Origin of the sequence: Cyanobium sp. ATX-6F1 (assembly GCF_047395825.1) — a bacterium.
Lineage (GTDB): Bacteria > Cyanobacteriota > Cyanobacteriia > PCC-6307 > Cyanobiaceae > ATX-6F1.
This window is the reverse complement of sequence record NZ_JBCEBF010000001.1, coordinates 716,465-772,055: the sequence shown is the minus strand read 5'-3', so window position 1 is coordinate 772,055 and position 55,591 is coordinate 716,465. Positions and strand designations below refer to the sequence as shown.

The 55,591-nt window shown below is 64.9% G+C and carries 53 protein-coding genes, 1 tRNA gene and 16 pseudogenes (2 of these 70 cut by a window edge); 44 read left to right on the top strand and 26 right to left on the bottom strand.

Going from position 1 to position 55,591, the window contains the following annotated elements; translation table 11 throughout:
• From AAF143_RS04805 to AAF143_RS04725, 17 genes and pseudogenes are all read left to right on the top strand, one after another.
• Window positions 1-64, top strand: the end of a protein-coding gene (locus AAF143_RS04805; RefSeq protein ID WP_255008473.1) for a hypothetical protein. The gene continues 1,238 nt to the left of window position 1, outside the view; 64 of the gene's 1,302 nt are visible here — the last part of the coding sequence; its start codon lies off the left edge, out of view; it ends in the stop codon at window positions 62-64.
• The gene (locus AAF143_RS04800; RefSeq protein ID WP_414026892.1) at window positions 61-744 is read left to right on the top strand and encodes a glycosyltransferase family 2 protein; all 684 of its coding nucleotides are present in this window, start codon (window positions 61-63) and stop codon (window positions 742-744) included. Before AAF143_RS04805 ends, AAF143_RS04800 begins: the two co-directional genes overlap by 4 nt.
• A 534-nt stretch (window positions 745-1,278) precedes the next feature.
• Complete coding sequence (locus AAF143_RS04795; protein WP_409995634.1) at window positions 1,279-1,902, top strand: transposase; 624 nt, start codon at window positions 1,279-1,281, stop codon at window positions 1,900-1,902.
• Entirely contained in the window at window positions 1,793-2,827 is a 1,035-nt protein-coding gene (locus tag AAF143_RS04790; protein WP_409995639.1) for a transposase, read from the top strand. Before AAF143_RS04795 ends, AAF143_RS04790 begins: the two co-directional genes overlap by 110 nt.
• A gap of 791 nt (window positions 2,828-3,618) precedes the next feature.
• Window positions 3,619-4,350, top strand: a complete 732-nt coding sequence (locus AAF143_RS04785; RefSeq protein ID WP_255008468.1) for a glycosyltransferase — start codon at window positions 3,619-3,621, stop codon at window positions 4,348-4,350.
• Window positions 4,351-4,361: 11 nt separating this feature from the next.
• Entirely contained in the window at window positions 4,362-5,513 is a 1,152-nt protein-coding gene (locus tag AAF143_RS04780) for an O-antigen polymerase (RefSeq protein ID WP_255008465.1), read from the top strand.
• Window positions 5,514-5,517: 4 nt separating this feature from the next.
• Window positions 5,518-6,345 (top strand): glycosyltransferase family 2 protein, encoded by an 828-nt coding sequence (locus AAF143_RS04775; protein WP_255008464.1) that lies wholly within the window; start codon window positions 5,518-5,520, stop codon window positions 6,343-6,345.
• A gap of 129 nt (window positions 6,346-6,474) precedes the next feature.
• Window positions 6,475-7,617: an NAD-dependent epimerase/dehydratase family protein gene (locus tag AAF143_RS04770; RefSeq protein WP_255008462.1), complete on the top strand. Its 1,143-nt coding sequence runs from the start codon at window positions 6,475-6,477 to the stop codon at window positions 7,615-7,617.
• Complete coding sequence (locus AAF143_RS04765) at window positions 7,614-8,201, top strand: serine O-acetyltransferase (protein WP_255008461.1); 588 nt, start codon at window positions 7,614-7,616, stop codon at window positions 8,199-8,201. Before AAF143_RS04770 ends, AAF143_RS04765 begins: the two co-directional genes overlap by 4 nt.
• 67 nt (window positions 8,202-8,268) lie before the next feature.
• Window positions 8,269-9,198 carry a hypothetical protein gene (locus AAF143_RS04760; protein ID WP_414026567.1) on the top strand — a complete coding sequence of 310 codons (930 nt, stop codon included), beginning with the start codon at window positions 8,269-8,271 and terminating at the stop codon, window positions 9,196-9,198.
• A 194-nt stretch (window positions 9,199-9,392) separates the two neighbouring features.
• Entirely contained in the window at window positions 9,393-10,154 is a 762-nt protein-coding gene (locus AAF143_RS04755) for a hypothetical protein (RefSeq protein WP_414026566.1), read from the top strand.
• Between the two features lie 186 nt (window positions 10,155-10,340).
• A complete protein-coding gene (locus tag AAF143_RS04750) occupies window positions 10,341-10,544 on the top strand; it encodes a CopG family transcriptional regulator (RefSeq protein WP_255008456.1) in 204 nt (67 codons plus the stop codon).
• Window positions 10,545-10,817 (top strand): hypothetical protein, encoded by a 273-nt coding sequence (locus AAF143_RS04745; RefSeq protein ID WP_255008454.1) that lies wholly within the window; start codon window positions 10,545-10,547, stop codon window positions 10,815-10,817.
• 410 nt (window positions 10,818-11,227) lie between these two features.
• Window positions 11,228-11,623 (top strand): hypothetical protein, encoded by a 396-nt coding sequence (locus AAF143_RS04740; RefSeq protein ID WP_414026565.1) that lies wholly within the window; start codon window positions 11,228-11,230, stop codon window positions 11,621-11,623.
• Window positions 11,598-11,879, top strand: a pseudogene (locus AAF143_RS04735) (nucleoside-diphosphate sugar epimerase/dehydratase); the annotation flags it as partial. The gene AAF143_RS04740 and the pseudogene AAF143_RS04735, both read left to right, overlap by 26 nt.
• Before the next feature lie 218 nt (window positions 11,880-12,097).
• Entirely contained in the window at window positions 12,098-12,508 is a 411-nt protein-coding gene (locus AAF143_RS04730; protein WP_414026891.1) for a polysaccharide biosynthesis protein, read from the top strand.
• Window positions 12,429-13,013, top strand: coding sequence for a polysaccharide biosynthesis protein (locus AAF143_RS04725; protein WP_414026564.1), 585 nt, complete (start codon window positions 12,429-12,431; stop codon window positions 13,011-13,013). The genes AAF143_RS04730 and AAF143_RS04725 overlap by 80 nt, the downstream gene beginning before the upstream one ends.
• 126 nt (window positions 13,014-13,139) lie before the next feature.
• Here AAF143_RS04725 and AAF143_RS04720 read toward each other — a convergent pair whose 3' ends face one another.
• The gene (locus AAF143_RS04720; protein WP_414026563.1) at window positions 13,140-14,456 is read right to left on the bottom strand and encodes an exopolysaccharide biosynthesis polyprenyl glycosylphosphotransferase; all 1,317 of its coding nucleotides are present in this window, start codon (window positions 14,454-14,456) and stop codon (window positions 13,140-13,142) included.
• 140 nt (window positions 14,457-14,596) lie between these two features.
• Between AAF143_RS04720 and gmd the strand changes: the two are divergent.
• The 5 genes and pseudogenes from gmd to AAF143_RS04695 all read left to right on the top strand — a co-directional run bounded on the left by gmd (window position 14,597) and on the right by AAF143_RS04695 (window position 20,190).
• Window positions 14,597-15,741 (top strand): annotated as a pseudogene (gene gmd, locus AAF143_RS04715) (GDP-mannose 4,6-dehydratase).
• A 25-nt stretch (window positions 15,742-15,766) separates the two neighbouring features.
• Window positions 15,767-16,785 (top strand): annotated as a pseudogene (locus tag AAF143_RS04710) (GDP-L-fucose synthase family protein).
• A 24-nt stretch (window positions 16,786-16,809) separates the two neighbouring features.
• Window positions 16,810-17,760 (top strand): UDP-glucuronic acid decarboxylase family protein, encoded by a 951-nt coding sequence (locus AAF143_RS04705; RefSeq protein ID WP_255008439.1) that lies wholly within the window; start codon window positions 16,810-16,812, stop codon window positions 17,758-17,760.
• The gene (locus tag AAF143_RS04700) at window positions 17,757-19,142 is read left to right on the top strand and encodes a nucleotide sugar dehydrogenase (RefSeq protein WP_255008437.1); all 1,386 of its coding nucleotides are present in this window, start codon (window positions 17,757-17,759) and stop codon (window positions 19,140-19,142) included. Before AAF143_RS04705 ends, AAF143_RS04700 begins: the two co-directional genes overlap by 4 nt.
• Before the next feature lies 1 nt (window position 19,143).
• Window positions 19,144-20,190, top strand: coding sequence for an NAD-dependent epimerase (locus AAF143_RS04695; protein WP_255008434.1), 1,047 nt, complete (start codon window positions 19,144-19,146; stop codon window positions 20,188-20,190).
• Window positions 20,191-20,219: 29 nt separating this feature from the next.
• On the opposite strand, the gene AAF143_RS04690 is transcribed toward AAF143_RS04695, so the two are convergent.
• The 7 genes from AAF143_RS04690 to AAF143_RS04660 all read right to left on the bottom strand — a co-directional run bounded on the left by AAF143_RS04690 (window position 20,220) and on the right by AAF143_RS04660 (window position 23,121).
• A complete protein-coding gene (locus tag AAF143_RS04690) occupies window positions 20,220-20,672 on the bottom strand; it encodes a hypothetical protein (protein WP_255008433.1) in 453 nt (150 codons plus the stop codon).
• Between the two features lie 124 nt (window positions 20,673-20,796).
• The gene (locus AAF143_RS04685; RefSeq protein ID WP_255008432.1) at window positions 20,797-20,997 is read right to left on the bottom strand and encodes a photosystem II reaction center protein J; all 201 of its coding nucleotides are present in this window, start codon (window positions 20,995-20,997) and stop codon (window positions 20,797-20,799) included.
• Between the two features lie 15 nt (window positions 20,998-21,012).
• Window positions 21,013-21,132 (bottom strand): photosystem II reaction center protein L, encoded by a 120-nt coding sequence (locus AAF143_RS04680; RefSeq protein ID WP_255008430.1) that lies wholly within the window; start codon window positions 21,130-21,132, stop codon window positions 21,013-21,015.
• Between the two features lie 11 nt (window positions 21,133-21,143).
• Window positions 21,144-21,281 carry a cytochrome b559 subunit beta gene (gene psbF, locus AAF143_RS04675; RefSeq protein ID WP_255008427.1) on the bottom strand — a complete coding sequence of 46 codons (138 nt, stop codon included), beginning with the start codon at window positions 21,279-21,281 and terminating at the stop codon, window positions 21,144-21,146.
• 3 nt (window positions 21,282-21,284) lie between these two features.
• A complete protein-coding gene (psbE, locus tag AAF143_RS04670; RefSeq protein WP_255008425.1) occupies window positions 21,285-21,533 on the bottom strand; it encodes a cytochrome b559 subunit alpha in 249 nt (82 codons plus the stop codon).
• A gap of 86 nt (window positions 21,534-21,619) precedes the next feature.
• Window positions 21,620-22,618 (bottom strand): photosynthesis system II assembly factor Ycf48, encoded by a 999-nt coding sequence (locus AAF143_RS04665; protein ID WP_255008422.1) that lies wholly within the window; start codon window positions 22,616-22,618, stop codon window positions 21,620-21,622.
• A gap of 5 nt (window positions 22,619-22,623) precedes the next feature.
• Window positions 22,624-23,121 (bottom strand): rubredoxin, encoded by a 498-nt coding sequence (locus tag AAF143_RS04660; RefSeq protein ID WP_414026562.1) that lies wholly within the window; start codon window positions 23,119-23,121, stop codon window positions 22,624-22,626.
• 103 nt (window positions 23,122-23,224) lie between these two features.
• Here AAF143_RS04660 and AAF143_RS04655 point away from each other — a divergent pair.
• The 3 genes and pseudogenes from AAF143_RS04655 (at window position 23,225) to AAF143_RS04645 (ending at window position 24,880) form a co-directional block, all read left to right on the top strand.
• Window positions 23,225-23,586 (top strand): annotated as a pseudogene (locus AAF143_RS04655) (NAD(P)H-quinone oxidoreductase subunit 3).
• Window positions 23,587-23,626: 40 nt separating this feature from the next.
• Window positions 23,627-24,343: an NADH-quinone oxidoreductase subunit NuoB gene (gene nuoB, locus AAF143_RS04650; protein WP_255008735.1), complete on the top strand. Its 717-nt coding sequence runs from the start codon at window positions 23,627-23,629 to the stop codon at window positions 24,341-24,343.
• Window positions 24,336-24,880 (top strand): annotated as a pseudogene (locus tag AAF143_RS04645) (NAD(P)H-quinone oxidoreductase subunit J). Before nuoB ends, AAF143_RS04645 begins: the two are co-directional and overlap by 8 nt.
• On the opposite strand, the pseudogene AAF143_RS04640 reads toward AAF143_RS04645, so the two are convergent.
• Window positions 24,874-26,188 (bottom strand): annotated as a pseudogene (locus AAF143_RS04640) (gluconeogenesis factor YvcK family protein). The pseudogenes AAF143_RS04645 and AAF143_RS04640 overlap by 7 nt on opposite strands.
• A gap of 234 nt (window positions 26,189-26,422) precedes the next feature.
• Here AAF143_RS04640 and AAF143_RS04635 point away from each other — a divergent pair.
• A pseudogene (locus AAF143_RS04635) lies at window positions 26,423-27,164 on the top strand (ABC transporter ATP-binding protein).
• A gap of 4 nt (window positions 27,165-27,168) precedes the next feature.
• Window positions 27,169-28,170: an MlaD family protein gene (locus AAF143_RS04630; protein WP_255008412.1), complete on the top strand. Its 1,002-nt coding sequence runs from the start codon at window positions 27,169-27,171 to the stop codon at window positions 28,168-28,170.
• A 5-nt stretch (window positions 28,171-28,175) separates the two neighbouring features.
• Here the strand turns inward: AAF143_RS04630 and bchD are convergent.
• Window positions 28,176-30,231: pseudogene (gene bchD, locus AAF143_RS04625) on the bottom strand (magnesium chelatase ATPase subunit D).
• Between the two features lie 19 nt (window positions 30,232-30,250).
• On the opposite strand from bchD, the gene folK reads away from it, so the two are divergent.
• From folK to AAF143_RS04610, 3 genes and pseudogenes are all read left to right on the top strand, one after another.
• Entirely contained in the window at window positions 30,251-30,847 is a 597-nt protein-coding gene (gene folK, locus AAF143_RS04620; protein WP_414026561.1) for a 2-amino-4-hydroxy-6-hydroxymethyldihydropteridine diphosphokinase, read from the top strand.
• 66 nt (window positions 30,848-30,913) lie between these two features.
• Window positions 30,914-31,473, top strand: a pseudogene (locus tag AAF143_RS04615) (NUDIX domain-containing protein).
• Window positions 31,473-32,931, top strand: a pseudogene (locus tag AAF143_RS04610) (FAD-binding domain-containing protein). The pseudogenes AAF143_RS04615 and AAF143_RS04610 overlap by 1 nt, the downstream one beginning before the upstream one ends.
• Window positions 32,932-32,957: 26 nt before the next feature.
• On the opposite strand, the gene AAF143_RS04605 reads toward AAF143_RS04610, so the two are convergent.
• Window positions 32,958-34,091: a DegT/DnrJ/EryC1/StrS family aminotransferase gene (locus AAF143_RS04605; protein WP_414026560.1), complete on the bottom strand. Its 1,134-nt coding sequence runs from the start codon at window positions 34,089-34,091 to the stop codon at window positions 32,958-32,960.
• 279 nt (window positions 34,092-34,370) lie between these two features.
• Here AAF143_RS04605 and AAF143_RS04600 point away from each other — a divergent pair, with 279 nt between their 5' ends.
• The 6 genes and pseudogenes from AAF143_RS04600 (at window position 34,371) to AAF143_RS04575 (ending at window position 38,716) form a co-directional block, all read left to right on the top strand.
• Window positions 34,371-34,925: a hypothetical protein gene (locus tag AAF143_RS04600; protein ID WP_255008401.1), complete on the top strand. Its 555-nt coding sequence runs from the start codon at window positions 34,371-34,373 to the stop codon at window positions 34,923-34,925.
• Window positions 34,926-34,986: 61 nt separating this feature from the next.
• Window positions 34,987-35,769, top strand: coding sequence for an enoyl-ACP reductase FabI (gene fabI / locus AAF143_RS04595; protein ID WP_255008399.1), 783 nt, complete (start codon window positions 34,987-34,989; stop codon window positions 35,767-35,769).
• A 29-nt stretch (window positions 35,770-35,798) separates the two neighbouring features.
• Complete coding sequence (gene hisB, locus AAF143_RS04590; RefSeq protein ID WP_255008397.1) at window positions 35,799-36,407, top strand: imidazoleglycerol-phosphate dehydratase HisB; 609 nt, start codon at window positions 35,799-35,801, stop codon at window positions 36,405-36,407.
• Window positions 36,408-36,479: 72 nt separating this feature from the next.
• A pseudogene (locus tag AAF143_RS04585) lies at window positions 36,480-37,930 on the top strand (carotenoid oxygenase family protein).
• Window positions 37,930-38,160, top strand: a pseudogene (locus AAF143_RS04580) (YciI family protein); the annotation flags it as partial. The pseudogenes AAF143_RS04585 and AAF143_RS04580, both read left to right, overlap by 1 nt.
• 79 nt (window positions 38,161-38,239) lie before the next feature.
• Window positions 38,240-38,716, top strand: coding sequence for a DUF1499 domain-containing protein (locus AAF143_RS04575; protein WP_255008390.1), 477 nt, complete (start codon window positions 38,240-38,242; stop codon window positions 38,714-38,716).
• Between the two features lie 16 nt (window positions 38,717-38,732).
• On the opposite strand, the gene AAF143_RS04570 is transcribed toward AAF143_RS04575, so the two are convergent.
• From AAF143_RS04570 to AAF143_RS04520, 11 genes and pseudogenes are all read right to left on the bottom strand, one after another.
• Complete coding sequence (locus AAF143_RS04570) at window positions 38,733-39,413, bottom strand: hypothetical protein (RefSeq protein WP_414026559.1); 681 nt, start codon at window positions 39,411-39,413, stop codon at window positions 38,733-38,735.
• A gap of 319 nt (window positions 39,414-39,732) precedes the next feature.
• Window positions 39,733-40,206 carry a hypothetical protein gene (locus AAF143_RS04565; protein WP_255008386.1) on the bottom strand — a complete coding sequence of 158 codons (474 nt, stop codon included), beginning with the start codon at window positions 40,204-40,206 and terminating at the stop codon, window positions 39,733-39,735.
• A gap of 86 nt (window positions 40,207-40,292) precedes the next feature.
• Window positions 40,293-41,165 (bottom strand): bile acid:sodium symporter family protein, encoded by an 873-nt coding sequence (locus tag AAF143_RS04560; protein ID WP_255008384.1) that lies wholly within the window; start codon window positions 41,163-41,165, stop codon window positions 40,293-40,295.
• A 24-nt stretch (window positions 41,166-41,189) separates the two neighbouring features.
• Complete coding sequence (locus AAF143_RS04555; RefSeq protein ID WP_255008382.1) at window positions 41,190-41,579, bottom strand: YidH family protein; 390 nt, start codon at window positions 41,577-41,579, stop codon at window positions 41,190-41,192.
• Complete coding sequence (locus AAF143_RS04550; protein WP_414026890.1) at window positions 41,576-41,944, bottom strand: DUF1622 domain-containing protein; 369 nt, start codon at window positions 41,942-41,944, stop codon at window positions 41,576-41,578. Before AAF143_RS04550 ends, AAF143_RS04555 begins: the two co-directional genes overlap by 4 nt.
• A gap of 30 nt (window positions 41,945-41,974) precedes the next feature.
• Window positions 41,975-42,127 carry a hypothetical protein gene (locus AAF143_RS04545; protein WP_414026558.1) on the bottom strand — a complete coding sequence of 51 codons (153 nt, stop codon included), beginning with the start codon at window positions 42,125-42,127 and terminating at the stop codon, window positions 41,975-41,977.
• A gap of 44 nt (window positions 42,128-42,171) precedes the next feature.
• Window positions 42,172-42,507, bottom strand: coding sequence for a hypothetical protein (locus AAF143_RS04540; RefSeq protein WP_414026557.1), 336 nt, complete (start codon window positions 42,505-42,507; stop codon window positions 42,172-42,174).
• Window positions 42,508-42,523: 16 nt separating this feature from the next.
• Window positions 42,524-43,398 (bottom strand): annotated as a pseudogene (locus AAF143_RS04535) (SUMF1/EgtB/PvdO family nonheme iron enzyme).
• Between the two features lie 94 nt (window positions 43,399-43,492).
• On the bottom strand, window positions 43,493-45,001 hold the full coding sequence (locus AAF143_RS04530) for an arylsulfatase (protein WP_255008374.1): 1,509 nt from the start codon (window positions 44,999-45,001) through the stop codon (window positions 43,493-43,495).
• A gap of 190 nt (window positions 45,002-45,191) precedes the next feature.
• A complete protein-coding gene (locus tag AAF143_RS04525) occupies window positions 45,192-45,407 on the bottom strand; it encodes a hypothetical protein (protein ID WP_414026556.1) in 216 nt (71 codons plus the stop codon).
• On the bottom strand, window positions 45,362-46,069 hold the full coding sequence (locus tag AAF143_RS04520) for a haloacid dehalogenase-like hydrolase (protein ID WP_414026555.1): 708 nt from the start codon (window positions 46,067-46,069) through the stop codon (window positions 45,362-45,364). The genes AAF143_RS04525 and AAF143_RS04520 overlap by 46 nt, the downstream gene beginning before the upstream one ends.
• A 235-nt stretch (window positions 46,070-46,304) precedes the next feature.
• Between AAF143_RS04520 and AAF143_RS04515 the strand changes: the two genes are divergently transcribed.
• Genes AAF143_RS04515 through AAF143_RS04505 form a run of 3 tightly spaced genes read left to right on the top strand, consistent with a single transcriptional unit; the run spans window position 46,305 to window position 47,811 of the window.
• Window positions 46,305-47,087 (top strand): hypothetical protein, encoded by a 783-nt coding sequence (locus AAF143_RS04515; protein ID WP_414026554.1) that lies wholly within the window; start codon window positions 46,305-46,307, stop codon window positions 47,085-47,087.
• Window positions 47,006-47,563, top strand: coding sequence for a mechanosensitive ion channel domain-containing protein (locus tag AAF143_RS04510; protein ID WP_414026553.1), 558 nt, complete (start codon window positions 47,006-47,008; stop codon window positions 47,561-47,563). The genes AAF143_RS04515 and AAF143_RS04510 overlap by 82 nt, the downstream gene beginning before the upstream one ends.
• Window positions 47,560-47,811, top strand: a complete 252-nt coding sequence (locus AAF143_RS04505) for a hypothetical protein (protein ID WP_414026552.1) — start codon at window positions 47,560-47,562, stop codon at window positions 47,809-47,811. Before AAF143_RS04510 ends, AAF143_RS04505 begins: the two co-directional genes overlap by 4 nt.
• A 179-nt stretch (window positions 47,812-47,990) precedes the next feature.
• Here the strand turns inward: AAF143_RS04505 and rdgB are convergent, their stop codons facing one another.
• On the bottom strand, window positions 47,991-48,629 hold the full coding sequence (gene rdgB, locus AAF143_RS04500; protein ID WP_255008370.1) for an RdgB/HAM1 family non-canonical purine NTP pyrophosphatase: 639 nt from the start codon (window positions 48,627-48,629) through the stop codon (window positions 47,991-47,993).
• Window positions 48,626-50,103, bottom strand: a pseudogene (locus tag AAF143_RS04495) (phosphoglucomutase/phosphomannomutase family protein). Before AAF143_RS04495 ends, rdgB begins: the two are co-directional and overlap by 4 nt.
• Before the next feature lie 71 nt (window positions 50,104-50,174).
• Here AAF143_RS04495 and AAF143_RS04490 point away from each other — a divergent pair.
• Window positions 50,175-51,649: pseudogene (locus AAF143_RS04490) on the top strand (TM0106 family RecB-like putative nuclease).
• 21 nt (window positions 51,650-51,670) lie between these two features.
• Here AAF143_RS04490 and AAF143_RS04485 read toward each other — a convergent pair.
• Both AAF143_RS04485 and pyrE read right to left on the bottom strand, forming a co-directional pair.
• Window positions 51,671-52,648, bottom strand: coding sequence for a folate-binding protein (locus AAF143_RS04485; RefSeq protein ID WP_255008364.1), 978 nt, complete (start codon window positions 52,646-52,648; stop codon window positions 51,671-51,673).
• Window positions 52,645-53,175: an orotate phosphoribosyltransferase gene (gene pyrE / locus AAF143_RS04480; RefSeq protein WP_414026551.1), complete on the bottom strand. Its 531-nt coding sequence runs from the start codon at window positions 53,173-53,175 to the stop codon at window positions 52,645-52,647. The genes AAF143_RS04485 and pyrE overlap by 4 nt, the downstream gene beginning before the upstream one ends.
• 133 nt (window positions 53,176-53,308) lie before the next feature.
• Here pyrE and AAF143_RS04475 point away from each other — a divergent pair, with 133 nt between their 5' ends.
• The 4 genes and pseudogenes from AAF143_RS04475 to AAF143_RS04460 all read left to right on the top strand — a co-directional run.
• Complete coding sequence (locus tag AAF143_RS04475) at window positions 53,309-53,899, top strand: Occludin/ELL family protein (RefSeq protein WP_255008362.1); 591 nt, start codon at window positions 53,309-53,311, stop codon at window positions 53,897-53,899.
• Window positions 53,900-53,909: 10 nt separating this feature from the next.
• A tRNA-Ile gene (locus tag AAF143_RS04470) sits at window positions 53,910-53,982 on the top strand.
• 265 nt (window positions 53,983-54,247) lie between these two features.
• Window positions 54,248-55,110: pseudogene (locus tag AAF143_RS04465) on the top strand (esterase-like activity of phytase family protein).
• Window positions 55,111-55,167: 57 nt separating this feature from the next.
• Window positions 55,168-55,591 carry the beginning of a CNNM domain-containing protein gene (locus tag AAF143_RS04460; protein ID WP_414026550.1) on the top strand. Its footprint extends 485 nt past the window's final position, so only the first 424 of its 909 coding nucleotides appear in the window; the start codon lies at window positions 55,168-55,170; the stop codon falls past the right edge of the window.

The following is a 55,591-nucleotide window of genomic DNA, read 5'->3' as shown; positions in this document are numbered from 1 at the left end:
TTTGATGTCTTGTTTCTTCGCATTTCGGGTGTTCAAGATAGTGAAGGCATCTCATTTGGCATGAGTCATAAAAAGCTTCTGACAATTCTAGTTCCCACTTTTAATCGGCTTGGCTTTCTTGTTCGGCTTTTATCTTCCCTTGAGTCAGAGCTTTGCGGACTTGAGGCTGATGTTCATCTTGTAATCGGTGATAATGGTAGTAATGATGGCACTGCAGAGTTTGTCAAAAACTTTTTGGCCAAGAATCCTTTTGTGTCTTCATTTAGATTAGAATCCAATATTGGCCCAGATCGAATTTTTCTAGAGTTGTTTTCTAGGGTCAAGACCCACTATTTTTGGATAATTAGCGATGATGATATGCCGCGCCAAGGATTAATCGGAAAGCTACTGCAAAAGCTATATACAATTCGCCCAACACTTCTATATTTAGAATCTTATTGGGCGCCAAATATTTACGAGATCTCCATGCCAAGGCTTCAGGAGCTCGAGTTGGAGTCGTTCGAGATGCTTGACTATGCTCGAAAGATAAACATAAGGACTACTTTTGTAAGCTCTTGGGTTGTTAATTCTTTGTCAATGCGTTCTAGGGGGTTGGACTCGTTCAGATTGAAGAAGGTTTGGGTACGTCTCTTATTCAATTGGGATGGATTCTTCCATTACTTTGCCGAGCCTCTGTTCTTATTGCATCCAAGGAGCCTTGTGTGTTTGCTACTTTGGGCAATAGCGGAGGGTATCAGCAGCTAAGGACTTTTGGGGTCAATTATCCAAAATTTGTTCAAGAGAGCACACGAGGCAATCGAAAGTTAGAGTTGGCTCTAATTACTACCTATCTGTATTCATATCTGCCTAGGGTTATCTACTCTTCTCGTCGTGGTGCGACCGTATTTCAGGGAATGCAATCAGAGCGTCATGCTTTGCTGAATTTGATTCCGGCCCTATATCGTTACCCAGTTTTCTGGATAACATGCTTCCCCCTTCTTCTGATGCCAAGGCCTTGGCTGCGTTTCTTCCATTCGGCATTGGGGTATTTCAGAAGTGCGATTTGAGACATGGCTGATACATAAATATTTATGTTTCTGTATTGGCCGATATTTTTTGAAGTGTTTAGCATTAGGGCAGGCCAATTTATAAGCGAGCTGATTGAGTTTTAGTGGATGGATTCGCCAGGAACCCACTTGGAGCTTGTCGCACATAGATCAGCGCCCAGCCTCTCCACAGACGGCCCTGAATCTGCCCAGATCCCTGTGACAGCAGCGGCTCTGGGCGGGAGAATGGGTCATGGTCAGGCCCAAATCCTTCCGTCCATGGAACCCCGAGCAGACGCTGCTGCTGCCACCCTCACCGGTGGATTGGCTTCCAGAGAATAGCCTGGTGTTTTTCCTGTTGGATCTGGCCGCTGAGCTGGATCTCGAGGCGATCCACGCCGTCTACCGCCAGAAGGATCCTCGGGGCGAAAAGGCCTATGAGCCCCGAATGATTGTGGTGCTGCTCCTGTATGCCTACTGCGTCGGGCTGCCCAGCTCCCGCAAGATTGAGAAGACTTGCTGGGAGGACGCCGCCTTCCGGGTCCTGACCGGCAACCAGCAACCCGACCACAGCCGTTACTGCTACGCAGAAGCCTTACGGCTACAGCGATTTTCGCCGGCGCCATCTCACGGCTTTGGCCGGCTTGTTTGTTCAGGTGCTGCGGCTGTGCCAGAAGGCGGGGCTGGTGAGCTTGGGTCATGTGGCGCTGGATGGCACCAAGGTCAAAGCCAACGCCAGCAAGCACAAGGCCATGAGTCACGAGCGGATGCTCAGGAGCGAGAAGCAGCTGGAAGCCGAAATGCGGGCGCTGCTGCGCAAGGCAGAGATCATCGACGCCCAGGAAGACGGCCAGTACGGCAAAGAGAAGCGGGGTGATGAACTTCCTGAGGAGCTGCAGCGGCGCAGCAGCCGGCTGGAGTGGATCCGCAAGGCCAAGGCTGAGCTGGAGGCCGAGGCGGCAGCAAGCAAGGCTCGCCAACACACAGAGCAGGCTGAGGAAGCAGAGCAGAAAGCAACCGAGGCTGAGGCCAGTAGCGATGCCCAGGCCAGCAAGCGCGCGGCACGGCGTGCTCGTGGTGCCCGCAAACGGGCGGATGACGCCCAGAAGTTGGCGATAGAGAACGCAGAGGTTGCTGGACTCGCCTCACCGGTCACAGCCGCAGAAGCCGATCCCATGGCGATGCCGCACCGCCATCTCCCCACCGATGCGACGGGCAATCCCAAGCCCCAGGCTCAGAGGAACTTTTCGGACCCCGACAGCCACATCCTCAAGGGCAGTGATGGCTGGATCCAGGGCTACAACGCCCAGGCCGCCGTCGATGGTGATCACCAGGTGATCGTGGCCATCGGCGTCAGCAACCAGGCCAGCGATGCGGTGCATCTGATGCCCATGCTGGAGCGGATCAAGGCCAACACCGGTAAGTTGCCCGCCGCGCTGACGGCAGACGCGGGTTACTGCAGCAGCGCCAACCTGGAGGCATGCGAGCAGATCGGACTCAAGGCCTACATCTCCACCAGCCGGCAGCAGCACGGCCACAGATCCAGGCCATCACGGGGCAGACCACCGAAAGATCTCGATGCCCGTGGCCGGATGGATCGCAAGCTCAGCTCCAAAGCAGGGCAGGCGGTCTACGCCTTGCGCAAGTCGGTGGTCGAGCCGGTGTTTGGCCAGATCAAGGGGGCCAGGCGGTTGGATCGGTTCTGGTTGCGGGGCCTGGAGCAGGTGAATGGGGAATGGGCCCTGATGGCTACCACCCACAACATCCTCAAGTTGTTCAGGGTGGTGGTGGCGAGGGCCTGAGGTCCCCCTCAATGCGGCTGGCTTTTTGGCCAATCAATTCGCTGAACCACCAGCCGCTGTGTCAGGCCTTGGTCGGGCTCAACGTGCGACACGCTCCTAGGCCTTGGCTTCCGCGAAGCGGTTGCTGGAGCGGACCCTGGCCAACACCAGCCAGTTGCCAGTGGTGCTCACGGCAGACGCAGGTTACTGCAGCACCTTGAATCTTAAGGCCTGTGGGCAGCGCGGGCTGAATGCCTACATCTCCACCAGCCGGCAGCAGCACAGCCACAGATCCAGGCCATCACGGGGCAGACCACCGAAAGATCTCGATGCCCGTGGCCGGATGGACCGCAAGCTCCGCTCCAAAGCAGGACATCGGCCAGCCATGCCCCCCACCATCTACCTCCACCGGGCTGCCACCGGCTATGGCTGGGTGCACCGGCTGCATAGTTACGGAGTGGATCTTCCGGCCCACACGGATCTGCTTAACAGCCATGCGGCGCAACACCGATGCGGTTGCCCTCAGCTCCGCCTGCATGGGAGGCCAGCCCAATCCCTGGACCATTCCGCCCGCCCCCCGTCCATCTCGAGGCGCTTTGCCAGGAGGCGGCAGCGCTAGCAAGGGGTTGGGTGGGGTAGATCCGCACTTGCGGGTTATCTCTTTGCGGCCTCTTCAGGTTGGCTCAGGAATGGCAATAATTCGAGCTGCTCTGTTACCCATCTTTAAATTGTATCTTGCGTTCAGGCTTCTGGTTAATTCTAATTGACTTTAAGTGCCTCAAATTTATTGTCCTTGATCGATTCGATCTTGCATGATTAATAATCAAATCACCATTGTAACTCCTACAAAAAATGCTGCTCGGCATATTGGGAGCTTGGCCAAGTCTTTAGAAGCGCAGTCAAGGCTTGACTTTATTTGGCTCGTCGCAGACTCTGGATCAATCGACGATACTATCCACATCGTTGAAGCAACGGAACTAGAGAATAAAAATATTCTTAGGGGTGAAGATTTCTCCATTTATCATGGGTTAAATCGTGCTATTCTTCATGTTCAAACCCAATATTATCTAGTGGTAGGAGCGGACGATACGTTGGATAGATGTGCCATAGAAAACTATTATACTTTAATAGGACTTAATAATGAGCCTGACTTAATATTTTCTGCAATAAGAAGGGGGCGTCAAATTATTTATCCAAGGCAAAAATTAGGCTGGTTGCTTGGAATGCATGGTATAGGGTCATCTCATTCGGTCGGCACCCTCATAAAAACACAACTGCACCATCGTTTTGGCTTATATTCTTCAAGATTTCCGATGATGGCAGATGCTTACTTTCTTAAGATAGCTGTAACTGCTGGTGTGGCTACAGTTCATTCTTCATTTATAGCAGGTTGCTATGGTTTGTCTGGTTACAGTTCAAGCGATTCTTTTCATTACCTTCTCGAGTTCTTTGAAGTTCAGCTCAAAACAGAGCCTATGCCAGGCTTGCAGTATGTATTATTCATATTAAGGATAGCGAAGCTTGGTTTGGCTCAATTAATTTAAGTGGGATCATGATGTTATTTCTTCAGGCTTATTATCTGTTATTAGTTTCCTGCCTCGGTCTATATATAGCTTTCCCAATGGCGCATTATCAAGAAGTTTCTAGTAACTTACTAGTTATGTTGATATCTGCGCCAGTCCTAGTCTTCTTTGCGGTTTCGTCTGTTCCTATAGTTTCCTTGACACGCTGGAATTTTTCCACTAAACAAGTCTCATCTATTGTTAGATATATATATGCTTTTTGGATAGGATTAACGATACTCGAGATTGCTACACAAGGCACTCTTCCAATTTTTAGCCTTGGCTTCAATAACTATGGAGAATGGGGGACAAAAGGCCTCGGCGGCTTTATGAATGCAATCGCACTCTTGCTCCTTCCTTATCTATCTTTTTCAGATAGGCTCTCTCGCTCGTCTAGAATCATTGGTGTTGGCTCAATCCTTCTTTACCAGGTTTTAACTGTTAGGAGGGGGCACCTAGTATTCTTTATCTGCTACTTAGTGGCTACTTATTTCTACTTAAATCAAATTAAAATTTCGGTAAAAAATATAGTTCCATTTATCTTGGGAGTGATTGTTCTTATTATAGTATTCGGCATCATTGGCGATTCACGTGGTGAATATGCCAATCCTTTTCTTTCTCTTTTTGACGAAAGAACAAAGGGCTTGCTGGCTTTACTGCCTTCTGGCTTTACATGGGTGCTAGTATATTTTACTAGTCCGTTGGGTAATCTAAATTCTGCATGGGCTGATACGTGCGCTGATGAATTTTCGCCTATCCTCTCTCTTTTTCCTTCACCATTAAGGAGCTTCTTCTCCGGCCAATATAGCGTATTAAATTGTTCGATTGACTTAGACAATCCTGCTTTGAATGTTAGTACCGGCTTCCTAACCTTTAAGCAGGCTGGCTGGTTTGCTAGCTTTTACCTATCCATTGTTATTTATGGCATGTTTGTTGCCTCATCACTTTATAAACGTACTAAGGAAAAAAATATATTTGCATCTGCAGCCATGGCGCTTTGTTTAATGACTATATTGACGTCATTTTTTTCGAACTTCTTTTTTCTTCCTACTTATTTTATAGCATTTATTCTTTTGTTGTTTTTTGCTTCAAATACACTTACTGCTACTTCATGCTTGGCCATTGGCCGCAAGAGCCTGAAATAGTAAAATGAAATATTCCGTTGTTATTCCTTTTTACAATAATGGTCCAGAGGTATTTAATGCGATTTCATCTGTCGCCAATCAGACCCTTCCGCCATGCCTCATCGTTATCGTCAATGATTGCTCTTCTCCTCTATCTTCAAAGATGTTGATTGGTGGGCTGGCCAATAGATTCATTGGATTGGTAGACATTATTACCCATCAGGTTAATCAAGGTGTGTCAAATTCTAGAAATACTGGTATTAATGCATCCTTAAGTGCAGGTGTTGACTTCATTGCGTTTTGCGATGCCGATGATCAATGGGCCGTTAATAAGATGGAGTTTCAGATTCCTCTTTTTTGCCACCCAAGCATTATGGCTGTGGCATGTTGTTTAATCGACTCGCCTAATTGTACTGGTATATTGGAAAACACTGTAACTTCTTTGAGAACCTTAGATCTTCTCCTGCGAAACTATATTCAGCCGTCAACCCTTGTTGTTCGTTCTGAGTCATTCCTTGCTGCTGGTTTATTCCCTTTTGGTAGAAGATTTGCAGAGGAAGGTGACTTTTATAATAGGCTTGCCGAAAAGGGGTCGATATTGCTTTTGAGATTAGGATTGGTAGAGTATGATACAAGAGATTATAGCAATCATGCCAATCCAGCTAAATCTAATCGTGTTAGACTTAGCAGTAATGTCTTAGCGATGTATCTTGGTAATATTGAGAATATACTTAATTGTCGAAAGCGTGGATCGCTCTCTTCTCTTTCTACTGTGCTGTTTGTTCTCTTTCAGATATTAAGATTTCTCAGGAGAATTCTCCTCAATTGGTTTGGTCGTCTTTTGCCGTCCTGAAAAGCATAAAATCGAACGTTGATGTAGATTCTTTAGGATCTTGTGCCACACCCCATTTAATGACCCCGTCTCCCCACATTCTTTGACAAGACTTTTGTTGCAATTCTCACCTCATTTGTCAATTTAAGTATGACTACCATACTGATTACAGGTGGTGCTGGATTTATTGGTGCAAATCTTTGCAGAATTCTTAAGTCTTCTGCCGTTCAAATTCGCATTCTAGATTCTCTGTCTTCACAGGTACATGGTGAACTTCCTTCGGGCTTGAGTTGGTTATCAAGCTCTTCTGTTGAATTTGTCCGAGCCTCAATACTCGATCCACAGGCTCTCTCTAAAGCACTTGATGGAGTTGAGTGTGTAGTGCATCTCGCGGCTGAAACCGGTACTGGGCAATCTATGTATGCTATAGCGAATTATAATCAAGTTAATTCCCAAGGAACCGCACTTCTATTAGACGTTATTGCTAATTCACCCAATAGGACTGTAGAGCGTATTGTTCTTACATCCAGTCGTTCTGTTTATGGAGAGGGATCCTTCATCTGTCCTGCCTGTGTTGGAAGCTCTGTCCGCCAATTTCCCCAATCTAGAAGCTTAGCCGAGCTTTCTGCCCATAAATGGGAGCCTTCATGCAACGTGTGCGGCTTTCCACTTCAAGCCGTAGCAACCCGTGAATCAGATCAAGTGCTCCCTGCTTCTATCTATGCTGCCACAAAATATGCACAAGAAGATTTAGTTCGAGTGGCATGTGGTGCACTTGGTATGGATTATGCTATACTAAGACTTCAAAATGTATTTGGTGAAGGACAATCCTTAAATAATCCCTACACTGGTATTCTTTCTATCTTTTCTACTCGAATCCGCCGCGGACTTGAGCTGCCAATATTTGAGGATGGGCTTGAATCTCGAGACTTTGTTCATGTAGAAGATGTGGCGAGGGCCATCCAATCTTGCGCTCTTTCTTCTGAGCCTATCAATCGCGTCATCAATGTGGGTAGTGGAATTTCCACAAGTGTATTAGAAGTTGCTAAGCAACTCATGGCATCGTTAAACATGCAAGCCCCCGTGCGCATTACCTCCGAATATCGATTGGGTGATATACGACATAATTTTGCCGATATCACCCGGCTGCGTCAACTGCTGCCTGATTGCCCCCGAATCACCTTAGCGGAAGGATTGGATCGTTTTGCTGCTTGGGTTCAATCTCAGCCTCTGCCAGAAGACCAACTAGAGCGTGCGAATTCTGAGTTGCGTGATCGCAAGCTAATGGGATGACGATTTCTGATGCTGGTAAAGTGTTGTACTTGGGAACTGTCAACTTAGTTCATGCAGATCTAATTCGCCAATTCCAATTGATCTATGGACAGGAAGCTCTGCCATCTTGCCTGCAATTGTGGATTTCAGGCGTTTCTCCAAGATATTTGCCTGTACTTCTTTATCGCTTATCACATAGCTTTTATCGGCACAACCTTGGCATCCTGGCTAAGTCTATATCATTTCTAAACTTTGCTATTTTTGGAATTGAAATTTCTGTTTCTTGTCCCATTGGGCCGGGGCTTTTTCTGCCACATACTCAGGGCACTGTAATTGGGGCTTGGCGAATTGGTTCAAATGCCACAATTTTTCAAGGTGTCACGATTGGAGCGCGCGATTTGGACTTCATGCCTAGTTTGCTCACCCGACCATCGATCGGTGATTGTGTCTCAATTGGAGCGGGCGCGGTAGTGCTTGGTGGGATTCACCTCGGTAATGGAAGCCAGGTTGGCGCTAATTCAGTTGTCCTAGCCTCTGTTCCGTCTGGCTACTTGGCAGTCGGATCTCCTGCCCGTAATGTTAATTCTGCCAAGCCGATTGCCTGATTGTAGTCATGGGTTTTCTTGTCGGCAAACGTGTTCTTTTTTTGCTCCTCCAATATTTGGATATCACTTGGAGATCGTTTCTGAGTTAGAGAAGCTTGGGGCCTTGGTAGATTGGATGCCGGATAGGCCCTTCGATAGTTCAATGGGGAAGGCATTGACTAGATTTTTCCCTTTTCTGGTCACTCCAGCCGCAACTAGTCTTTATAAGCGTCTGTTGAGTCGCCTTGGAGTTTCAAGATATGACTATATTTTTGTGATCAACGGGCAAACATTAACCCCTTCTTTTCTTCAATTTATGCGTCAATGTTTTCCTGCGGCACGTTTCATACTTTACATGTGGGACTCTGTGACTAATCGCCCTACTGTGAAAAAATGCTTTAGATTGTATGATTCTATATTCACCTTTGATTCGTTAGATGCGATCAAATATGGGCTTCGTTTTCGTGCGCTCTTTTATGGTAGTGGTTTTGCGCCTTCGGATCGCCCTCCTTCTATTAAATACCATATAAGTTTTGTTGGTACAGCGCATAGCGACCGCTTTTCTGTTGTTAATAACCTCAATTCCTGTCTTCCCTCGAATATTTTGTGCTTCTGGTATCTATACTTGCAGGCACCTTGGGTCTTTCAGGCATATCGGTTGTCTAAATGGAACATGCGACATGCCAAACGCTCCGACTTTCAATTTACGCCACTTGCGAAGGATCTCCTCCACTCTGTGTTTCTGCATTCTAAGGTGGTTCTTGATATTGCTCACCCTCGTCAAGCTGGATTGACGATGAGGACGTTTGAGGCACTCGGTTCCGGGAAGAAGCTTGTTACTACAAACCCTCTTGTCCGTGACTACGATTTTTTTTCTGAAGCCAACGTTTTTGTTATAGATCGAAAAAGACCATTCATTGATCACACTTTTTTAGAGAGTTCATTTTCTCCTTTTTCCCAGGAGATTCTTTTGCGCTATTCAATATCTGGCTGGCTCGCTGACATTTTTGACTTTTAATAATTGTGCGTCATTTTCTTGATATCCTTGTATTTTTGTCTTTTCTCAAGCTATTGACTTGCGAGATTCTTGTCTGTTTCCATTGACAGCGTTTGTTTTGTCGGCATGCCTTTGCTGGCTACTGCTTCTCCGCCTGATCCCCTTCCTTGCCAAGCGTCTCCCCGATACTCCCAATGTCCGGAGCGCCCACCAGCGTGTCACACCCCGTGGCGGGGGTGGCTTTTGTGATCGTTGCGGGGTTGGCCTCCCTGCTGCTCGCTCCCTGGTTTGGCGCTGCTGCCTGGTTGCCCGCAGTGGCCCTTCCCCTGGCCGCCCTCGGCCTGGGCGATGATCGCTTCAACCTGCCCGCCCGCCTGCGCTACCTGGTGCAAGTGCTGACGGCCGTAGCCCTGGTTGTGCTTTCGCCCCTGCCCTTCGGCTTGGCCTGGCTGGAGGTCCCCTTGTTGTTGATCGCAATCACCGCCGTGATCAACTTCACCAACTTCATGGACGGCCTCGATGGTCTGGTGGCCGGCTGCATGGCGGTGCTGTTCACCACAGCGCTGTTCTCCAGCCCCGGGTTGACCGGTCCGATTCCGTCAGCGCTGCTGCCCCTCGCCGCCCTAGTGGGCGCCCTGCTCGGCTTCCTGCTCTGGAACTGGAGCCCCGCCAAGGTGTTCATGGGTGATGTGGGCAGCACCTTCCTCGGCGCCGTGTTTGCCGGCGTGGTGCTGCAAGCCCCCAGCTGGCCCCTGGCCCTGGGCCTGCTGCTGGTGGCCACCCCCTGCTCGGCGACGCTTGCCTCTGCGTGCCCCGCCGTTTGCTGGCCGGCCAGCGCGTGTTCCAGGCCCACCGCCTGCACCTGTTCCAGCGCCTGCACCAGGCCGGTTGGCCCCATGCTCGCGTCTCCAGCCTCTACATCGGCGCCACCGGCCTGCTTGCTATTGCGTTGCTGCTTGGTGGCTTGGCTTGGGTGATGTCCCTTGCGGCCCTTGAGCTGTTGGTGGGCCTGTGGCTCGATCAGCGGGTGGCGGTGCCGTTTGCGGTGGCGGCGCGGGTGTGATGGGGAGGCCCAGAGGGGGCAAGGTAGAAAAGGCGGAATTCCTCCGTAAGAAACCCAGTTTTCACCCTAATATCATCCGTATCAATGCCGGTTTTAGCCCATGACAGCCTCCCGCCTGGAAGTGCGTCTGCCTGATCGCCTCAGTGAGCGACTGGAATCTTTGGCCACTTCAGAGGGGCTCACCAAAACCGACGTGTTCCGCCGTGCCCTCGCCTTGTATTTGCTGGTTAAGGAGCGGGAAGACGCTGGTGCCACGCTCCAATTCGTGAAGGACGACCAACGAGAAACCCTCGTGAGCATTTGAATGAGCGATCCCAACGCCGATTTCAAGACCCTTCTGGATCTCACCGGTGGCGTGGAAGTCAGAAGTGCTGAACACCCCGATGACCGCAGGCAGAGACATCGGCTCGAGGGCAATGCGGTTGTGTCGATCGGTGCTATCGCTGAGTTCTCCGCAGCGATCTTGTTGCTCAGTTTCTTCCGGCCGATACCTGAGAAGCGTGCTGACTGGGCTACCGGGGTTCTTCAGCTGGTTCTTGGTGGTGCTGTGGGATTTGCCTTGAAGCGTCCGTCTTGATGTTGGTGCTACTAAAAGTGCATTGCCCATTGGGGATCGAATTTCAGTCTCCATGCTCCGTCGCGGCTTTCTGGCCGCAGATGTGATGTCGGCAGCCCTGATCCCGCCAACGCTGCTACCCCTCGTCGCCCTGTCAGGCGCCTTGCTTGGCTTCCTGCTCTGGAACTGGAGCCCACTCAGCTTGGAAGGATGACACCCTACTGCTCCGTACACTTAGTTGCCTGAGAACACGAACAATCCACGGCTGGCACACGGAGGTGCCCAGGGCACGCGTCGACTGTGACAATCAAATCATGACCATTCACGGTCGATCCCTTACGCCAGCATTGACCAGCTTTCTCCCTGGCAGACGCGTGCCGACCCTCGGCAGGGTCTCCTCAGGATTGGCGCGCCGCTGGTCTCTGGCCCGCTTGGATCAATCGCTCATCCCCAGGCGTCTGCTGCTGCTCGTCCTGGATGGAGCGCTGATCTCCCTGGCCTTCTGGGCCGCCTTCGCCTTCCGGCTGCTCGACAACGCCTCGCCCCAATTCGAGCTTCAGCTGCACCTTCTTCCCTGGGCCCTGTTCATCGGCCTATCGGTCCTGCTTTCGAGCGGCTGGTACCGCAGCCTGACGCGCTATTCCGGCAGCCATTCCCTGTATGGCCTCCTGCCCCGTGCCGGGCTGGCCGTGTTGCTGCTGCTGCTGGTCAGCACCCTGCTGGGGGGTGCAGCCGCCCCGTTCCTTCTGGCTCCTGTTCTGGCTGTTGTTCGCTTCCTTGGAGATCGTCAGCCGGATTGTCATGCGCGATCTGCTGCGTTGGCATAGCCAAAGCGCCGGCCCAGGAGCCTCCGAGGGCACCCCCACCTTGATTTACGGCGCTGGCGAGGCCGGCATTCAACTGGTCGAGGCGCTTCGCCATCAACCCAGTTTTCAAGTAATGGCTGTCCTTGATGACGACCCGAGCCTGTGGGGCCGAAGGCTGCAGCGCTTGCCGATTCACTCGCCTGAGCACCTCCCTGCCCTGATCGATCAGTTCGGAATTCGACAGGTTTTGCTCGCCATTCCATCCGCCACTCGATCGCGCAAGCGTCAGTTGGTCCGCCTGCTCACCGATCAGGGGCTGCAGGTCTTGGCGATGCCCTCGCTGGCTCAGTTGGCCTGCGGGGATTTGCGCGTGACCGATCTCAAACCCGTCCAAATCGATGACCTGCTGGGCCGGGAGCCTTCGGTCCCTGACCGCGCCCTGCTAACCGCCTCGGTGGTTCGGCGCTCTGTGATGGTCACGGGGGCGGGGGCTCCATTGGCTCGGAGCTTTGCCGCCAGATCCTCAGCCTCCGACCCACCCGGCTGGTGCTGCTGGAGCGCAACGAGTTTGCGCTTTATTCGATTGCCCAGCAGCTGGAGGCTCAGTTGCTTTCCGCCGCCATGGAGGTTCCCATCGTCGCCGTGCTGGCGGATGTCAGCGACCGGCAGCGCCTGGAGATCCTGATCCGCAACCACGGCATTCAGGTGCTCTTTCACGCCGCCGCCTACAAACACGTGCCCCTGGTGGAGGCCAATGTCTGCGCGGGCCTGGCCAACAACGTGTTGGGCACCCGTTCGGCCCTCGAGGCGGCGATTGCCTGTGGCCTTGAGCGCTCTCACCCTGATCTCCACCGACAAGGCGGTGCGGCCCACCAATGCCATGGGCGCCAGCAAGCGGGTCTGTGAACTGCTTGTTCAGGACGCAGCTGCGGCGATAGCGGCCACAGGGCGCGGGCCGATCTGCTCAATGGTGCGCTTCGGCAATGTGCTCGGCTCCTCTGGTTCGGTGGTGCCTCGGTTTCGGCAGCAGATCAGTGAGGGCGGGCCCGTCACCGTCACCCATCCGGCGATCACCCGCTTTTTCATGACCATCCCTGAATCCGTTCAGCTGGTGCTCCAGGCCAGTGGCATGGCCTCCGGCGGAGAGGTGTTCGTGCTGGATATGGGTGATCCGGTGCGGATCGCCGATCTCGCCCGTCAGATGATCCGGCTCTCCGGCTGCACGGTGCGGGAGCCGGGCAACACCAGCGGTGATGTGGCGATCGAATTCACGGGCTTGCGGCCCGGAGAAAAGCTCTACGAGGAGCTGCTGCTCTCGGACACCGATGCCCCCACCGCCCACGCCCTGATCCGCCAGGCCCGCGAAGCTTTTTGCCACGCGATCAACTCACGAAACGGATGGCCGATCTAGAGGCCGCGATCGAGGCCTGGAACGCAGAGTGGGCCCTGCAGGCACTAAACCGTCTGGTTCCGGAGTACACTCCCGCCCACCATCAGTCCTGTTGAGCGCCCAGGGTTCCTTGGGTGATCGAGTTATTCACAGGCTGGTGTGCCTTGGCACCGCCCCCTGCCCTCGGGCCACCAACCGCAGGGTCTTGATCAGGATCAGCACATCCAGCATCAGGTTGGCGTTACGCAGGTAATAGAGGTCGTAGCTGAGCTTCCTGCGGCTGTCCTCCACGCTGGCGCCGTAGGGGTAACAGACCTGGGCCCAGCCGCTCAATCCTGGCCGCACCCAGTGGCGCACGCGGTAATGGGGAATCGCCTCCTCGAGTTCCCCTTCCAGTTCCGGCCGCTCCGGGCGTGGGCCGATCAAGCTCATGTCGCCCTTGAGCACACTCACCAGCTGGGGCAGCTCATCAAGGCGGAGCTTGCGCAGCCAGGCACCAATCCAGGTGATCCTTGGGTCGTTGCGCTGAGCCCACTGGGCGCCCTGGGCTTCTGCCTGCACCCCCATGCTGCGCAGTTTCCAGATCTGCATGGGCTCTCCGTAGATCCCTGTGCGCCGTTGGCCATACAACACCGGGCCGCCGTCGTTGAGCTTGATCGCCAATGCCGCCAGCGCCAGCAGCGGTGCGCTGAGCAGCAGCAACAATGAGGCCACGGCCACATCGCCGAGCCGCTTGAGGCGCCAACCCCAGCGCCCCGGTTGCAGCTCGAAGCCCTCCGCCTGCACCAGCCAGCGACTGGAGAACAGCTCGGGTGGCACGCGCTGAAGGTGCTGCTCGGCCCAAACCACCAGGCTGCGCACCGCGGTTCCCTTGCCCCGGATGGCCAGCAACTCCTGGAGCAGGCCGTCATCCAGTTCAGCCGCTTCACTCACGGCGATGCCATCGAGGCCGGCCCTGATGCGCTGGCGCTGCAGATGCAGAGACGCTCCATCGCAGTAAACCAGTTCCAGCCCCTGGGCCGCCTGGTCGCCCAGGAGTTCCTGTTGCAGGATCCTGATCTCGCCGGCGTCCCCCACCAGCAGCCAGTGGTGCCTGCGCCGTTGCCTGCGATTCGCCCAGAGCTGGGCGAGCGCTGACAAGCCCGCGGTGGCGGCCAGCAACGGCAAGATGAAGCTGCGGAACGTGCGTGGATCGTCGACCTTCAGGCCCCAGCTGAAGATCACCACCACGCTCGCCAGCACCAGAAGCGCCACCAGCACCGTGGCCAGCAGGCGCCAGCGCTGGGAATCCCGCTGGCCCTGCTCCGGTTTGGAGTAACGCCCCAACAGATAAGACGCCCCCACCCAGAGCACGATCAGGGCCCACACCGATGGCGTGAAGCCCGCCCAGTGACCGAAGCGGTTCCAGAAGAGCAGGTTGTAGAACCCCACCAGCAGGCCCGCATCGAGCAGGGCGAGCCCCATCAGCAGCCAGCGCTGCCTCAGCCAGGGGGTCCTCCACCACATGCCGGTTGCCCGCCTCAGCTGAGCGACTCTATGGGTCCTCCTTCATTGCTGGGATACTGGGCGACTTAGGGCCCGGCACCCGCAGCCCACTCGATTCCATGCAGAGCCAGAACCCTTCAAAAACCGCCCTGATCACCGGCATCACCGGCCAAGACGGCAGCTACCTGGCCGAGCTGCTGCTGGAGAAGGGCTACCAGGTGCACGGCATCAAGCGCCGCGCCAGCAGCTTCAACACCGATCGCATTGATCACCTCTACCAAGATCCCCACGAGCGCGACAGCAGCGGCACCTCCCCGCGGCTCACGCTGCACTACGGCGATCTCACCGATTCCACGAACCTGATCCGGATCATCCAGCAGGTGCAGCCCGACGAGATTTACAACCTCGGCGCCCAGAGTCACGTGGCGGTGAGCTTCGAGAGCCCGGAATACACCGCCAATTCCGATGCCCTCGGCACGCTGCGCATCCTTGAGGCCGTGCGCATCCTTGAGCTCACTTCAAAAACCCGCATCTATCAAGCCTCCACCAGTGAGCTGTATGGCCTGGTGCAGGAGATCCCCCAAAAGAGAGCACGCCGTTCTATCCGCGCAGCCCCTACGGCGTCGCCAAGCTCTACGCCTACTGGATCACGATCAATTACCGCGAGGCCTACGGGATGTATGCCTGCAATGGCATCCTCTTCAACCACGAAAGCCCCAGGCGTGGTGAGACCTTCGTGACCCGAAAGATCACGCGCGGTCTGGCGCGGATCGATGCGGGCCTCGACGAGTGCCTGTTCATGGGCAACCTCGATTCCCTGCGTGACTGGGGCCATGCCCGCGATTACGTGGAGATGCAGTGGCGGATGCTTCAGCAGCAGGGCCCGCCGGAAGACTTCGTGATCGCCACCGGCCGCCAGGAAACCGTGCGGCGCTTCATTGAACTGTCCGCCAGTGAACTGGGCTGGGGCGGCATCGTCTGGAGCGGGGAAGGAATCGAGGAGATCGGAACGCGCGCCGGCACGGGTGAAGTGGTGGTGCGCATCGACCCGCGTTACTTCCGCCCGGCCGAGGTGGAAACGCTGCTGGGCGATCCCAGCAAAGCTCACCAAAAGCTGGGCTGGACCCCCACCACCACGCTCGAGGAACTGGTGGCGGAGATGGTGTCCCACGACGTGGAGGAGGCCAAGAAGGAGGCTTACCTGCGCCTCAAGGGCTTCAACGTGGTGGGCTCGATGGAGAACCCCCCAGCAGTACCTCGGTGATCGGCGCTAGCGGTATCGGCAAGCCATGAATAGAGCCGCCGCTTCCAGCCCACCCCTGATCAGTCCAGACGACCGGATCTACGTGGCGGGTCACCGGGGCATGGCCGGCAGCGCCGTCGTGCGCGCCCTTGGCGCGGCCGGTTACGGCGAGCTGCTCATGGCATCCCGCAGCGAGCTCGATCTGGAGGACGGCCCCGCCGTGCGAGCCTGGTTCGAGGCCAATCGGCCCGATGTTGTGGTGCTGGCGGCCGCCAAGGTGGGCGGCATCCACTTCAACGACACCTACCCGGCTGATTTCCTGCTCGACAACCTCAAGATCCAGACCCATGTGATCGAGAGCGCCTGGCGCAGCGGCACGCGCCGGCTGCTGTTTCTCGGCAGCAGCTGCATCTATCCACGCGACTGCCCTCAACCGATCAAGGAGGAGTATCTGCTGACCGGGCCCCTGGAGCCCACGAACGAGTGGTACGCCATCGCCAAGATCGCCGGCATCAAGCTCTGTGCCGCCTTGCGCCAGCAATACGGCTTCGATGCGATCAGCCTGATGCCCACGAACCTCTACGGGCCGGGCGACAACTATCACCCGCTGAACTCCCACGTGATGGCAGCGATGATCCGCCGCTTCCACGAGGCCAAGGAAGCGGGTGCAGCATCGGTCACCTGCTGGGGCACGGGCTCACCGCTCAGGGAGTTCCTGCATGCCGATGATCTGGGGGAGGCCTGTGTGTTCGCCCTTGAGCATTGGGATCCCGCCGCACCTGGGGCCCCTCGGGATGATCAGGGTGAACCGCTCACCCATCTGAATGTGGGCACCGGCGTGGATCTCACCATCAAGGAGCTGGCCGAGGCTGTGGCGGTGGCCACGGGCTTCACCGGTGCGATCCACTGGGATGCCAGCAAGCCCGATGGCACCCCCAAAAGCAACTGGATGTGGGCCGCCTGGCGGCCCTGGGCTGGCTGGCCCACATCCCTTTGGCCGAGGGCCTCCGCAGCACGGTGGCTCTGTTCCGCGAGCAGCTCCAGCAGCAGCTGGTGCGGCTCTGATCGTTCCTCGTTTCACCCAGCTCCATGCCTGCTTCGATCACCCGCAACCTGGTCACCGGCGGCGCCGGCTTCGTGGGGTCACACCTCGTGGACCGGCTGATGGAGGCCGGCGAGGAGGTGCTCTGCCTCGACAACTACTTCACGGGTCGCAAGGAGAACATTGCCCGCTGGATCGGGCATCCCCGCTTCGAGCTGATCCGCCACGACGTCACTGAACCGATCCGGCTTGAGGTGGATCGCATCTGGCACCTGGCCTGCCCTGCCTCCCCGATCCACTACCAGCACAATCCGATCAAGACCGCCAAGACCAGCTTCCTCGGCACCGCCAACATGCTTGGGCTGGCCCGCCGCGTCGGCGCCCGCCTGCTGCTCGCCTCCACCAGTGAGGTCTACGGCGATCCCGAGGTGCATCCCCAGCCCGAGAGCTACCGCGGCAGTGTCAACACCCACGGCATCCGCGCCTGCTACGACGAAGGCAAGCGCGTCGCTGAAACCCTCTGCTTTGACTACCAGCGCGTGCATGGGGTGGAGATCCGCGTGGCCCGCATCTTCAACACCTACGGCCCGCGGATGCTCCCTGATGACGGCCGCGTGGTGAGCAACTTCATCGTCCAAGCCCTGCGGGGTGAACCGCTCACCCTCTACGGCGAGGGCGCCCAGACCCGCTCCTTTTGCTACGTCGACGACCTGGTGGAGGGCCTGATTCGCCTGATGAACGCTGGCCACCCCGGGCCGATCAACATCGGCAACCCCGGAGAATTCACCATCCGCCAACTCGCTGAGCTGGTGCGTGCCGCCATCAATCCCTCCCTGCCGCTCACCACCCAGCCCCTGCCCCAGGACGACCCGCTCCAGCGCCAACCCATGATCGATCTGGCCCGCCATGAGCTCGGCTGGGAGCCCACCATCCCTCTGGCTCAGGGCCTGGCGCGCACCATCGCTGACTTCCGCGCCCGCCTCGAGGTGACCCCTTGATCCGCACCATCTGCTGCATCGGTGCCGGCTACGTCGGTGGCCCCACCATGGCCGTTATTGCCGATCGCTGCCCCGAGATTCAGGTCACCGTGGTCGATCTCAACGTCCGCCGCATCGCCGCCTGGAACGACGACGACCTCTCCAAGCTGCCCGTCTACGAACCCGGACTCGCCGAGCTGGTGGGCCGCTGCCGCGGCCGCAACCTGCACTTCAGCACCGAAGTCGATGGCGCCATCTCCGGCGCCGACATGGTCTTCCTCTCGGTCAACACCCCCACCAAAACCAAGGGTGTTGGCGCCGGCCAGGCCTCTGACCTGCGCTGGATCGAGGCCTCCGCCCGTCAGGTGGCCGCCAACGCCAGTGGCCACACGATCGTGGTCGAAAAGAGCACCCTGCCGGTACGCACCGCCGAAACCGTCAGGACGATCCTGGCGGCGGGCCCGGCGGGCAAAAGCTTTGAGGTGCTCTCCAATCCTGAGTTCCTCGCCGAGGGCACGGCGATCACCGATCTGGAGAATCCCGATCGGGTGCTGATCGGCGGTGAGGAGGCCGACGCCATTGAGGCCCTCGCCTCGATCTATGGCCACTGGGTGCCCGCCGAGCGCATCCTGCGCACCAACCTCTGGAGCAGCGAGCTCTCCAAGCTCACCGCCAACGCCTTCCTCGCCCAGCGCATCTCCTCGATCAATTCGATCGCCGCCCTCTGCGAGGCCACTGGCGCCGATGTGCTCGAGGTCGGCCGTGCCATCGGCACCGACTCGCGCCTGGGCTCAAAGTTCCTCCAAGCAGGCCCAGGGTTCGGCGGCAGCTGCTTCCAGAAAGACATCCTCAACCTCGTCTACCTCAGCGGCCATTACGGCCTTCACGAGGTGGCGCGTTACTGGCAGCAGGTGGTTGAGCTCAATGCCTGGCAGCAGCACCGCATCGCCCGGCTCGTGGTGGCCGATCTGTTCGGCACCGTCACTGGCAAGCGCCTCGCCATCCTCGGCTTCGCGTTCAAGGCCGACACCAACGACACCCGCGAGGCCCCAGCGATCACCATCTGCCGCGACCTGCTCGAGGAGGGCGCCCAGCTGGCGATCTATGACCCCAAGGTGGACGTCGAGCAGATCAGCCAGGACCTGGGGGTACCACCCACCCCTGGGGCCGAGCCGCTCAGCGGCGATGGCGTTTGGCAGGTGGCGAGTGATCCGTTAACAGCGGCCAAAGGCGCTGATGCCATCGTGATCCTTACCGAATGGGGTGCCTTCCGCACTCTCGATTGGCCTGCTCTGGCCACCGTGATGCGGCAGCCCGCCTGGGTCTTCGATGCCCGTCGCATCGCCGATGCCGCTGCCGCCCGCGCCGCTGGACTCAAGGTCTGGCAGGTGGGCAAAGGTTGAGGTGAACCAGGCTGAGCTGAGCGCTGGTCTTGTTCTGGTCACCGGGGTCGCCGGCTTCATCGGTGCGGCCGTGGCGGAACGGTTGCTGCAGCGGGGCGAAACGGTGCTGGGTCTTGACAACCTCAACACCTACTACGACCCAGCCCTTAAGCGTGCGCGCCTTGAGCGTCTGCAGGCTCTTCCGGAAGCCTACGGCGGCGGATTTCGCTTCCACCAGCTGGATCTGGAGGACGGTGCGGCGATGGCTGAGCTGTTCGGAACCGAGCGTCCGGATCGGGTGGTCCACCTGGCGGCCCAGGCGGGGGTACGCCATTCGATCGACAACCCTGCGCTCTACATCCAGAGCAACCTGGTGGGCTTCGGGCACCTGCTCGAGGGCTGCCGCCATCAGGGGGTGCGACATCTGGTCTACGCCAGCAGTAGCTCGGTCTATGGCGGCAACCGCCGCATGCCCTTTTCCGAGCAGCATCCGGTGAACCACCCGGTAAGCCTCTATGCGGCCACTAAGAAGGCCAACGAGCTGATGGCCCACACCTACAGCCACCTTTACGGGCTGCCGGCCACGGGCCTGCGCTTCTTCACGGTCTATGGCCCCTGGGGCCGTCCGGATATGGCACCGATGCTGTTTGCCAAGGCGATCCTCGCGGGGGAGCCGATCCGGGTGTTCAACCATGGCCGCATGGAGCGCGACTTCACCTACATCGACGACATCCTCGAAGGGGTGATCCGTTGCCTCGACAAGCCAGCCACCCCTGATCCGGTGTTCGATCCCCTTGATCCCAACCCGGCCACGGCGGCTGGGCCCCACCGGCTCTTCAACATCGGCAACAGCCAACCCACACCGCTTTTGCGCTTCATCGAGCTGCTCGAAGACGCCCTGGGCGTGAAGGCCCTTCCCCAGTTCGAGCCCATGCAGCCTGGCGACGTGGCCGCCACGGCAGCTGACACCTCGGCGCTCGAGGCCTGGGTGGGATTTGCTCCCCACACTCCCCTCGAGGAGGGCCTGGGCGAGTTCGCCCGTTGGTACCGTGCGTATCACGGAGTCTGAGGGCCCTTACCTCTACCCGGCCGGCTCCTTCAACCCTTGTCGAAGTAGGTCTTGCCATCCGCCCGGCGGTGGCGCAGGCGCTGGGCTTCCCGGGCGGAGTACTGGCTCACGGTGGGATTGCCGCCGATCGCATCCACATGGGCCACCTGCAGCCACAGATCCCGCTTGGCCCAGCTGACGCTGTGATGGACTCGGTCGTGGCGCAGCACGTGGCACCAGCGGGCCATGCCGCAACTGGGGCAGAACAGCTCCTCGAGCCATTCGTCGCTCAGCACCAAGACGGGGTAGGCGTTGATCACCAACCGCGCCCTTTTGTCGGACATGCCCCGGGCCTTGAGTTGCTCGGGGGTGAGCAGGTGCAGGAAGTGCTTCTTGCCGTTGCCCTCGATGCGTTGTTCGGGGTGGGCGGGGCAGAACAGCTCCCGGCTGCGCGGACGGCGGTTGCGGCGCTCGGGCCGTGGTTCGGAAAAGGAGGCCGACAAACTCTGCTCGTCGCTGCATGAAATTTAGCCGCCTTGGAGGGGACTCCTCCTCAGTGGGTGGGATGCCCAACAAAAAGCGGGCCATTGGACCCGCTCGATCGCTGTTGTGAGGGTGAGCTTGAATTCAGGCGGATCCCACAGCCACGTAGGAGCCGTAGAAGAACAGCCCGACCACGAAGATCACGGCGATGCCGCCGGCGGTGGCCACCAGCCAAAGGGGCAGGGTTCCTTCGGTCCAGCGACTCCGCCAGGCAACAGCCGGCCGACCGTCGGGGAGGCGATCGGGCAGACGGCCGTCAGGCAGGGAAGATTTCTTGCCGCTCATGGCTGAGGTTCCGGATCAGTTGAAGAAGTAGCTGGTGAACAGCACACCGGTGACGAACACAAGCAAGAGCCCCATGTAGAGACTGGTGCGGTTGAGTTCGACCGGCAGGTTGTTGGGGTTGGGATTGCGTTGCATGGGGATGGGCTTCAGCGACGGACGAACTGCATGGCCGCCAGCGCACCCAGGAAAAACACCGTCGGGATGCCAAGGGCATGCACCGAAAGCCAACGCACCGTGAAAATCGGATAGTTGCGCGGTGTGGTGGCGATGGGGGATTGGGTCATGGCTTAATTCAAGCGCTGATCGAGTTGGCTCTTGGCTTCGTAGCGCTGGCTCACGACCGGAGCCTTGCTTTCCTGGGCCTGGAAGTAAGCATCCGGACGGGGAGTTCCGAAGGCGTCGTAGGCCAGGCCAGTGGAAACGAAAAAGAATCCGGCCAGGAAAATCGCCGGCAAGGTGACGGCGTGGATGACCCAGTAGCGGATGCTTGTGATGATCTCGAAGAACGGACGTTCCCCGGTGGAGCCGGCAGCCATAGCAGCGGGCAATTCAGCTAAGTGATCCTAAGGGTCAGGAGCAGAGCCCCGGGAGTGCGGGCACTGGTTGGTTACAGAGGGACGCATCAGCCCACCCAGCGCAGCAAGTTGCCCCGCTCCCCAAGCACGAATCCCTTGTCGCCGCCGGGGAAGACGATGCGGCTGAAGTTGCTGGCCTGGCTGCGGCCCACCGGATCGGTGCTCCAGTTCTTGCCCCCGTCCTGGCTCACCAGCAGGGTGCCGCTGCCGCCGCCGGCCCAGATGGCGCCGTTGGGGTCCCAGGCCATGTCGAGATAGCCGTAGCCGTTGTTGATCGGAATCACCGGCTTACCCCAGCTCTCGGGACTGTCCGCGTCGCCGTCGAAGCGCATCTGGGCCCCGCGGGAGAGCATCCACAGGTGGCCGTCGGGCTGCTGGCCCATGCTCTGCAGCCGCTGGCTGCTGATGCGCTGGTGGGGCTGCCAGAGCTCCTGACCAGGCTCCCAGGTGGCGAAGTAGTTCCCCAGGCTCGAGACCCCCACGTAGTCGCCCTGGCTGCCGCGGCGCAGGTCCCGCAGGGCGCCGGCGGCGTCGCTGACCTTGGCCTGCCAGCTGGTGCCCCCATCGCTGCTGGTGTAGATGGCGCCCACGCTGGTGGCCAGCTCGGCCTGACGGGGGCCGAGTGCCGTGATCAGATAGGGCTCGCCGGGGAGCTTGGTGTCGAGGAGCAGCCGGGTCCAGCTCTGACCGGCGTCATCGCTGTGCAGCAACAGACCTGGCTGGCCGGCGATCCAACCCTCCTGGCCTTGAAAATCGATGCTCAGGAGCCGGAAGTTCTCCTCGGCCGGCAGCTCCAGGGCACGTTCCTGCCAGCTGGCGCCGCCGTCCTCGGTTTCGAGGATCAGCCGGTTGCTTCCCACCAGCAGACCGTGACGGTCATCGCTGAAGGCCAGATCCAGGGGATTGGAGCGGCTGGGCAGCTCCACGGCCTGCCAAGGACTGGTCTGGGCGATCGGCAAATGGGAACTGGAGCATCCGCCCACCCCCAGGGCCAGGCCAAGGGCCAGGACGAGGCTGAGCAGGGTGGAGAGCAGCGGCCGTTTCACGGGACTCAGCGAAGGGAATAAAGGGAAAGGAAGAAGGCGACGGCGAGGGCGAAGGCGCTGAAGATCAGCACGTTCTTCTGGCCGGGTGTGAGCTTGTTGACCCCAAGGCCGAAGCCGAGGTTCTCCTCGAAGCCACTGGGTTTGTTCCGTGGCCCGATGTCCTTGAAGGCACCCACCCTGCTGCGGCAGACCGGGCAGCGGAAGCTGAGCGGATCGAGGTCTTCGAAAGCCACTCCAGGCTCGATGCCTAGCTTGCGGATGCCCTCGGTGGGATCGAAGACGAAACCGCAGCTGCGGCATTCGAAGCGGTGGTCGCGGCCGTCTTCTTCGACCTGGTCGGCCGCGTCCTGGCTGGAGCCCTCCACGGCGATCACCGGCCCAGGCGACGGCGAGGGCTCTGGGTGGTCGGCGGACGCAGCAGCCGTGTCCGCAGGCTCGTCAATGGGTGATTCCGGAACGTCCAGCGCCGGCTCCTGGGGGATGGCCTCCATCGTCGTCGTCACCCATTGCGCTCTTCTGACTCTATCCAGCGGCTCCGGGTCCAGCGCTTCCATGCGTCGGCTCTGGCCGGGAGGTGTCAGAATCCGCCGCAGGTCGGCCCTGCTCATGTTCGTTCTCTCCGGATACGACGCCTTTCTCGGCTTCCTGCTGATCTCGGCGGCGGTCCCGGTGCTGGCCCTGGTCACCAACAAGCTGCTCTCCCCCGCTCCCAGGCCGGAGAACGCCAGCTGACCTATGAATCCGGCATGGAGCCCATCGGCGGGGCCTGGATTCAGTTCAACATCCGCTACTACATGTTCGCTCTGGTCTTCGTCATCTTCGACGTGGAGACCGTCTTCCTCTACCCCTGGGCGGTGGCCTTCCACCGCCTCGGGCTGCTGGCCTTCATCGAGGCCCTGATCTTCATCGCCATCCTTGTGCTGGCCCTTGCCTACGCCTGGCGCAAAGGCGCCCTGGAATGGAGCTGAACCATGACCTTGACCCCCCTCGCCCACCGCCCCTGCCTCGATGGCGATCGACGCCCTGCGTGACCTGCGGGCCGCCAGCTGCAGTCCCGTCGGTACCCCCAGCGTCACCAACGCTCTTTCCGAGAACATCATCCTCACCAGCCTGGATGATCTCCACAACTGGGCGCGACTGAGCAGCCTCTGGCCCCTGCTCTACGGCACCGCCTGCTGCTTCATTGAGTTCGCCGCTCTGATCGGCTCCCGCTTCGATTTCGACCGCTTCGGTCTGGTGCCCCGCTCCAGCCCCCGCCAGGCGGATCTGCTGATCGTGGCCGGCACGGTCACCATGAAGATGGCTCCGGCCCTGGTGCGGCTCTACGAACAGATGCCGGAGCCCAAGTACGTGATCGCCATGGGCGCCTGCACGATCACCGGTGGCATGTTCAGCGCCGACTCCACCACCGCCGTGCGCGGGGTCGACAAGCTGATCCCCGTCGACCTCTACCTTCCCGGCTGCCCCCCACGGCCGGAGGCGATCTTCGACGCGGTGATCAAGCTGCGCAAGAAGGTGGCCAATGAGTCGTTCGCCGAGCGCGGCCAGCTCGCGCAGACCCATCGCTATCTCACCATCGAGCACCAGATGGTGGCGACCCTGCCGATCGTCGATGGCACTTACCTGAGGGCTGAAACCCAGCGGGCGGCCCTGGCCGCCTCGGCCGCCCTGCCGGTGGCCCTGACCGAACCCGTCCCCTCCTTCGCAGACAAGGGCGATGCCTGAATCCACCACCGATCCCGCGCCAACCCTGGCCGCACCCCAGCCCGGCCCCTGGAGCCAGTGGCTGAGCTCCGAGGGCTTTGAGCACCAGTTCCTTGACCCCGACCACCTGGGCGTCGAGCTGATCGGCGTGGAGCCGCAGGTGCTGCCGATCGTGGCGGCCGCCCTCAAGGCCCGTGGCTTCGATTACCTGCAGGTGCAGGGGGCTACGACGAGGGCCCCGGTGGACGCCTGGTGAGCTTCTACCACCTGGTGCGTCTGGCCGCCGGGGCCGACCCCAGCCCCGCCGCCGGCAGCTGCCCCGAGGAGGTGCGCCTCAAGGTGTTCCTTCAGCGGGATGGCGACCTCACCATCCCCAGCCTCTATCCGCTCTTCCGCGGAGCCGACTGGCAGGAGCGCGAAACCTTCGACATGTACGGCATTCGCTTCGAGGGTCATCCCCATCCCAAACGGTTGCTCATGCCCGAGGACTGGAAGGGTTATCCCCTGCGCAAGGACTACGTCCAGCCTGACTTCTACGAGCTCCAGGACGCCTACTGAGTCTTGCCCCGTCGGTAGAAACGCATCACCGCGAGGGCGAGGCTGCGGGGATCGTGGCGCAGGGTGGCACTCGGCCGGGCCCCCTGCAGCGGCGCCAGCATCACCTCGTAGCCCTGGCTGCGCAGGTGGCGCACGTCGCAGTCAACCGGCTCGGCCCCACGGCTGCGGTAATGGGCCACCAGGGTGGGTTCCTCCAACGACTCCTGGGCCAGCACGGCGGTGAACAGCCGTTGCTCCACCCCCAGGCTGGCCAGCTGGGCCTCGATCGCCCGCAGATGGCCCTCCACGTCCAGGCCATCGGTTTCACCGGGCTGGGTCATCAGGTTGCAGATGTAGAGGCGGGGCGCCTTGCTGCGGGAAATGGCCTCGACCAGTTCGGGCACCAGCAGGTTCGGCAGCAACGAGGTGTAGAGGCTGCCAGGTCCGAGCACGATCAGTTCGGCATTGGCGATCGCCTCCAGGGCCCTGGGCAGGGCGGGGGGCGCTCCGGTGTGCAGCCGAGGCGCACGATCGGACTGGCGGCCTGGCCGATACGCGATTCCCCTTCGATGCGCTCGCCGTTCTCCAACTCGGCCCAGAGGCGCACATCAGCGTTGGTGGCGGGCACCACCTGGCCCTGCACCGCCAGCACCCGGCTGCTGGCGGTGATCGCCGAGTCGAGGCTGCCGGTGATCGCGGTGAGGGCCGAGAGGAACAGGTTGCCGAAGCTGTGGCCCTCCAGGCCGCTGCCCGCCTTGAAGCGGTACTGGAACAGGCGGGTGAGCAGCGGTTCCTCGGTGGAGAGGGCCGCCAGACAGTTGCGGATGTCACCGGGGGCTGCACCCCCAGCTCTCGCCGCAGCACACCGCTGCTGCCGCCGTCGTCGGCCACGGTCACGATCGCCGTGAGGTTGCTGCTGTAGCGCTTGAGGCCGCTGAGCAGGGTGGAGAGGCCGGTGCCGCCGCCGATCGCCACGATCGCCGGGCCCCGGTTCAAGCGCCGCTGGGCCAGCAGGGCATCCACCAGCACCGTGCCTTTTTCCGGTGCGAGGGCCTGTTGGATCGAGCCGAAGCTGCGGCTCTGACCCAGCCAGATCAGGGCACCACCGATCACCAGCACCAGCGGACCGGTGATCGCCCGCGGCAGCACGGTGGTGATGTTCTTGAGCAGCCAGTTGATCGATTCCAGGAACCAGTAGATCGGCTTGAGGTCGGCCCAGACGGCCACCCCCAGCAGCGCGACCAGCAGCCCCAGCCCGGAGGTGAGGATCCAGCGTTTGACCACCAGACCGGGCTGCAGCCAGCGCGCCGCCCGCCAGGACCGGCTCATGAGGTCTTGCTGGCGAAGATCCCCCGGCCCACCCACCCCGGGCGTTGCTGGCGCCGACGGGCGGCGCGGTTCCGTGGGCTGGGGGTCTGGGGGCTCAAGCCACTGGGGCGAGGTGCCGATGTGGAATTGCAGCAACTGTACGAACGAAAGCGAAGATGGCCCCAGCCCCGCCCCTTCTCCGTGAGCGATCCGGTTTCGAGCCCCGAGCCCGTGGCGGTGATGGAGCGCCTGACCATGCGCTGGGGCGATCGCTTCGTGCTGGAGGCGGTGGACCTGGTGCTGGCCCCCGACGAGCGCCTGGTGGTGGTCGGTCCCTCGGGGGCGGGCAAATCCACGATCCTGCGGATCATGGCCGGACTGCAGCTGCCCACCAGCGGCCGGCTGCGCATCCACGGCTCCGAGCAGCGCTACCTGCGCCTCGACCAGCGCCATCCCCTGATGTGCGTCTGGTGTTCCAGAACCCCGCCCTGCTGGGCTCGCTCACGGTGCGGGAGAACGTGGGCTTTCTGCTCTACCGCCACAGTCGCCTGCGGCCGGCGGAGATTCGCGAGCGGGTGAGCGGCTGCCTGGAGGCGGTGGGGCTTTACGGCATCGAGGACATGTACCCCGGCGAGCTCAGTGGCGGCATGCAGAAGCGCGTGAGCTTTGCGCGGGCCCTGATCGATGACCCCACCCAGCCGGCGGGACGCGCCCCCTGTTGCTCTTCGATGAGCCCACGGCGGGCCTCGATCCAGTGGCCTGCACCCGCATCGAAGACCTGATCGTCAAGACCACCGAGGTGGCCAAGGGTTCAGCGGTGGTGGTCAGCCACGTTCACAGCACGATCGAGCGAGCCGCCGACCGGGTGGCCCTGCTCTACGACGGTCGGTTCCACTGGATCGGCAGCGTCGAGGAATTCCGCTGCACCGACAATCCGTTTGTGGTGCAGTTCAGGAGCGGTAGCCTGGACGGCCCCATGCAGCCGGCGGAGCTCTGAACCCATGCGCCGCAGTCTGCGCGAGGCGATCGTGGGGTTCTCGTTGCTGGCGGCGATCGCCGGTTCGGCCGGGCTCTGGGCCTGGCTCAAGGGCATGTCCCTCAACCAGAACATCTGGACAGTCAAGGTTCGCTTCGCCGATGCCGCCGGCCTGGCTGACCGCTCGTCGGTCACCTACCGCGGCGTGCTGGTGGGAAGCGTTCGCAGGATCCAGGTGAGTTCCGGAGCCGTGGAGGCTTTGCTGGAGATCACCGACCCCGATCTGCGCCTGCGCCGGCCGGCGCTTGCTGAAGTCAAGAGCAGTTCGCTGCTGGGGGGCGACGCCGAGGTGGCCTTGATGTCCACGGCCCCGCCGGGACCTGAACCGACGCCGCGGCCCCGTTCCCCCGACTGCGACCCGAAGGCCATGGTCTGCTCCGGCGGAGAGGTGCCCGGGGTGGCGGCCGCCAGCCTCAGCAGCGTCACCGCCTTGATGCAGAACATCCTGGATCAGGCCAACGACCAGAAGCTGGTGACCCGGATCGCCGGCGTCACCTCCAGCATGGATGTCACCTCCAAGCAGGCCAACCGCTTCCTGTTGGATTCCCGGTTGCTGGTCAAGGATCTCAATGCCGCCGTGCTCAAGGCCGATCCGATTCTGGCGAACCTGAAGACGGCCACCTCCGAGGCGGCCCAGGCCTCGCGCCACATCCGCAACGTCACCGCCGCCTTCGATAACCCGAACACCGTGGCTCAGCTCAAGGGCACCGCCGCCAACGCCGAGAAGCTGACGGCGCGCTGGGAGGCCGTCGGCGGAGACGTCAACAAACTCACCGCCGATCCGCAGTTCATGGATGGGGTGCGCAGCGTCACCCTGGGCCTGGGTAAGTTCTTCGATGAGCTCTATCCGGAGCAGGCTGGTGGCGCCAAGTCCGCTGCCAAGTCCGGGGCCAACGGCGCTGCCAAGGCGGGCTTCAAGCCGGCGGCGAAGGAAAAAAGCGGACCAACGGCGGTCCCCATGCGCTGAGGGCCTCAGAGGCTGGCGACGGCTTCCATGGCGATCGCGGCGATCGCCTGGTCGCTGGCCTTGGGCAGCTGCACGTAGCGACCGCCGGCGGCTTCCGCCAGTTCCCTGCCCATGCCGCTGCCGATGAATTTGCGCTCGGTGTCGATCACCAGCAGCTTCAGGCCCAGGGCCCGGTAGCGGCTCGCCACCTGCTTGACCTCCTCCCTGAGGTCCACCGGCTCCTCCCCTCCAGCTGGGGCTGGCCCAGGGAGCGGCCCAGGGGCACATTGCCGCGCCCATCGGTGATCGCCACCACCACCACCTGGCTGAGGTCGCCGGTGGCCAGGGCATTGGCCCCCACCCGCGCCGCCTGGCTGAGGCCGTGGGCCAGGGGGGAACCGCCGCCGCAGGGCATGGATTCGAGCCGCCGCTTCGCGGCCGTGATCGAGCGCGTGGGGGCAGCAGCACCTCCGCCTGCTCGCCCCGGAAGGGGATCAGGGCGACTTCGTCGCGGTTCTCGTAGGCCTCGGTGAGCAGCCGGATCACGGCCCCCTTGGCGCTCTGCATGCGGTTGAGGGCCATCGAGCCGCTGGCATCCACCAGGAAAATCACCAGGGCGCCCGCCTTGCGCTGCAGCAGCTTGGCGCGCAGGTCGCCGTCTTCGACGATCACGGTGCGGTGGGGCTCCTTCTCCCGGCGTTTCTTCTGGTGCGGGGCCGCCGCCCGCAGGGTGGCGTCCACGGCGATGCGGCGCACGGGTCCCCGGGGCAGCATCGGCTTGACGTAGCGGCCGCGGGAGTCGCTGAGCACCACCGAGCGTTTGCCGCTGCCGCCGCTCCTGGCCCTCCCTGCGCTGAACACCAGCAGGTCGGGATCGATGGCGATGGCCTCGGGATCGAGCAGGAACTCCTCGGGAATCGAGGGGGGCGCCTGGTCCTCGGGGCTGTCGTCTTCTGATTCGTCTTCGGGCTCATCTTCCGGCCCGTCGTCGCTGCTTGGGTCATCCGGCGGCTCCGGTTGCTCGGGGGGCTGCTCCCCCTGGGGTAGCGGCGGAGGTGGCGGCTCCATGGGCTGCTCAGGATCCGGGGAGGCAGCTGCCGGGCCCTCGGGGCGATCACCAGCCGCACGGCGACCTGCAGGTCGTCGGCCTCCACCCGGTCGCGGCCGGAGAGGGCCGCATGGGCTTTGGCCACGCGCACCGCATAGAGCTCCGCCCGGTGACCCTCGACGCCCCCGCGAATCGCCTCGTTCACCAGGTAGGCGATCTGTTCGCGGGCGATCGTCACATCCGGCAGCCACTGGCGGGCCAGCAGCAGCTGGGTGGCGAGGGCATCGGTTTCCTCCTGCCAGCGGGCCCGGAAATCGCCACTGGCTTCGCCGTGGGAGAGCACCGCCTCGGTGATCTCCACCCGCTGGGCGGTGCTGACCACCTGGTTGGCTGAGAGCACGATCGCGAAGCGGTCGAGCACGTGGTCGCGCACCGGCCCCTCCTCGGGGTTGTAGGTGGCGATCAGCAGGCTGCGGCAGGGGTGGCTGAGGCTGAGCCCCTCGCGCTCGATCCGGTTGTCGCCCGAGCCCACCGCCGCCAGCAGCAGGTTGATCAGGCCGTCGTCAAGCAGGTTGAGTTCATCGACGTAGAGCACCCCGCGGTGGGCCTCCGCCAGCAGCCCGGGCTGGAACACGGCGCTGCCGCTGGCCAACGATGCGGTCACATCCACCGAGCCCACCAGCCGGTCTTCGCTCACCCCCAGGGGCACCTGGATGAACGGGGCCGGGATCACCCGGGTGGCGAGCAGGGCGGTGGGGTCGGTGCCGCTGGCATCGCCCCCCAGGTCGGTGATGCGCGCTCGGGTGGCCGCGTCCCATTCATCGGGGCGCTGGGGGTCACCGTTGAGGCTGCCCTCCACCACATCGATCGGGGGCAGCAGCGCATGGAGACCGCGGGCCAGCACTGACTTGCCCGTGCCGCGGCCGCCGGCGATCACCACCCCCCAGGGCAGGATCCACCGCCGCCAGCAGCAGGGCCAGCTTCAAGGTGCCGTGGCCGGTGATCGCCGCCAGGGGGAAGCCACTTGCGAGCATGGGGGACCGGCCCGTGGACGTGAGCGCCAGTCTCGCTGATCAGACCCTGGCCATCGGAGTGGGGGCCAATCTGGGCGACCCGCTGGCCACGCTGCTGGCGCTGCGGCCCCTGCTGGAGCAACGGCTCGTGGCGCTCCTGGGGGCCGGACGTTGCCGCTGGTCGCCCCTGTTTCGCACGGCGCCCGTGGGCGGTCCCCCCGGCCAGCCCGCTTACCTCAATGCCGCCCTGGTGGGGGCCTTGCCGGAGGGAGCTGGGGCCGCCGCTTGGGGCGCCCCGGGGCACCCCGATCCCCAGGCCTTGCTGGCGGAGCTGCTGGCGCTGGAGCGTCGTTTCGGGCGGGTGCGACGGGAGCGCTGGGGCCCCCGCCACCTGGACCTCGATCTGCTTTGGTGCGGCCCGCAGCGCCTGAGGCTCGCGGAGCTGGAGCTGCCCCATCCCCGCTTGCTGGAGCGGGCTTTCGTGCTGGCGCCACTGGCGGCCATCGATCCGCAGCTCCAGCTGCCGGGGGCCGCCGGCACGGTGGCCAAGCGGTTGGCGGCTCTCCCCACCCCAGCGGGGGTGCCACCGCCTGAACGCCTGCCGGCTCGGGCGGGATGGCCGGAAGGCAGCCCCTGACCCCCGCGTGCGTTCACGGCCCCTCACCGGCGGCGGCCACACTGGGGGGCCTCAGCGGCTGCGGCCATGGCGCCCCTCCCCTCCCCCGAGCCTTACGAGTTGCTGGCCACCGAGGCGGTGCTGGAGGCCCGCAAGCTTCGCTTCGAGCTCAACCGGGTGAAGCTGCCGATGGGCCTCGAGGGCAGCTTCGGCGTGATTCGTCACCCCGGGGCCTCCCTGGCGGTGCCGGTGCTCGATGACGGGCGGGTGGTGATCCTGCGCCAGTACCGCTTTGCCGTCGCCACCCGGCTGCTCGAGTTCCCTGCCGGCACCCTTGATCCGGGCGAGACACCCCTGAGCACCATGGAGCGGGAGCTGCAGGAGGAGGCGGGTTACAGCGCCGAGCGCTGGGATGAGCTCGGGGTGATGCTGCCCTGCCCCGGTTACTCCGATGAGGTGATCCACCTGTTCCTGGCCCGGGAGCTCTCAGAACTCACCGAGGCCCCCCCGGCGACGACGACGAGGACCTGGAGGTGCTGCTGCTGGAGCCGTCCGAGCTGGATGCGGCCCTCGCCAGCGGCGATGAGGCCCTCGATGGCAAGAGCGTGACCGCCTGGTTCCGCGCCAAACAGCTGCTGGGTCTCTGATGGCCCAAGAGCGGTGGCTGGTGTGGCAGCGGCGCGACCTGCGCCTGGCCGACCACAGGGCCCTGGCGGCGGCGGTCGCCGCCACCCCGGCGGTCACCGGGGTGTTTGTGCTCGATCCAGCGGAGCTGGAGGCCGCTGATCAGGCCCCGGCGCGGGTGTGGTTTTTGCTTGAGAGCCTGCGGGAGCTGGGGCGGCGCTGGCGGGAGGCCGGCAGCGAGCTGCTGCTGCTGCGTGGTGATCCGCTGATCGAGCTGCCAAGGCTGGCGCAGGCGATCGGCGCCGAGGTGGTGGCCTGGAACCGGGATGTGGAGCCCGCCGCCCGGGAGCGGGACCGGCGGGTGGCGGCCGCGCTCCAGGCCCAGGGCACCAAGGTGCTCGCCCTCTGGGACCAGCTGCTGGTGCCGCCGGAGCAGCTCCAGACCGGCAGCGGCGGCCCCTACCGGGTCTACGGGCCCTACTGGCGCAGCTGGCGCCGCCAGGTGGGAGGTCTGGGCCAGGAGCTGGAGCCCATGCCGGCACCGACGGATCTGCTGGGTTTCGATCCGGCGGCCCTGCCGGAGCCTGCCACCGCCCTCTGGCGGAGTTTGCCCCTGCTGGGGGAGCTGCCCACGGCTGAGGCGCTGGGGTTTCCGTTTGCGGGGGCCACCCTCTGTCCCTGCCGCCCGGGGAGGCGGCCGCCGCCGAGCAGCTGGCCCGCTTCGCCCAGGGCCCTCTGCTCGACTACGACAACGGCCGCAACCTGCCCGCCCTCGCCGGCACATCCGTGCTCAGTGCCGCCCTGCGCTTCGGCACCCTCAGCCCCCGCCAGGCCTGGGCCGCGGCCCAGGGAATGCTGCCCGCCGCCGGCAGCGATGAGCAGCGCCAGGCGATCACCGTCTGGGAGCAGGAGCTGGCCTGGCGTGAGTTCTACCAGCAGGCCCTGTTCCACAGCCCCGAGCTGGCCGATGGCCCCTACCGGCCCCTCTGGAAGCGATTCCCCTGGGAGAACGATCCGGTGCGTGTTCAGGCCTGGAGCGACGGGCTCACGGGTGTGCCGATCGTGGATGCGGCGATGCGCCAGCTCAGCGAATCGGGCTGGATGCACAACCGCTGCCGCATGATCGTGGCCTCCTTCCTGGTCAAGGATCTGATCTGCGATTGGCGCCTTGGTGAGCGCGTTTTTATGCAGCACCTCGTGGATGGCGATCTGGCCGCCAACAACGGTGGTTGGCAGTGGAGCGCCAGCAGCGGCATGGATCCGAGGCCCCTGCGCATCTTCAATCCCTCCACCCAGGCGGGCCGCTACGACCCCGAAGCCGACTACATCCGCACCTGGCTGCCGGAACTGGCCCACGTGGCCACGGCCGATCTGATCAGTGCCGCGATCGCCCCCTGGAGCGGCGCGGCTATCCGGAGCCGATCGTGGAGCACAGGCGGCAGCAGGCGCACTTCAAGGCCCTCTACGCCGCCCTGCGCTGAGCGGGACGGGACGCCAAGACCCTGAGTCAGGCGGCCATGGGTTGCTTGGCCAGGGCCTGGAGCACCTCCACCACCCGCTGCTGCTGGGCGGGCTTGAGCTCAGGAAAGATCGGCAGGCTGAGCACCCCGGCGGTGAGCCGCTCGGTGATGGGCAGGCTGCCCGGGCCGTAGCCCAGCTCGGCGTAGGCCGGCTGTCGATGGATGGGGATCGGGTAATAGATGATCGTGCTGACGCCGGCCGCTTGAAGCTCCTGTTTGAGCCAGTCGCGGCAGCAGCTTTCCGGCAGGCCGAAATCGGCGCTGTCGAGCGAGGGGCTGCATTGACCGCCGCAGCTGTTCCGGCCGCCGGGACAGCTGGGCACCCGCACCACGAATTGGTTCCAGCTGTGGCCGGCTGGTCCCGCTTCCGGGAGGTGCAGGTTGGGGAGGTCGCACAGCTGCTGGCGGTAGGTCTCGGCCACGGCGCGCCGGCGGTTCACCCAGGTTTCCAGATAGGGCAGCTTGACGTTGAGGACGGCCGCCTGCAGGGCGTCGAGGCGGCTGTTGTAACCCAGGGTGGTGTGCAGGTAGCGGCGGGGCATGCCGTGCACCGCCAGCTCCCGCACCCGCTGGGCGAGGGCGTCGTCGCGGCAGGTGACGGCACCGCCATCGCCGGCGGCGCCGAGGTTCTTGGTGGGGAAGAAGCTGAAGCAGCCCGCATCGCCCCAGCTGCCCACGGGGCGCTCGGCCCAGCTGGCACCGGTGGCCTGGGCGCAGTCTTCGATCACCTTGAGGCCATGGGCCTCGGCGATCGCCATCACCCGGCCCATGTCGACGGGCCTGCCGAACAGGTGCACCGGCATCAGCGCCCGGGTGGCGGGGGTGATCGCTGCTTCCACCTGGTCCAGGTCGATCAGGTAGGAGCTCTCCTCCACATCGACGAACACCGGGGTGGCGCCCACGGCGCTGATCGCTTCGGCGGTGGCGAAGAAGCTGAAGGAGCAGGTGATCACCTCATCGCCGGGGCCGATGCCCAGCCCCCGCAGGGCCAGCACCAGGGCATCGGTGCCGCTGTTGCAACCGATGGCGTGGGGGCTGCCGGTGGCCTGGGCGAAGGCCGATTCGAACGCACTCGTGGTGGCCCCGCCGATGTACTGACCGCTGCGCAACACCTGCAGCACAGCGTCATCAAGGGCGTCACCGAGTTGCTCGAGCTGCTCGGTGAGGTCGAAGGGGGCACCTGCATGCAGGGCACCTTAAGCCCAGTCAGGCGCTTGGCCGGGGTGCCATTTGATGTTGCAGCCGATCTCCACCTCGACCTGCTTGATGAAGGCTCAGGGGGTGCCCAGGGTCAGCATGGTGGAGGCGGTCAGGGCCATGGCGGGCGGCCGAGCTGGTTCCTACCGCGACGGGCCCAGGCTACGGAATGCGGGAAGATCGGCGGACGCTGCCTGCTGCCCTTGCGCCCCCCGACTCGACGAGCCAAGGCCGCCTTCGCGCCCCTGCTGGCGGCGCTGCTGGGGCTGTCCCTCGCCGCCTGTGTGCCGGCCCACCGGCGCGCCAGCTGGAGCTTTTTCCCCCTGCAGCGCAACCAGCCCCACGACGGCCTGGCGGTGGTGAGCCAGCCCGATGGCTACGGCCTGCACATCTGGCTGGAGACCGACACCAGCGCGTCTGGCGTGTGTCGGCCCCGCTGGGTGGTGGATGCGGCGCGGCTGTTCAACGGCAACGGCACGGCCCCCTTCAGCTCGGGCCTCGCCACCAGAGCCGAGTGGTTCGAGGCGGTGGCCCGCCAGGACGTGCGCGACGCCCTACGGCGTGAGCTGGAGGCCCTCTGCCGGGAGCGCGCCCCGCGCAGCAGCTGGAGCTGGATCGAGCCGCCCCGCACCCTGGAAGCGGTGAAGACGGAGCGGTTCCCGCTGCTGGAGGAGAAGCAGCTGCTGGCGGACCCGGAGAAGGTGCGCCAACAGGAGGACGCCATGGGCGGCGCGGCGCCGGAGGGGCCTCCGCCCTGAGCCCTGGTGTTCGGGCGATTCCGTCCTTGGGGGAGAATCGGCAGATTCCTGACCCCCGGCGATGCTCCTTGATCTGCGCGGCAAGAAGGCCCTCGTCACCGGCATCGCCAACAACCGCTCGATCGCCTGGGGCATCGCCCAGCAACTGGCCGCCGCCGGCGCCGAGCTGGGGGTCACCTACCTGCCCGATGAGAAGGGTCGCTTCGAGGGCAAGGTGCGCGAGCTCACGGCGCCCCTGAATCCCAGCCTGTTCGAGCCCCTGAACGTGCAGGACCCGGCCCAGATCGAGTCGGTGTTCGAGCGTGTCAAGGATCAGTGGGGCTCGATTGATGTGCTGGTGCATTGCCTGGCCTTCGCCGGCAAGGAGGAGCTGATCGGCGACTACTCCGCCATCAGCCCGGAGGGCTTCGCCCGGGCCCTGGAGGTGAGCGCCTATTCCCTCGCGCCCCTGTGCCGCTTTGCCAAGCCCCTGTTCAGCCAGGGGGCGAGCGTGATCACGCTCACCTACCTGGGGGCTGAGCGGGCGATCCCCAACTACAACGTGATGGGTGTGGCCAAGGCGGCCCTGGAGGCCTCGGTGCGCTACCTGGCGGCCGAACTCGGCCCCGAGCAGCAGGTGCGTGTGAACGCCATCAGCGCCGGCCCGATCCGCACCCTGGCCAGCTCCGCCATCGGCGGCATCCTCGACATGATCCACAACGTGGAAGAAAAGGCCCCCCTGCGCCGCACTGTCACCCAGGAAGAAGTGGGCGCCACCGCCGCTTTTCTGGCCAGCCCCCTGGCCTCCGGCATCACCGGCCAGGTGATTTATGTGGACGCCGGCTACTGCATCACCGGCATGTGAGCGGCACACTGGCCTGGAAGGAGGTCTCCATGCGCACTGGCACGATCCACCGCACCACCGGCGAAACCGATGTGCGGGTCAGCCTGGATCTCGATGGCAGCGGCCAGTGCCAGGTGGGCACCGGCGTGCCGTTTCTCGATCACATGCTCCAGCAGCTCTCCAGCCATGGCCTGCTGGATCTGGAGATCAGCGCCAACGGTGACACCCACATCGACGACCACCACACCAATGAGGACGTGGGCATCGCCGTGGGCCAGGCCCTGGCCCAGGCTTTGGGGGATCGCCGCGGCATCCAGCGCTTCGGCCACTTCACGGCGCCCCTGGATGAGGCCCTGGTGCAGGTGGTGCTGGATTGCTCCGGCCGGCCGCACCTGAGCTATGGCCTCACGATTCCAGCCCCGCGCATCGGCAGCTACGACACCGAACTGGTGCGGGAGTTCTTCGCGGCCGTGGTCAACAACTCCGGCCTCACCCTGCACATCCGCCAGCTGGCGGGGGTGAACTCGCACCACATCGTCGAGGCGGCCTTCAAGGCCTTTGCCCGGGCCCTGCGCCAGGCCACCGAGCTCGATCCCCGCCGCTCCGGGGCGGTGCCCAGCAGCAAGGGTGTGCTGGAGCAGGCGGGCGGCTGGGGCTGAGCCGCCCGCTCGAGCCAATCCGCCGCGCTTCACACTCCGTTACGGGATGATGGAGGCCCGCCTGCCGCCGCCATGACCGTTGCCCCCAGCCCCCAGGCGACCTTTGATCGCGCCGACTGGTCCAGCGCCTTCCGCAATGTGGGCCAGGAACTCGATGGCGCCGTGGAGCCCATCAGCGGCACGATTCCGGCGGAGCTGGCGGGCACGCTCTACCGCAACGGTCCCGGGCGCCTGGAGCGGGACGGGGTCTGGATGCACCACCCCTTCGATGGCGACGGCATGATCACCGCCCTGCGCTTCGAGGGCGGCAAGGCCCATCTGCGCAACCGTTTCGTGCGCACCGAAGGCTTTGAGGCCGAGGAGAAGGCCGGCAAGCTGCTGTATCGCGGGGTGTTCGGGACCCAGAAGCCAGGGGGCCTGCTGGCTAACGCCTTCGACCTGCGCCTGAAGAACATCGCCAACACCCACGTGGTGCGCCTTGGCGATCAGCTGCTGGCCCTGTGGGAGGCCAGCTCTCCCCACGCCCTTGACCCCGAAACACTCGAAACCCGCGGCCTCACGCTGCTCGATGGGGTTCTGGCGCCTGGGGAAGCCTTCAGCGCCCATCCCCGCTTCGATCCCGGTCACCACGGCGACGCCCGCATGGTCACCTTTGGGGTGAAGGCGGGCCCCACCAGCACCGTGCGGCTGATGGAGTTCGATGCCGCCGGCGCCCTGGTGGCCGACCAGCGCCGCCGCTTCAAGGGGTTCGCCTTCCTGCACGACTTCGCGATCACGCCCAACTGGGCGGTGTTCCTGCAGAACGCCGTGGCCTTCAACCCCCTGCCCTTCGTGTTCGGTCAGAAGGGAGCGGCCCAGTGCCTGAGCTCCAAGCCCGGCCAGAAGGGGCAGTTCTGGCTGGTTCCCCGCTCGGGAGAGGGGAGCCGCGGCTGATCGAGGCCCCCGAGGGCTTTGTGTTCCACCACCTCAACGCCTTCGAAGACGCTCAGGCGGGGGAGCTGGTGGTGGATTCGATCTTCTACGCCGATTTCCCCTCGATTGGCCCCGACGTGGACTTCCGCCAGGTGGATTTCCAGAGCCTGCCGGAGGGTCAGCTCAAGCGCTGCCGGATCGATCTGTCCACAGGCGCGGTGCACACGGAGCTGCTGGAGCCGCGCTGCTGCGAGTTCGCGATGGTGAACCCCCATCGCCAGGGCCTCGAGGCCCGCTACGCCTGGATGGCCGTGACCGAGCGGGAGCGCGGCAACGACCCGCTGCAGGCGATCGAGAAGCTGGATCTGGGCACGGGCGAGCGCTGGCTGTGGAGCGCTGCCCCCCGGGGCTTCGTGACCGAGCCGGTGATGGTGCCCCGCCCCGGTGCCAGCGCCGAAGATGATGGCTGGGTGCTGGTGCTGATCTGGAACGGGGCGCGCGGCGCCAGCGACCTGGTGATCCTCAACGCCCACGACCTCAGCGAGCAGGCGGTGATTCCGCTGCCCCTGGCGATTCCCTACGGCCTGCACGGCAGCTGGGCCGCGGCCTGATGGCCTGGTTCATCAAGACCGAGACCTTTCGGCGCCCAAGGGACGAGGTCGAACCCCACCGGCTGGAGCACCTGGCCTGGGTGAAACGGCTGCAGACCGAAGGCCTCTCCATCAGCAGCGGCTATCTTGTGGACGGCGAAGGGCGCCCCGGTGGCGGCGGGCTGCTGTTGCTGGAGGCTCCCGATCACGCCCGTGCCCTCGAGTTGGTGCGGCAGGATCCTTTGATTGCCAGTGGCTGCGTGGATTGGCAGCTGCAGGGCTGGATCGCCGCCGTTGGTGATCTGGCCACCTCCCCCTCAATCAGCTGTGATGCTCGCTTTTCTGTTCGCCCCCTTTGGTCTGCTGGCGGCCCCGGTGCTGGGCAGCTGGTTGCCGGCGCTGCTGCTGGTGTTCCACTTCGCCGGCCCGGTGCCCGACACCCTGGGCCCCGTGGCCGGCCAGCTGCCCGCCTGCACGGCCCCGGCCCACTGCGTGCGCGAGGACTGGCCCGTGGCCGACCCTGCGCTGGCCCTGGGGCGTCTGGCTTCTCAACTGGCGTCCACCCCGGGCACCCGCGTGGAACGCTTCGACGAGCAGGAGCCTCAGCCCTACCTGCACGCCACCGCCACCAGCAGCTTTTTTGGCTTCGTCGATGATCTCGAACTGCTCGCCGACCCTGAGCGGGGCGTGCTGCAGGTGCGATCCGAATCCCGTCTTGGGGATTCGGATCTGGGGGTGAACCAAGCCCGGGTTGATGGGCTCAGGCAAGGCCTCGCCCCGGCCGAGCCCCAGGCCAGCCAGGGGTAGGCCAAGGCCCCACGGCTCAGGCGTTGCCGAAGGCCACCTGGCAGGCCGAGTTGAGCAGCTCCGCCTCTTGGGCGTTCTGGGGCTCCTGGCCGTTGATCAGACCGGAGTTGCAGTCGGCGCTGAGCTCGTAGGTGCTCCCATCGGCGCTGACGGCGAAGGTCACCCCGGCCGTACCGGAGGGCTGCACCGAGCCGAACAGCAACTGGTAGTTGGTGTTCGGCACCACGATGGTGGTCTGGTTGCTGCTGATGGCGTCGTTGACGGCGTCGTTGATGATCGCCGCCGTCGCCAGGGTTCCCACGCCCCAGGCCGCGGCCCGGGCGCCCCACCAGCCCCAGGTGGGGGTGTTCCAGCCGCCGTACCAGCCGTGGTTCCAGGGCCGGGCCACGCCCCAGCCGGCCCGGGCCCAGCCCGGCCGCACGTTGACGTTGTTGAAGTTGACGTTGCGGTTCCAGTTGCGGTTGACGTTGGCCGAGCGGTTGATGGTCCGGTTGACGTCTCTGTTTATGTTCCGGTTGACGTCTCGATTGACGTTTCGGTTGAGGTCTCGGTTGAGGTTGCGGTTTCCGTCGCGGTTCAGGTTGCGATTGCCGGCCAGATCACGGCCGCCGCTGGGACGGTTCCCCGGGGTGCGATTGCCGAGGTTCGCGCCGCCCGCTGGGCGGTTGATCGACGGGTTGGCCCCGGGGGAGGACACCCGGTTGCTCCAGCCGCCGCTGGGCTTGCCAGAGCCTCTGTTGAGGCCGCCGCCGGCGTTGGCGAAGCCAGTGTTGGCCCGGTTCCCACCACCCCCACGGGCGCCACCGCCACCGCCACGATTCCCACCGCCGCCGCCACCGCCCATGCGGGCGCCACCGCCGCCGCCCCCACGGGAGCCGCCACCGCCACCCCTCTGCCGCCGCCGCGGGCGATCAGTTGCTGGGCGCCCAGGTCAGGGGCGCGATCGAAGGCCAGCCCCGCCCCGGCCGGGAGGGCGATCATGCCGGCCAGCACCAGGCCGAGTCCAGAGAGGCGTTTCATTTCAGGTCCAGCTCGCAGCCTTCGTCGTAGCAGCTGGCGTTCGTGCGACCGGTGGCATCGAAGTGCACCTTGACCAGATCGCGACCGGCGATCAGGTCGGAGCGGGCCTGGCTGACGCTGTTGAGGTAGTTGGGATTCACCACGCACAGCTCACGGCCGTTGAAGCAAAGCGTGTTGGTGGAGAAGCGGGCCGAGGCGCTCTGCAGGAACTTCCACTGCTTGGTGTCCTGCTGCCAGATTTCCATCCTCAGGGGCTTGTCGGTGATGCGGATCGTTGTGATCGCCGTGCCGATGCGGTGGCGATAGAGCGTGGCGCCACCTTCATTGATCGCCTCGACGCTGCAGGCCTGGGGTGCTCCACTGGCGACGCTGCAGCGGGTATCGAGCTTGTAGAGGGTCTCGGCGCGGCCGGGGGCCGCGGCCAGGAGCACTCCTGCGGCAAGCAGCAACAGCAATGATCGATCGCGCATGGGGCGTGTGGGGCGGAGGGAGCTTCCTTTCTTGTTAATCACCCTCAGCAGCTTCGTCGTGGTTTTGTAAGGGTTTGATGCGTGGCCTAGGCGCCGACGCCGCTGCTCAGGGTTTTGCGCCAGCGCAGGTACGGCACCGACAGCAGCACTGTCATGAGCAGGTAGGACAGGATCGCGAGCTTGAGGCCTTCCATCCCACTGGCGTAGGTGCTGGCCAGCAGCAGGGCCAGGCCGGGATTGCGCATCGAGGTCACCAGGGCGGTGGTGGTGCGCTCCTCCGGGTCGCTGCCGGCGAGCAGATGGCCGATCGCCAGGGAGGCCACCACCATCACCGCCATGAACCCCAGGGCCAGGGCACTGCGGGAGAGGAAGGGAACGAGCAGGTGGCCGGTCTTGACCAGCACCGTCACGATCAGCAGCAGCAGCAGACCATTGGCCAGCTTGTCGAACAATCCCTCCCAGCGCTGGGCCCAGCCCGGTCGCCACTGCCGCATCAGCATGCCGCAGGCCAGGGGCAGGAGCTGGGCCTTGCTGATCTGCAGGGCCACCTCCCGCGGACCGATGTCCCAGCCCGAGATTCCGTAGGTCTGGGTGAAGACGTCAGCCAGCAGCGGGATCGACAGGATCGCCAGCACCGCCGCCGACACCTGCAGCTGGGACGCCAGCTGACGGCTGCCCGTGGCCTGGCCGGCCTTGCGCAGGGCGAGGGGAGCGCTGGGGCAGATCGCCATCAGGGCGATGGCGAACCGCGCCGATGGCGTGAGGGCCGCGCTGAGCGGCAGCTTCAGCAGCAGCAGCGCCAGCAGGGGCACCAGCACGCAGGTGCCCAGCAACACCCGGGCGAACAGGGCGGGACGCTCGCGCACCAGGTTCAATTTGTCGCCGGCCAGGCTCAGCCCCAGCGCGAACATGATCGCGAACAGGGTGGCGCTCACCAGCAGGGCAGCAGCTTGGGCCATGGCGGGAATGGGGAAAGGGGACAGTCAGTTCTTGATCGCGCCGATCGCCAGCATCAGCAGGGCGAACACGCCGATCACGGTCAGGGCCACGGCCGTGGCCGTGGCCAGGGAGCGCTCCTGGCTGTAAGTGAAGTCGTCGCGCAGGAGGCGCCTGAGATCGCGGTGGTGCTGGCGGGTGGCGGCTCCCATCGCCAGGATGCCGGTGATCACAAAGCCCATGGCCACCAGGCGCACGCTCCATTCGGCGTGGCCCCCACGGAGTCCACCACTGCTGTTGATGGCGCCGACGATCTTGTCGAGGCCGAAGCCGAAGCTGATCAGCGACAGGCAGGTGCGGATCCAGGCCATCAAGGTGCGCTCCGCCGCCGCCCGGTTGCGCTCCTTGGCCAGTTCGTTGGTGAGGTTGGCGGTCATGGCAGGGGCGGCAGGGCTGTTTCGGGGTGGGAGCGCTCCTCCAGGCGTTGCTGCTGCTCCATCTCCCGGGCCAGGAAGATGTTCAGGAAGGTCCGGATCGCCGCCACTACCGCCAGCCGGATCAGATTGGAATCGCTGGGGGCGGTGGTGGTGGCGACGATGTCGGCCCCCAGCTGGAACTCCAGCGCCAGCGAGAGCCAGGAGCCGAACCGCAGCCGCACCCGGGCAAAGGGGAAGTCCGCGCCCCGGCTTCGGCGCCGCTGGCTGAACGCGAGCCGCAGGGTCTGCACCAGCCCCACCAGCACGCAGACCACCGAGAGGGTTTCCAGGCTGAACTGCAGAGCCCCCACGGCCTGCGCCAACACTTGCTCCACTGCCTCCTTCCATGCCATGAATCAGGGGTCCCCCGCTGGGTTGGGCCGACAGAGGATGTAGGCCACCCAGCCCGGCAGCACCAGGGAGGCCACCAGCACGGTGAGCGAGGTGCTCAGGCGGCTGGAGAGGGTGCGGGCGGGATCGAGACCCGCCTGGAGGAACTTGAGCGTCACGAACAGGGCGAAGACGCCGGTGGTCAGGGCGCTGGCGGCCTTGATCAGATCGCTGGGCGGACGCAGGGAGGGCCGGTGCAGACTCCCCCCAGGAGGGCACCGGACACAATCCCCGCCAGGGCCAGGCTGCCCACGATCAGGGCCCGCTGGGGGGCCAGCTCCGTGAAACCTTCTGCGCTGACCAGATCGGCGGCCACGGTTCCGGCGCCCACCAGGGACCCCACCAGGGCCCCCAACAGGGCCGACCAGAGGGGAGCGCTGGTCGCTGGACGCTGGCGAAGGTCGTCAGGGCGATGGTGAGCGAGCAGGCGAAGGCCGACCCCATTGGCGAGAGCGCTTCGGTGACCTTGAAGGCCACGGTGGCGGTGGCGGCCGCGCACAGCATCGGCAGGATCTTCATGGACGCACGAGGCAGCGGAAGCCCAGGTGGCAGGTGGAGGTGTCGATGCCCTGGGCCAGGCGCGCCGCCGGCCGGTAGCGGCGGCAGTAGCTGGGGGCGCACAGAAAGGAGCCTCCCTTCATCACCTTGCGGGGAATCGCCCCGTGCTGGGAGCTGCGATCGATGCTCGCCTCCCGGGCCTCCGAGCCGGAGGCGCAGCAGCCCTCCGCCCCGGCGGACCTGGCCCCATGGTCCAGGTACCAGCTGTCCGTCCACTCCCACACATTGCCGATGGTGTCGAACAGGCCGTAGCCGTTCGCTGGAAAGGCGCCCACCGGCGAGGTGCCCGCATAGCCGTCCAGCAGGCTGTTGTGGTGCGGGAAATCTCCCTGGAACGTGTTCGCCAGCGGGCGTCCGCCGGGGTGAAGCTCCTCACCCCAGGCGAATTCGGCCCCTTCACGGCCCCCCAGGCGGCCCGTTCCCACTCCGCTTCACTCGGCAGGCTCTTGCCGATCCAAGCGGCGTAGGCCGCCGCGTCGGCATGGGCCACATGCACCACGGGATGCTGCTCCCGCCCCCGGATCGAGCTGCCGGGGCCTTCCGGGTGGCGCCAGTTCGCGCCGACCACGTACTGCCACCAGCGGTAGGGATCGCCGGTGCCGATCGGCCCGGGCGGCGGCACGAACACGATCGAAGCAGGAGCGAGCAACTCCGGCAGGGAACCGGGGTAATCGGCCGGATCGGCGGGCTGCTCGGCCAGGGTGATGTGGCCGGTGGCCTTCACGAACTTCAGGAACTGGGCGTTGGTGACCAGATGGCGATCGATCCAGAAGCCCTCCACCGCCACCCGGTGAGCCGGGGCTTCCTCCGGGTAGTGGTGGTCGGAGCCCATCACAAAGGATCCCGCTGGAATCCAGGCCATGTCCCGGGCCGGGGGGCGACCCGGCCGGGAACGGCTGACGATGGGGGCCACGCTCATCGGGAGCTCAGCTCGCGCCCCCGGCGGAGATCATCTTCTCCAGCACATCGCCCACCGTGAAGCTGGCAGCCTTCTGGCGGGGTGGATACGCCTGGAAGGAAGACAGGAATTCAGCCACGAAGGCCTGGGCCGGCACCAGCATGAAGGCATGGTCGAGCATCCAGTCCCAGTAGGTGTTGGAGGTGATGTCGGCCCGTTCGTAGGGATCGGTGAGCAGGTTAAAGATCTTCGGCAGCCGCAGGACGGTGAAGGGCTCGGCCCACACCTGAAGCGTGCCGGTCACGCGCTGCTCGGCGAACACGAACTTCCAGTTGTCGTAGCGCAGGCCGGTGAGGTCGCCGTCGTCGGAGAAGTAGAAGAACTCCACCCGCGGGCTCTTGCCTGCCTTGCCCGTCCAGTAATCGAGCATGTTGTAGCCATCGAGGTGGATGTGGAAGTTCTTGCTTCCCACCTGATGGCCATCGAGGAGTTTCTGCTTGATCTCGGGCTCGCCGGCGGCGGCCAGCAGCGTGGGCAGCCAGTCGAGGTGGCTGACGACGCCCGTGAACAGGGTGCCGGGTTCGATCTGGCCCGGCCAGCGCACCAGCGCGGGCACCCGATAGGCCCCCTCCCAGTTGGAGTTCTTCTCGTTACGGAAAGGCGTCATGCCGGCATCGGGCCAGCTGTTCATGTGCGGGCCGTTGTCGGTGCTGTACATCACGATCGTGTCATCGGCGATGCCCAGCTCATCGACCAGATCCAGCATCTGGCCAATGCAGTTGTCGTGATAGATCATCACGTCGTGGTATTCCGACTGCCAACGCCCTGACTGGCCCACATCCTGGGGCCGAGCGTGGGTGCGGAAGTGCATGTGGGTGGTGTTGAACCACACGAAGAAGGGCTCGCCCGAGGCCACCGCATCGCGGATGAAGCGCTTGGCTTCGACGATGAACTCGTCGTCGGCGGTTTCCATCCGCTTCTTGGTGAGTGGGCCGGTGTTCTCGATCCGCTGGGTGCCGTCACCGTTGGCCCAGCAGTGCAACACGCCGCGCGGGGCGAAGCGCTTGCGGAAGTTCGGGAACTCAGGATCGTCTTCTTTGGGGTAGTCGCGCAGTTCGGGTTCTTCCTCGGCATTGAGGTGGTACAGATTGCCGAAGAACTCATCGAAGCCGTGCATCGTGGGCAGATGCTCGTCGCGGTCGCCGAAGTGGTTCTTGCCGAACTGCCCCGTGCGGTAGCCCAGCGGCTTCAGCAGCTCGGCGATGGTGGGATCCTCGGCCTGGAAACCCACCGGGGCGCCGGGCAGGCCCACCTTGCTGAGGCCGGTGCGGAACACGCTCTGACCGGTGATGAAGGCGGCGCGGCCGGCGGTGCAGCTCTGCTCGGCGTAGTAATGGATGAAGCGGCCGCCCTCCTTGGCGACGCGGTCGATGTTGGGGGTCTGATAGCCCATCAGGCCATCGCTGTAGCAGCTGAGGTTGCTCTGGCCGATGTCATCGCCCCAGAGGATGAGGATGTTGGGCTGTCCGTTGGGCATGGGATCAGGTGTGTGGAGGGCTGAGCCTGGGGCTGATGGCGGCAAGCGCAGTCTGAAGCCGCTGCGGACCAAGGGGAGCGGGTCAGGGGGTGTGCGCCGTTGGACTCTGCCAGTGATCGGTTAAGGAGCGGTCAACAATTCATGATTTTTTCAGGCAACCGCCTGCGCGCCTTCTTGCCCAGCGCCACCCTCACGGGGAGCAGGGGCTCGCGCTGAGCCGGTACACCCGCTCCCAGTCGTTGCGCATGCTCACCACCGTCCAGCCCCGCTGCGGGGCCGCGGCCAGGGCCCGATCCAGTCGGCCGAAGGGGGAGTTCCGGTCGTAGGCGAACTCCCGTTCGGCGTCGTCGTGGTGAAGGATCAGGCCCAGGCGGGCGCCCGGGCCGGCGGTGGTCCACTCGAGCATCTCGAAATCACCGTCGGAGTTGCCGAAGGCGGCGATCGGCCGCCGGCCCAGGGCGGTGTGGATGCCCACCGGCTTGCCGGCCCCGTCATCGATGAAGGCCACCTCGGGGTGCCGCAGCAGCACCGGCACGCTCCCTCGACGGCATAGGTGGTGCGCACGGTGGAGCCGATCACCTGCTCCGGTGGCACGCCGTAGAGCTCCTCGGTGACCACCCGCAGGAAATCGCTGCCGCCGCCGGACACGATCACGGTGAGGAACCCCCGCGAGCGCAGCAGCTCCAACAGTTCACCCATCGGCGCGAAGGTGAGGCTGCTGTAGGGCCGGTGAAGGCCAGGATGGCAGGCGCTGCGGAACCAGTCGCGCACGATCCGGGCGAAGGTCTCCGTGCTCATCCCGCCATGGGTGAGGGCCACCAGCTCCAGCAACCCCTGGGTGCCCTGGGCCATCACCGCCTTGACATCGCCGGCCGCCGCCGCGGCGACCACGGGGTTGGCCGCCAGCTCCGGCCGCTGGGCCACAAGCGTTCGGGCCCGATCGAGGGCGAAGGCGAGCTGCACATACATCGGCTGCTCGCCCCAGAGGGTGCCGTCGTTGTCGAACACCGCCAGGCGCTCCGCCGCTGGCACGTAGTCGCGGCTGCCTTGGGTGCTGACGGCGGCCACGAAGGCCAGCAGCCGGCGTTTGACCGGGCCCTCCCGCCAGGAGGGCAGGGGGTCGCCCCCCGCGGGGAGGGGGCGGCGGAGACGGGCGGGCCCATGGTGAGCAGGAGCAGGACGGCCATGAACAACGCCCTGATCCCCAGGTTGCCGCGCATGGGAAGAGAAACGATGCCCAAGGGCAGACGAGCCTGGGGGGCCTCGAGAAGATAGGTTCCGTGCAACCCTTCGTCGCGCCCGCGTGAGCCACTCCCGTCGCTTTGGTTGGGGGCGAAGACTGCGCCAGCTCCTGGCTGCGCTGCTGGCTGCGGCCCTGGCGGTGGCGGTGGTGGCGGCGCTGCCGACAGCTCTGGGAGGGGCCGCCCCCGGGAATCCGGCGGCGGCGGTGGGGCCGCCGGCGGGCTTTGTCGAGCTCGAGGGGCGGCGGGTGCTGGAGATCCGTGCTGCGGTCGGGGTCCAGACCCCGGTGGAAATGGCCCGTCGGGGCAACCGCCGGCTGGCGGCCCTGGCCGCCGACTACAGCGTCGATCCGGCGCAGCTCGTGATCCGCGAGGATCCCCCGTACACCAGCATCGGCCTGCTGCGAAACGGGGAGTTCGATCCCCAGATCGCGGTCGACGATCGCAACGCGGCCCGTTTCGGCCTCAGCCGCCAGCAGCTTGCCGAGCGTTATCTGGGGCAGATTCGGGGGCGATCGAGCGCTACCGCCGCACCCACCGCCGCCAGGACTGGATCCGGGGCACGGCCCTGGCCCTGCTGGCCCTGGGGCTTTACATCCTCTGGCTGCGGGGTCAGATCGCTCTCAACCGGAGGCTCAAGCGCTGGATCGCTGATCCGGCGAACCGTCGCCTTCAGGGGCTTCACGTGGGCGGCAATCAATGGCTCACCGCCGACCAGCTCCGCGGCCTGCTCGACCCCCTGCGCCGGATCGTCCATGGCGCCGTGCTGCTGCTGGTCAGTTACCTCTCGATCCCCCTGTTCCTGGGGCTCTTCCCGCCCACCCAGGCCCTCTCCCAGACCCTGACCGGCCAGATCAGGGCCCTGGTGGTGGGCGGTTTCGCTTCGTTGGTTCGGGCCATTCCCGACCTGATCTCCGTGGCGGTGATCCTGGGGCTCAGTGTGCTGTTGATGCGCGCCAGCAACGCCTGGTTCAAGGCGGTGGAGCTGGGGAACCTGCGCCTGCGCTGGTTCTATCCCGAGTGGGCGCGGCCCACGGCCCGGCTGGTGGGGATCGGCATCCTGTTGTTGGGGGCGGTGCTGGCCTACCCCTACATCCCTGGTGCCAACAGCAAGGCCTTCCAGGGGGCGGGCTTGTTCGTGGGGGTGCTGGCGGCCCTGGGCTCCAGCGCCGTGGCCGCCAACCTGATCGGCGGGCTGATGCTCACCTACACCCGCGCCTACCAGGAGGGGGACCGGGTCAGCATCAACGGTACCGTCGGCATCGTTCACGACAGCGCCCTGCTGGTGACCCGCCTGCGCACCCCCGTAACGAAGTGGTGAGCATCCCCAACGCCACCGTGCTCGGTGCCTCGATCGTCAACTACAGCCTGGCCCGGCGGGAGATCGATGAGCCTGTGGTGATCGCCACCACGGTCACCATCGGCTACGACGTGCCCTGGCGCCAGGTGCACCAGTTGATGCTCGCCGCCGCCGCCGCCACCGCCGGCATCAGCCAGGAGGTTCCCCCTTTGTGCTGCAGACCTCCCTTAACGACTTCCACATCAGCTACGAGCTCAACGCCTACGTAGCCGATGTGGAGACCTACCGCCGCAGCCTCTCCGATCTGCTCGGCGCGATCCAGGACCAGTTTGCGGCCGCTGGCGTGGAAATCCTCTCCCCGGCTACCACGCCATGCGCAACGGCAACGGCAGCACCGTGCCCCCTGGCCTGCCCAGCCCTTCGGCGAGGCGCCCCCCGGCTGAGCGGTTCAGCCCAGCGGCGATCCGTCCAGGAGGGGCCGCAGCCGGGGCAGGAGCGCTTCGAGGGCCCGGCCGCGGTGGCCCAGGCGCCGTTTGAGCTCCGGGTCCATCTCGGCGAAGGTCTGGGCCGCCTCGGGAACCCAGAAGATCGGGTCGTAGCCGAAGCCGCCCACGCCTCTGGGCGCCTCGAGGATCTCCCCCGGACAGATCCCCTCCACCTCCAGCACCGTCTGGCCGCTGGGGTCCGCCAGCGCCAGGGCGGCCGTGAACTGGGCCCTGCGGTCGGCAGGAGTTTCGGGGCTGCCGGCGGCGTCCAGCTCCCGCAGCAGACGTGCGATGCGCTCGGAGTCGCTGGCGGCGTAGCGGGCCGAGTGGAGGCCGGGTGCGCCGCCGAGGGCCCCCACGCTGAGGCCGGAGTCGTCGGCCAGGGCCCAGTGGCCCGTGGCCCGGGCCACCGCTTCGGCCTTGAGCCGGGCATTGGCGGCGAAGCTGTCGCCGGTTTCCTCCACCTCCAGGCCCGCCGGCTGGGGCAGCAGTTCCAGGTTGAGGCCGGAGAGCAGGGCCGTGAACTCCCGCAGCTTGCCGGCGTTGCCGCTGGCGATCACCAGCACCCTGGGGCCGCCCTCGAACCCGTGGACGGCGCTCACGCCTGCTCCGCCAGGGCGCGCGCCCAGGCCAGCACCTGGGCCACCCGCTCCTCGCTGGGCGCTTCGCAGTAGAGCCGCAGCAGCGGTTCGGTGCCGGAGAAGCGCAGCATCAGCCAGTGGCTCGGCCCGAGCCGCAACTTGACGCCATCGGTGCGGATCACCTCGCGCACGGGGGCGCCGGCCACCTCAGCGGGGGCGCTTCCGCCAGCTGCCGCTCCAGCCGCGCTCGGCTGGCCATGTCCTTGAGGCGCAGGTCGAGGCGGTCGTAGGCGCTGGCGCCTCCGCAACGTTGTTGGAGGGCATTGAGGCGGGCCCCCAGGGGCAGGCCGCCCTCCACCAGGGCCTCCAGCAGCAGCAGGGCCACGAGCAGGGCATCGCGCTCGGGCAGATGGAGGCCGAAGCCCACCCCACCGGACTCCTCGCCGCCGATCAGCACCTCGCCGGCGAGCATTTCGCTGGCGATGTACTTGAAGCCCACGGGCTTCTCGATCACCTCGCGACCCAGGTCTTCGGCCACGGCCGCCATCAGATCCGAGCCGCTCACGGTCTTGATCACCTTTCCCGGAAGGCCCCTGGCCCCGGCCAGGTGGTCGATCAGCAGCGGCATCAGCAGTTGGGTGCTGCAGTAGCGGCCGTGTTCGTCGATGGCGGCGATGCGGTCGCCATCGCCATCGAAGACGATCCCCACTGCCGGTTGGCCGGCGGCGGTGCTGGCGTTCACCCGGGCGATCAGCTCGTTGAGGTAGGGGGCCAGGGGTTCGGGGGGTGGCCGCCGAACAGGGGATCCCGCGCTGAGCGGATCTCGCTGATCCCCTCGCCCAGCAGGGCTCCGAGGCCGCCGGCGGCTGAGCCGTGCATCGGATCGACGATCACCTTCAGGCCCAATTCAGCCAGGCCTGAGGCCAGGGCGGCGGTGTCCACCTGGCGGCGCAGGCCATCGAGGTAGCCGCCCCAACCATCGATCAGGGGGTGTCGCCCTCGATCGGCACCGTGATCCCCCCGCCGCCAGACGCCGCTCCACCCGGGCGGTGAAGTCGCCCTCCACCGAGCCGCCGAAGTGGCCCTTGATCTTCAGCCCGAGCCATTCGGGCGGGTTGTGGCTGGCGGTGATCACGAGCGCCCCGAGGGCGGCGCGTTCCACCACCGCCCAGCTGCAGGCGGGGGTGGGCACCGGGGTGTCGGTGAGCACGGGTTCCAGATCGGCGCCGCGCACGGCCGCGGCGATGGCGGCGGCGAACTCCGGCGCCATGAAGCGACGGTCGTAGCCGATCACCACCTCGCGGCTGCGCAGACCTTCGGGGGCGGAATGCTCCAGCTCCCGGGCGGCGGCGGCGGCCACGCTCAGCAGGCGTTCGATGGTGATGTCCACCCCGAGGATGCCCCGCCAGCCATCGGTGCCGAAGGCGATCGGGCTGGGAACCAGGGGCAGGGGGCAGAGGCCATCGGTGCGGACGCGCTGGCCTAGCCGTAGCAGCCGGAGGCGGCACTTGGGGGCGTCGTCGTGCCGGCCTGGTGGCAGGCCACCGGCCGCCGTAGCGTGCCCCGATGGGGCCAACTACGCCGAACGATCGGTTACCGATCACCGATCGTCTGTTGCGTAGTTGGTTGCGTTGCCGTCGCCGCGCCTGGCTTGACCTGCACGGGGAGGCCTCCGAGCGGCTCTGGACGGCCCACCGCAGCCTGCAACTGGAGGATCAGTACCGCAGCTTTGCGGCCCTGGTGCCCAGGCGCCCCCGCCATGGCCCAGGGGCCTGCGCGGAGGGGGCCGAGGCGGTGGTGGGCCTGCGCCTGCGCGGCCCCGGACCCGGGGGTCTGGAGCTGGAGGCCCATCCGCCCCTGCTGCAGCGGGTGGAGGGGCACAGCCGCTGGGGGGGCTGGGCCTACCGGCCCGTGCTCGCCCGCCAGGGCCGCCGCCTCACCCGCGAGCATCGGCTCGCGATGAGTTTCTCGGGCCGGCTTCTGGCCCGCACCCAGCAGGGTCCCGTGGACCACGCTCTGGTGGTCGCGGTTTCCGGTGGCGCGCTGGAGCAGGAACGGCTGGCCCTGACCCCAGCCCTGGAGCGCCAGCTGGACGGGCAGCTGCTGCGCATGGGCGAGGAGCTCGGCGCCGGGCCCATGCCGCCGCTGACCACCGACCGCAAGAAATGCACCCTCTGCAGTTGGCGGGGCTTCTGCGGGCGCGAGGCGGCGGCGGAGGGGCACCTCAGCGAGGTGAGCGGCATCGGCGCCAAGCGCCGGGAGCTGCTGATCGAGCTGGGGCTGCCGAGGCTCGCCGACCTGGCGGCGGCCGATCCCGAGCAGCTGGCGGACGCCCTTGAGGTGCACGGGGAACAGCACCGGGAGGTGGCGGCCCAGCTGGTCGCCCAGGCCCGGGTGCAGCGCTCGGGGTGCCGCAGCGCCTGGGGGCCGGTCCCGCCCTGCCGGAGCTGGAGTCGGCGCCGGGGGTGCTGATCTACGACATCGAATCGGATCCCGATGCCCGCGATGATTTTCTGCACGGCTTTCTGCGCCTGGAGCGGGGATCGGATGGCTGGGGTGATGCCGACGCCGCCCCCTACCACCCGCTGATGGCGCTCTACGAACACGGCGAGGCGCGCCTCTGGCTGCGCCTCCAGCGCCTGCTGGCGCGCTACCCCGGCTGGCCGGTGCTCCATTACGGCGAGACCGAATCGCTGGCCCTGGTGCGCCTGGCCCAGCGCCAGGGCGCCACGGACGCCGAGCTGGAGGCCCTGCGGGCCCGCTGCCTGGATCTGCACCAGCGGCTGAAGCGCCATTGGCTGCTGCCGGTGAACAGCTATGGGCTCAAGGCGGTGGCCGGCTGGCTTGGGTTCCAGTGGAGTCAGAAGGGGGTGGATGGGGCCCGCTGCCTGCTCTGGTGGCGGCAATGGCGCTCGGGAACGGCCAGCGCCCCCCGGGGCAGCCATCACCTGCTGCGCCGGATCTTCCGCTACAACCACGACGACGGCCTGGCCACCTGGCGTGTGGCCCAGTGGTTGCTGGAGCAGGACAGCAGGAGCTGACGGTGCTGCGCCGGGCGCTGCTCAGAGCTTCGGCCGGCCGGCCCCCAGCGGCGGAGCCACGAAGGCCTCGGGCAACGAGAGCTCCAGGGCCCAGCCCGTGCCCGCCGCTCCACCCGCCCAGAGCACCGGTTCGGCCAGGGCCTGACGGCGCACCAGAGCCAGGCCGACCACCTGGCGCGTTCCGGCTGAGCTGGCCGTGAGCTCCAGGCAGGAGCTGACCTTGCCGGCCCGCTCCCCCGCCGCCGTGACCAGGACGCTGCCCGCTGCCAGGGCGGCTCTCGGGGCTCCCGGGGCAGAGACGAAGCGACGGAGCTGTTGCTTGACGCCGTCGTAGGTGCTCAGTTTGGCCAGGGTCTCCTGGCCCACGTAGCAACCCTTGCTGAGGCTGACCCGATCGGCCAGCCCCAGCTCGAAGGGGTTGGTGTCGTCATTCAGTTCACCGGGGGCGGCGGGGAAGCCCTGGCGCAGCCGCCACAGCTCCTGTTCAACGGGGTCGAGCTCTGAGAGGGCCCCCCAGGGGGCCGGCAGCGCGGGGCCGTCTCTCCAGAGCAACCGCTTCCCCAGCAGCCAGCCCTGCGGACCCTCATCGCCCAGTGGTTCCCAGTGGCCCGGGGCCGCGGCGGGCAGGGGATCGGCCGGCGCTGGCCCCAGGGGAGTGATCAGCGTGGCCGTTTCCACCGCCCCCAGCGTCACCTGGTCAGCGGGGAACAGCACCCGATCGAGGGCCTGGTGCACCAGGGCCCCCTCCCCGGCCGTCACCACCAACCATGCCCCGCCCCTGTCCACCAGCACCTCCGCCAGGCCCCGCAGGCGGGCGGTGGGACCGATGATGCAGGTGGCCAGCAGCTGGCCGGCCCGGGCCCCCTCGATCGCCTGGCTCGTCTGGCCGTGCAGCACCCGCAGGCTATCTGGGCCCTCCAGGCGTATCAGGCTGACGGACTCCACCAGGCGGCTGGGCCGGGCGGGCTGCCAGGCCCAGGGGGAGGTGGTGGCGCTCACGGTTGTTGGGCGGCCGTGGCGGCCACCTCCTCGAGCAGAAAAAGGCTCACCAGTTCCAGCCCTTCGGCGGCCATGGCCGCCTCGCCGCCCTCCTGGCGATCGACGATCGTCACCACCCGCTCCACCCGGTAGCCGGCATCTCGAAGCTGACGAACCGCCTTGAGGGAGGAGCCGCCGCTGGTGACCACATCTTCGAGCACCGTGAGGCGGCTGCCGGCTTCGGGCAAGGGCCCCTCCAGCCAGGCGCCGGTGCCGTGGCCCTTGGCCTCCTTGCGCACGATCAGGGCATCCAGCGCTCGGCCCGAGAGGGCAGCGGCCTGGGCGACGCCGCTCACCAGGGGGTCGGCCCCGAGGGTCAGCCCCGCCACCGCCACCGCCTCCGGCTCCACCCGCTCCAGCAGTTCGGCGGAGAGCAGGGCGAGGCCAAAACCACTGAGGCTCACCGGTTTGCAGTTCACGTAGTGGTGGCTGCTGCGGCCGGAGGCGAGGGTGAACTGGCCGTGGCGATAGGCCCGGCGGGCCAGCAACGCCAGCAGGGCGGCGCGTCGTTCGGGGGGTGGTGGGCAGGGTTCGGGCGGTCGAAGAAGCCATGGGCGGTAACAGGACCTGGCACAGCGCGGCCAAGTTGTCTAGTTTGCGCCTAGATCCAGGAGTGTCTCCATGGCCCGCGCGCCCCGTCATCCCCGCCTGAGCCCCACTGGCGGTCTCTTTTGGAGCGCCCTGCTGGGCCTCGGTCCTGCGCTGGTGGCCGCGGCGCTGCTGAGCCCGCCTGCGGCCCAGGCCGGCCCAGTGATCTGCAACACCACGATCGAAGCGCCGCTGCCGGGGCGCGGGGTCAGCGGAGCCTTCCCCGCCTCCACCGTCGAGGTCACCCGCTGCGGCGTGGTGCAGACCACCTCTGAGCTGGTGGAGCGCCGCTTCTACAGCTACACCGCACCCTTCGCCCGGGGCGTGAGCCTGACCGGCCAGATCACCGATGTGCTCGGAATCTCTGCCCCTGGCCGGGATGGCGGCAAGATCGTTGCCTTCGGTTTCCCCGATCAGACGATCGTCTGGGATGGCTCGGCGCTCGACAACACCTACCAGGCCTTGCTGGAGGAGCAGAGCAGCCCGATCCCCTGGCGCACCGCCGACGTGGGTAACGGCTTCTGCTCCGGTCTGTCTCAGGCGGGCTGCGGGATGTCGGTGCAGTCCTTCCCCGTCCCGCGTCAGCCGCTCACCACCTACACGCCCGTTCGCGGTCTCTGGTGAGACCGCAGCGGGGGGTCTAGCAATCTGGTGAATGCAGCGAACTCATAATTCGCCTAAGCCGGGTTCGATCCCCGGGACCCCCATCCCCTCGGCTCGAATGGGCGTACTCGGCATGCGTTCCCCCGTCGGGGCCCATCCGTGATCGAGCTGCCGCTGCCCTGCCCTCTGGAGGCGGGCTGGCATCTGCAGGCCCAGCTCGACCTCCCCGGCAAGCGGCCGATGGCCGTCCCCTGGGGGCTTCTCGGCCGTCAGCTTTGATCAGCTCACCGGCCTGTTGTGGCTGCTCAGTGACGCGCCCCGGGGGCAGCTGGTGGCGCTTGATCCGGGGGGCTTCGCCAAGCACCTGTCCTGGCGAGCGATCCCCTGGCCCTCTCGGGCAGCCCCTACGCGCCCTTACCTGCTCGGATCGATGGGGAGGGTCTGGCGCGTGCCCCCGGAGAACTCTGGATCTCCAGTGAGGGCCGCCGCAGCGCCGAACGGCCGGCTCAATTGCTGCGTTTCGATTCCGCCACGGGCCTGCTGCAGCGGGCGGTGGAGCTGCCGGAGCCCTGGCAGAGCCGGCCGGGGCAGGGGCTGGAATCCAACCGCGGCCCGGAGGCCCTCACCTGGCTGCCCGGTGCGAGCGGCACCGCCACCGGCGATCTGCTGCTGGCCGCCGAAGCCCACCTGCGCCAGGACCCCCTGACCGGGTGCGGTTGCTGCGCTTCTCGCCCTCGCTCCAGGGCCCCGGGGCGTTCATCGCCCTGCCCCCGCTGGCGAGGCCAAAGCAGCCCGGTGTCTGGGGCCTCACCGAACTGCTCGCCCTGCCCCGCCAGCGGCAGCTGCTGGGGCTCTGGCGCAGCTACCTGCCCCCGGATGGTTGGGGAGCCCTGCTGGCCCTCTATCCCCTTCCCGAACCATCAACGGCAGCGGGAGTTGATCCAGCCGCGGACGCCCCAGCCCTTGAGCCCCTGATCAGTTGGGACCTGATCGCCACCGGCCTGGCTCCGGAAAACTGGGAGGCCCTGGCGGTGGGGCCCGCCGGGGCGGTTCGCCCTGGGGAGCCGATCGCGGCGGCCCGGGGGAGGGTCCGCCCCTGCTTCTGGTCACCGATGACAACTTCAACCCCGCCCAGCGCTCCCTGCTGGGGGTGCTGCGGCCGCGGCGCACGGCGGCCTGCCCCGGCTGAGCGGCGACCAGCGCCCCGGGCAAGGTTCCTTCTGGGTCCCTAGGGTCGCGTCGACCGGATTCGCCTGAATCGCCCGTTCATCGGGCTCCTGCTGTTGCCCATGCGCTACCTCGCCCTGGCCGGTCTTCTGGTGCTGCTGGCCTTCTTCGCCGCCGGGGAATTCGCCCTGATCCGTCTGCGGCCCAGCAGGGTGAAGCTGTTGCAGGCCGACGGCCGCCCCGGGGCGGAGGCGGTGGCACGGCTGCAGAAGCGCTTGCGCCGGGCCCTGGTGGCCACCCAGCTGGGCGCGGCCCTTGCCCTGGTGGCCCTGGGTTGGGCCGGCCGCGGTGTGGCGGTGCGGCTGGATCCCACCGTCACCCGGCCCTGGATCGATCTGCTGGTGTTCGTGGTGCTGGTGGTGCTGGCGACCCTGGTGGGGGCTGTTGCCCAAGGCCTGGGTGCTGCACCGGCCGGAATCCTCGGCCCTGCTCCTGGCCCCCTGCTGGAATCCACCACCCGCACCCTGGCACCGCTGCTGAGCGTGC

Excerpts from the sequence above, each read along its gene's own strand:
- AAF143_RS04800 (WP_414026892.1), top strand. The coding sequence starts at position 61 with ATGAGTCATAAAAAGCTTCTGACAATTCTAGTTCCCACTTTTAATCGG.
- AAF143_RS04795 (WP_409995634.1), top strand. The coding sequence starts at position 1,279 with ATGGTCAGGCCCAAATCCTTCCGTCCATGGAACCCCGAGCAGACGCTG.
- AAF143_RS04790 (WP_409995639.1), top strand. The coding sequence starts at position 1,793 with ATGCTCAGGAGCGAGAAGCAGCTGGAAGCCGAAATGCGGGCGCTGCTG.
- AAF143_RS04785 (WP_255008468.1), top strand. The coding sequence starts at position 3,619 with ATGATTAATAATCAAATCACCATTGTAACTCCTACAAAAAATGCTGCT.
- AAF143_RS04780 (WP_255008465.1), top strand. The coding sequence starts at position 4,362 with ATGTTATTTCTTCAGGCTTATTATCTGTTATTAGTTTCCTGCCTCGGT.
- AAF143_RS04775 (WP_255008464.1), top strand. The coding sequence starts at position 5,518 with ATGAAATATTCCGTTGTTATTCCTTTTTACAATAATGGTCCAGAGGTA.
- AAF143_RS04770 (WP_255008462.1), top strand. The coding sequence starts at position 6,475 with ATGACTACCATACTGATTACAGGTGGTGCTGGATTTATTGGTGCAAAT.
- AAF143_RS04765 (WP_255008461.1), top strand. The coding sequence starts at position 7,614 with ATGACGATTTCTGATGCTGGTAAAGTGTTGTACTTGGGAACTGTCAAC.
- AAF143_RS04750 (WP_255008456.1), top strand. The coding sequence starts at position 10,341 with ATGACAGCCTCCCGCCTGGAAGTGCGTCTGCCTGATCGCCTCAGTGAG.
- AAF143_RS04745 (WP_255008454.1), top strand. The coding sequence starts at position 10,545 with ATGAGCGATCCCAACGCCGATTTCAAGACCCTTCTGGATCTCACCGGT.
- AAF143_RS04720 (WP_414026563.1), bottom strand. The coding sequence starts at position 14,456 with ATGGGGCTCGCCCTGCTCGATGCGGGCCTGCTGGTGGGGTTCTACAAC.
- AAF143_RS04705 (WP_255008439.1), top strand. The coding sequence starts at position 16,810 with ATGCCTGCTTCGATCACCCGCAACCTGGTCACCGGCGGCGCCGGCTTC.
- AAF143_RS04685 (WP_255008432.1), bottom strand. The coding sequence starts at position 20,997 with ATGAGCGGCAAGAAATCTTCCCTGCCTGACGGCCGTCTGCCCGATCGC.
- AAF143_RS04680 (WP_255008430.1), bottom strand. The coding sequence starts at position 21,132 with ATGCAACGCAATCCCAACCCCAACAACCTGCCGGTCGAACTCAACCGC.
- psbF (WP_255008427.1), bottom strand. The coding sequence starts at position 21,281 with ATGACCCAATCCCCCATCGCCACCACACCGCGCAACTATCCGATTTTC.
- psbE (WP_255008425.1), bottom strand. The coding sequence starts at position 21,533 with ATGGCTGCCGGCTCCACCGGGGAACGTCCGTTCTTCGAGATCATCACA.
- nuoB (WP_255008735.1), top strand. The coding sequence starts at position 23,627 with ATGGCGATCGACGCCCTGCGTGACCTGCGGGCCGCCAGCTGCAGTCCC.
- AAF143_RS04630 (WP_255008412.1), top strand. The coding sequence starts at position 27,169 with ATGCGCCGCAGTCTGCGCGAGGCGATCGTGGGGTTCTCGTTGCTGGCG.
- fabI (WP_255008399.1), top strand. The coding sequence starts at position 34,987 with ATGCTCCTTGATCTGCGCGGCAAGAAGGCCCTCGTCACCGGCATCGCC.
- hisB (WP_255008397.1), top strand. The coding sequence starts at position 35,799 with ATGCGCACTGGCACGATCCACCGCACCACCGGCGAAACCGATGTGCGG.
- AAF143_RS04575 (WP_255008390.1), top strand. The coding sequence starts at position 38,240 with ATGCTCGCTTTTCTGTTCGCCCCCTTTGGTCTGCTGGCGGCCCCGGTG.
- AAF143_RS04565 (WP_255008386.1), bottom strand. The coding sequence starts at position 40,206 with ATGCGCGATCGATCATTGCTGTTGCTGCTTGCCGCAGGAGTGCTCCTG.
- AAF143_RS04560 (WP_255008384.1), bottom strand. The coding sequence starts at position 41,165 with ATGGCCCAAGCTGCTGCCCTGCTGGTGAGCGCCACCCTGTTCGCGATC.
- AAF143_RS04555 (WP_255008382.1), bottom strand. The coding sequence starts at position 41,579 with ATGACCGCCAACCTCACCAACGAACTGGCCAAGGAGCGCAACCGGGCG.
- AAF143_RS04530 (WP_255008374.1), bottom strand. The coding sequence starts at position 45,001 with ATGCCCAACGGACAGCCCAACATCCTCATCCTCTGGGGCGATGACATC.
- AAF143_RS04525 (WP_414026556.1), bottom strand. The coding sequence starts at position 45,407 with ATGCTCGAGTGGACCACCGCCGGCCCGGGCGCCCGCCTGGGCCTGATC.
- AAF143_RS04475 (WP_255008362.1), top strand. The coding sequence starts at position 53,309 with ATGGCCCGCGCGCCCCGTCATCCCCGCCTGAGCCCCACTGGCGGTCTC.